At 62.4% G+C, this 55,472-nt stretch carries 62 protein-coding genes (1 of these 62 running past the window's edge); 36 read left to right on the top strand and 26 right to left on the bottom strand.

Annotated features, from left to right (window positions below; all coding sequences use genetic code 11):
• The 5 genes from ACH6CX_RS11995 to ACH6CX_RS12015 all read right to left on the bottom strand — a co-directional run.
• Positions 1-334 (bottom strand): transposase (locus tag ACH6CX_RS11995; protein WP_396675469.1); only part of this gene is annotated, 334 nt, incomplete at its 3' end.
• 573 nt (positions 335-907) lie between these two features.
• The gene (locus ACH6CX_RS12000) at positions 908-1,297 is read right to left on the bottom strand and encodes a hypothetical protein (RefSeq protein ID WP_396675470.1); all 390 of its coding nucleotides are present in this window, start codon (positions 1,295-1,297) and stop codon (positions 908-910) included.
• 217 nt (positions 1,298-1,514) lie between these two features.
• On the bottom strand, positions 1,515-2,360 hold the full coding sequence (locus ACH6CX_RS12005) for an SPFH domain-containing protein (protein WP_232940124.1): 846 nt from the start codon (positions 2,358-2,360) through the stop codon (positions 1,515-1,517).
• Positions 2,361-2,440: 80 nt separating this feature from the next.
• The gene (locus ACH6CX_RS12010) at positions 2,441-2,902 is read right to left on the bottom strand and encodes an NfeD family protein (protein WP_334078403.1); all 462 of its coding nucleotides are present in this window, start codon (positions 2,900-2,902) and stop codon (positions 2,441-2,443) included.
• Positions 2,903-3,071: 169 nt separating this feature from the next.
• Positions 3,072-3,881, bottom strand: coding sequence for a CHAD domain-containing protein (locus ACH6CX_RS12015; RefSeq protein WP_334078404.1), 810 nt, complete (start codon positions 3,879-3,881; stop codon positions 3,072-3,074).
• Between the two features lie 107 nt (positions 3,882-3,988).
• Here ACH6CX_RS12015 and ubiE point away from each other — a divergent pair, with 107 nt between their 5' ends.
• From ubiE to ACH6CX_RS12060, 9 genes are all read left to right on the top strand, one after another.
• Positions 3,989-4,738, top strand: a complete 750-nt coding sequence (gene ubiE, locus ACH6CX_RS12020; protein WP_232940121.1) for a bifunctional demethylmenaquinone methyltransferase/2-methoxy-6-polyprenyl-1,4-benzoquinol methylase UbiE — start codon at positions 3,989-3,991, stop codon at positions 4,736-4,738.
• Positions 4,739-4,889: 151 nt separating this feature from the next.
• Positions 4,890-5,519, top strand: coding sequence for an SCP2 sterol-binding domain-containing protein (locus ACH6CX_RS12025; protein WP_334078405.1), 630 nt, complete (start codon positions 4,890-4,892; stop codon positions 5,517-5,519).
• Between the two features lie 2 nt (positions 5,520-5,521).
• Positions 5,522-7,147: a ubiquinone biosynthesis regulatory protein kinase UbiB gene (gene ubiB, locus ACH6CX_RS12030; RefSeq protein ID WP_232940119.1), complete on the top strand. Its 1,626-nt coding sequence runs from the start codon at positions 5,522-5,524 to the stop codon at positions 7,145-7,147.
• A gap of 59 nt (positions 7,148-7,206) precedes the next feature.
• Positions 7,207-7,596, top strand: a complete 390-nt coding sequence (gene hisI / locus ACH6CX_RS12035) for a phosphoribosyl-AMP cyclohydrolase (RefSeq protein WP_237062498.1) — start codon at positions 7,207-7,209, stop codon at positions 7,594-7,596.
• Between the two features lie 6 nt (positions 7,597-7,602).
• Complete coding sequence (locus tag ACH6CX_RS12040; RefSeq protein ID WP_232940117.1) at positions 7,603-7,941, top strand: phosphoribosyl-ATP diphosphatase; 339 nt, start codon at positions 7,603-7,605, stop codon at positions 7,939-7,941.
• A 125-nt stretch (positions 7,942-8,066) separates the two neighbouring features.
• Positions 8,067-8,336, top strand: coding sequence for a twin-arginine translocase TatA/TatE family subunit (gene tatA / locus ACH6CX_RS12045; RefSeq protein ID WP_334078406.1), 270 nt, complete (start codon positions 8,067-8,069; stop codon positions 8,334-8,336).
• Positions 8,337-8,351: 15 nt separating this feature from the next.
• Entirely contained in the window at positions 8,352-8,912 is a 561-nt protein-coding gene (gene tatB, locus ACH6CX_RS12050) for a Sec-independent protein translocase protein TatB (protein ID WP_232940114.1), read from the top strand.
• A complete protein-coding gene (gene tatC / locus ACH6CX_RS12055; RefSeq protein ID WP_232940113.1) occupies positions 8,909-9,649 on the top strand; it encodes a twin-arginine translocase subunit TatC in 741 nt (246 codons plus the stop codon). Before tatB ends, tatC begins: the two co-directional genes overlap by 4 nt.
• Complete coding sequence (locus tag ACH6CX_RS12060; RefSeq protein ID WP_232940112.1) at positions 9,642-10,442, top strand: triacylglycerol lipase; 801 nt, start codon at positions 9,642-9,644, stop codon at positions 10,440-10,442. Before tatC ends, ACH6CX_RS12060 begins: the two co-directional genes overlap by 8 nt.
• Before the next feature lie 13 nt (positions 10,443-10,455).
• On the opposite strand, the gene ACH6CX_RS12065 is transcribed toward ACH6CX_RS12060, so the two are convergent.
• The 3 genes from ACH6CX_RS12065 to ACH6CX_RS12075 form a co-directional block, all read right to left on the bottom strand.
• Positions 10,456-10,818, bottom strand: a complete 363-nt coding sequence (locus ACH6CX_RS12065) for an MliC family protein (RefSeq protein WP_334078407.1) — start codon at positions 10,816-10,818, stop codon at positions 10,456-10,458.
• A 98-nt stretch (positions 10,819-10,916) separates the two neighbouring features.
• Positions 10,917-11,045, bottom strand: coding sequence for a DUF3149 domain-containing protein (locus ACH6CX_RS12070; RefSeq protein WP_232940110.1), 129 nt, complete (start codon positions 11,043-11,045; stop codon positions 10,917-10,919).
• A 115-nt stretch (positions 11,046-11,160) separates the two neighbouring features.
• Positions 11,161-11,391, bottom strand: coding sequence for a hypothetical protein (locus tag ACH6CX_RS12075; protein ID WP_232940109.1), 231 nt, complete (start codon positions 11,389-11,391; stop codon positions 11,161-11,163).
• Between the two features lie 55 nt (positions 11,392-11,446).
• Between ACH6CX_RS12075 and ACH6CX_RS12080 the strand changes: the two genes are divergently transcribed.
• Positions 11,447-12,655, top strand: coding sequence for an aminopeptidase (locus tag ACH6CX_RS12080; RefSeq protein WP_232940108.1), 1,209 nt, complete (start codon positions 11,447-11,449; stop codon positions 12,653-12,655).
• On the opposite strand, the gene dtd is transcribed toward ACH6CX_RS12080, so the two are convergent.
• Positions 12,538-12,975 (bottom strand): D-aminoacyl-tRNA deacylase, encoded by a 438-nt coding sequence (dtd, locus tag ACH6CX_RS12085; RefSeq protein WP_232940107.1) that lies wholly within the window; start codon positions 12,973-12,975, stop codon positions 12,538-12,540. The genes ACH6CX_RS12080 and dtd overlap by 118 nt on opposite strands.
• Positions 12,976-13,153: 178 nt before the next feature.
• Between dtd and ACH6CX_RS12090 the strand changes: the two genes are divergently transcribed.
• The 11 genes from ACH6CX_RS12090 (at position 13,154) to ACH6CX_RS12140 (ending at position 24,718) form a co-directional block, all read left to right on the top strand.
• Positions 13,154-14,185: an SDR family oxidoreductase gene (locus ACH6CX_RS12090; protein ID WP_396675471.1), complete on the top strand. Its 1,032-nt coding sequence runs from the start codon at positions 13,154-13,156 to the stop codon at positions 14,183-14,185.
• Positions 14,186-14,371: 186 nt separating this feature from the next.
• Positions 14,372-14,965 (top strand): DNA-3-methyladenine glycosylase I, encoded by a 594-nt coding sequence (locus tag ACH6CX_RS12095; protein ID WP_334078409.1) that lies wholly within the window; start codon positions 14,372-14,374, stop codon positions 14,963-14,965.
• An 84-nt stretch (positions 14,966-15,049) separates the two neighbouring features.
• Positions 15,050-15,892, top strand: coding sequence for a mechanosensitive ion channel family protein (locus ACH6CX_RS12100; RefSeq protein WP_237062078.1), 843 nt, complete (start codon positions 15,050-15,052; stop codon positions 15,890-15,892).
• Positions 15,885-16,388 (top strand): MgtC/SapB family protein, encoded by a 504-nt coding sequence (locus ACH6CX_RS12105; RefSeq protein ID WP_232940103.1) that lies wholly within the window; start codon positions 15,885-15,887, stop codon positions 16,386-16,388. The genes ACH6CX_RS12100 and ACH6CX_RS12105 overlap by 8 nt, the downstream gene beginning before the upstream one ends.
• Before the next feature lie 133 nt (positions 16,389-16,521).
• A complete protein-coding gene (locus ACH6CX_RS12110; RefSeq protein ID WP_396675472.1) occupies positions 16,522-18,432 on the top strand; it encodes a DUF885 domain-containing protein in 1,911 nt (636 codons plus the stop codon).
• 175 nt (positions 18,433-18,607) lie between these two features.
• Positions 18,608-19,759, top strand: coding sequence for a PQQ-dependent sugar dehydrogenase (locus ACH6CX_RS12115; RefSeq protein ID WP_396675473.1), 1,152 nt, complete (start codon positions 18,608-18,610; stop codon positions 19,757-19,759).
• A 28-nt stretch (positions 19,760-19,787) separates the two neighbouring features.
• Positions 19,788-20,567: a hypothetical protein gene (locus tag ACH6CX_RS12120; protein ID WP_334078411.1), complete on the top strand. Its 780-nt coding sequence runs from the start codon at positions 19,788-19,790 to the stop codon at positions 20,565-20,567.
• A 220-nt stretch (positions 20,568-20,787) separates the two neighbouring features.
• Complete coding sequence (locus ACH6CX_RS12125) at positions 20,788-21,801, top strand: phytanoyl-CoA dioxygenase family protein (protein ID WP_396675474.1); 1,014 nt, start codon at positions 20,788-20,790, stop codon at positions 21,799-21,801.
• 84 nt (positions 21,802-21,885) lie between these two features.
• A complete protein-coding gene (locus tag ACH6CX_RS12130; RefSeq protein ID WP_237062069.1) occupies positions 21,886-22,641 on the top strand; it encodes a VIT1/CCC1 transporter family protein in 756 nt (251 codons plus the stop codon).
• Between the two features lie 215 nt (positions 22,642-22,856).
• Complete coding sequence (locus ACH6CX_RS12135) at positions 22,857-23,630, top strand: outer membrane protein (protein WP_396675475.1); 774 nt, start codon at positions 22,857-22,859, stop codon at positions 23,628-23,630.
• Between the two features lie 311 nt (positions 23,631-23,941).
• On the top strand, positions 23,942-24,718 hold the full coding sequence (locus tag ACH6CX_RS12140; protein WP_396675476.1) for an outer membrane protein: 777 nt from the start codon (positions 23,942-23,944) through the stop codon (positions 24,716-24,718).
• A gap of 57 nt (positions 24,719-24,775) precedes the next feature.
• On the opposite strand, the gene ACH6CX_RS12145 is transcribed toward ACH6CX_RS12140, so the two are convergent.
• Positions 24,776-25,849, bottom strand: coding sequence for a diguanylate cyclase (locus ACH6CX_RS12145; protein ID WP_396675477.1), 1,074 nt, complete (start codon positions 25,847-25,849; stop codon positions 24,776-24,778).
• Between the two features lie 240 nt (positions 25,850-26,089).
• Here ACH6CX_RS12145 and ACH6CX_RS12150 point away from each other — a divergent pair, with 240 nt between their 5' ends.
• Positions 26,090-26,611 (top strand): macro domain-containing protein, encoded by a 522-nt coding sequence (locus tag ACH6CX_RS12150; RefSeq protein WP_237062064.1) that lies wholly within the window; start codon positions 26,090-26,092, stop codon positions 26,609-26,611.
• Positions 26,612-26,758: 147 nt separating this feature from the next.
• Here the strand turns inward: ACH6CX_RS12150 and typA are convergent, their stop codons facing one another.
• Both typA and thiI read right to left on the bottom strand, forming a co-directional pair.
• Positions 26,759-28,567, bottom strand: coding sequence for a translational GTPase TypA (gene typA, locus ACH6CX_RS12155; RefSeq protein ID WP_232940089.1), 1,809 nt, complete (start codon positions 28,565-28,567; stop codon positions 26,759-26,761).
• A 230-nt stretch (positions 28,568-28,797) separates the two neighbouring features.
• Positions 28,798-30,270 (bottom strand): tRNA uracil 4-sulfurtransferase ThiI, encoded by a 1,473-nt coding sequence (gene thiI / locus ACH6CX_RS12160; RefSeq protein WP_232940088.1) that lies wholly within the window; start codon positions 30,268-30,270, stop codon positions 28,798-28,800.
• Between the two features lie 390 nt (positions 30,271-30,660).
• Between thiI and glnA the strand changes: the two genes are divergently transcribed.
• The 6 genes from glnA (at position 30,661) to ACH6CX_RS12190 (ending at position 36,709) form a co-directional block, all read left to right on the top strand.
• A complete protein-coding gene (glnA, locus tag ACH6CX_RS12165) occupies positions 30,661-32,067 on the top strand; it encodes a glutamate--ammonia ligase (protein WP_232940087.1) in 1,407 nt (468 codons plus the stop codon).
• A gap of 129 nt (positions 32,068-32,196) precedes the next feature.
• Positions 32,197-32,892: a DUF4124 domain-containing protein gene (locus ACH6CX_RS12170; RefSeq protein WP_334078414.1), complete on the top strand. Its 696-nt coding sequence runs from the start codon at positions 32,197-32,199 to the stop codon at positions 32,890-32,892.
• A 271-nt stretch (positions 32,893-33,163) separates the two neighbouring features.
• Entirely contained in the window at positions 33,164-34,228 is a 1,065-nt protein-coding gene (glnL, locus tag ACH6CX_RS12175; protein ID WP_232940085.1) for a nitrogen regulation protein NR(II), read from the top strand.
• 23 nt (positions 34,229-34,251) lie between these two features.
• Positions 34,252-35,664: a nitrogen regulation protein NR(I) gene (gene glnG / locus ACH6CX_RS12180; protein WP_232940083.1), complete on the top strand. Its 1,413-nt coding sequence runs from the start codon at positions 34,252-34,254 to the stop codon at positions 35,662-35,664.
• Between the two features lie 128 nt (positions 35,665-35,792).
• Positions 35,793-36,275: a GNAT family N-acetyltransferase gene (locus ACH6CX_RS12185; RefSeq protein ID WP_396675478.1), complete on the top strand. Its 483-nt coding sequence runs from the start codon at positions 35,793-35,795 to the stop codon at positions 36,273-36,275.
• A 26-nt stretch (positions 36,276-36,301) separates the two neighbouring features.
• Positions 36,302-36,709 carry a DUF2784 domain-containing protein gene (locus ACH6CX_RS12190; protein ID WP_396675479.1) on the top strand — a complete coding sequence of 136 codons (408 nt, stop codon included), beginning with the start codon at positions 36,302-36,304 and terminating at the stop codon, positions 36,707-36,709.
• A 72-nt stretch (positions 36,710-36,781) separates the two neighbouring features.
• Here the strand turns inward: ACH6CX_RS12190 and ACH6CX_RS12195 are convergent, their stop codons facing one another.
• Positions 36,782-37,300, bottom strand: a complete 519-nt coding sequence (locus ACH6CX_RS12195) for a peroxiredoxin (protein ID WP_396675480.1) — start codon at positions 37,298-37,300, stop codon at positions 36,782-36,784.
• A gap of 173 nt (positions 37,301-37,473) precedes the next feature.
• On the opposite strand from ACH6CX_RS12195, the gene ACH6CX_RS12200 reads away from it, so the two are divergent.
• From ACH6CX_RS12200 to ACH6CX_RS12210, 3 genes are all read left to right on the top strand, one after another.
• Positions 37,474-38,220 (top strand): sialate O-acetylesterase, encoded by a 747-nt coding sequence (locus ACH6CX_RS12200; RefSeq protein ID WP_396675481.1) that lies wholly within the window; start codon positions 37,474-37,476, stop codon positions 38,218-38,220.
• A gap of 62 nt (positions 38,221-38,282) precedes the next feature.
• Positions 38,283-39,104: a hypothetical protein gene (locus ACH6CX_RS12205; RefSeq protein ID WP_232940074.1), complete on the top strand. Its 822-nt coding sequence runs from the start codon at positions 38,283-38,285 to the stop codon at positions 39,102-39,104.
• A gap of 69 nt (positions 39,105-39,173) precedes the next feature.
• A complete protein-coding gene (locus ACH6CX_RS12210; RefSeq protein ID WP_232940073.1) occupies positions 39,174-39,998 on the top strand; it encodes a hypothetical protein in 825 nt (274 codons plus the stop codon).
• 35 nt (positions 39,999-40,033) lie between these two features.
• Here the strand turns inward: ACH6CX_RS12210 and ACH6CX_RS12215 are convergent, their stop codons facing one another.
• The 10 genes from ACH6CX_RS12215 to ACH6CX_RS12260 form a co-directional block, all read right to left on the bottom strand.
• Positions 40,034-41,098 carry an AI-2E family transporter gene (locus tag ACH6CX_RS12215; RefSeq protein WP_232940072.1) on the bottom strand — a complete coding sequence of 355 codons (1,065 nt, stop codon included), beginning with the start codon at positions 41,096-41,098 and terminating at the stop codon, positions 40,034-40,036.
• 79 nt (positions 41,099-41,177) lie between these two features.
• The gene (locus tag ACH6CX_RS12220; RefSeq protein ID WP_232940071.1) at positions 41,178-41,906 is read right to left on the bottom strand and encodes a D-Ala-D-Ala carboxypeptidase family metallohydrolase; all 729 of its coding nucleotides are present in this window, start codon (positions 41,904-41,906) and stop codon (positions 41,178-41,180) included.
• 26 nt (positions 41,907-41,932) lie between these two features.
• Positions 41,933-42,601, bottom strand: coding sequence for a D-Ala-D-Ala carboxypeptidase family metallohydrolase (locus tag ACH6CX_RS12225; RefSeq protein ID WP_237062046.1), 669 nt, complete (start codon positions 42,599-42,601; stop codon positions 41,933-41,935).
• Positions 42,602-42,795: 194 nt separating this feature from the next.
• Positions 42,796-44,343: a phosphoenolpyruvate carboxykinase gene (locus ACH6CX_RS12230; protein ID WP_232940069.1), complete on the bottom strand. Its 1,548-nt coding sequence runs from the start codon at positions 44,341-44,343 to the stop codon at positions 42,796-42,798.
• Between the two features lie 297 nt (positions 44,344-44,640).
• Complete coding sequence (gene hslO, locus ACH6CX_RS12235) at positions 44,641-45,519, bottom strand: Hsp33 family molecular chaperone HslO (protein ID WP_237062044.1); 879 nt, start codon at positions 45,517-45,519, stop codon at positions 44,641-44,643.
• A 119-nt stretch (positions 45,520-45,638) separates the two neighbouring features.
• Positions 45,639-46,088, bottom strand: a complete 450-nt coding sequence (locus ACH6CX_RS12240) for a DUF4124 domain-containing protein (protein ID WP_232940067.1) — start codon at positions 46,086-46,088, stop codon at positions 45,639-45,641.
• A complete protein-coding gene (locus tag ACH6CX_RS12245) occupies positions 46,085-47,602 on the bottom strand; it encodes a S1C family serine protease (protein WP_396675482.1) in 1,518 nt (505 codons plus the stop codon). Before ACH6CX_RS12245 ends, ACH6CX_RS12240 begins: the two co-directional genes overlap by 4 nt.
• A 169-nt stretch (positions 47,603-47,771) precedes the next feature.
• Positions 47,772-48,149: an RNA-binding S4 domain-containing protein gene (locus ACH6CX_RS12250; RefSeq protein ID WP_232940064.1), complete on the bottom strand. Its 378-nt coding sequence runs from the start codon at positions 48,147-48,149 to the stop codon at positions 47,772-47,774.
• A gap of 7 nt (positions 48,150-48,156) precedes the next feature.
• The gene (yrfG, locus tag ACH6CX_RS12255) at positions 48,157-48,810 is read right to left on the bottom strand and encodes a GMP/IMP nucleotidase (protein WP_232940062.1); all 654 of its coding nucleotides are present in this window, start codon (positions 48,808-48,810) and stop codon (positions 48,157-48,159) included.
• 51 nt (positions 48,811-48,861) lie between these two features.
• Positions 48,862-49,587, bottom strand: a complete 726-nt coding sequence (locus ACH6CX_RS12260; protein ID WP_237062043.1) for a lysoplasmalogenase — start codon at positions 49,585-49,587, stop codon at positions 48,862-48,864.
• Between the two features lie 133 nt (positions 49,588-49,720).
• Here ACH6CX_RS12260 and cysK point away from each other — a divergent pair, with 133 nt between their 5' ends.
• The 5 genes from cysK to ACH6CX_RS12285 all read left to right on the top strand — a co-directional run bounded on the left by cysK (position 49,721) and on the right by ACH6CX_RS12285 (position 52,926).
• A complete protein-coding gene (gene cysK, locus ACH6CX_RS12265; RefSeq protein ID WP_232940058.1) occupies positions 49,721-50,638 on the top strand; it encodes a cysteine synthase A in 918 nt (305 codons plus the stop codon).
• Positions 50,639-50,720: 82 nt separating this feature from the next.
• Complete coding sequence (gene cysQ, locus ACH6CX_RS12270; RefSeq protein WP_369413272.1) at positions 50,721-51,572, top strand: 3'(2'),5'-bisphosphate nucleotidase CysQ; 852 nt, start codon at positions 50,721-50,723, stop codon at positions 51,570-51,572.
• 104 nt (positions 51,573-51,676) lie between these two features.
• A complete protein-coding gene (locus tag ACH6CX_RS12275; RefSeq protein ID WP_232940056.1) occupies positions 51,677-51,883 on the top strand; it encodes a hypothetical protein in 207 nt (68 codons plus the stop codon).
• 118 nt (positions 51,884-52,001) lie between these two features.
• Positions 52,002-52,283 (top strand): type II toxin-antitoxin system HicB family antitoxin, encoded by a 282-nt coding sequence (locus tag ACH6CX_RS12280; protein WP_232940055.1) that lies wholly within the window; start codon positions 52,002-52,004, stop codon positions 52,281-52,283.
• A 70-nt stretch (positions 52,284-52,353) separates the two neighbouring features.
• Positions 52,354-52,926, top strand: a complete 573-nt coding sequence (locus tag ACH6CX_RS12285; RefSeq protein WP_232940054.1) for an outer membrane beta-barrel protein — start codon at positions 52,354-52,356, stop codon at positions 52,924-52,926.
• A 135-nt stretch (positions 52,927-53,061) separates the two neighbouring features.
• Here ACH6CX_RS12285 and ACH6CX_RS12290 read toward each other — a convergent pair whose 3' ends face one another.
• The 3 genes in view from ACH6CX_RS12290 to ACH6CX_RS12300 are tightly spaced (each overlapping or abutting the next) and all read right to left on the bottom strand, a layout consistent with a single transcriptional unit that may run on beyond the window.
• Positions 53,062-54,414: a DUF58 domain-containing protein gene (locus tag ACH6CX_RS12290; protein WP_396675483.1), complete on the bottom strand. Its 1,353-nt coding sequence runs from the start codon at positions 54,412-54,414 to the stop codon at positions 53,062-53,064.
• Positions 54,411-55,427 (bottom strand): MoxR family ATPase, encoded by a 1,017-nt coding sequence (locus tag ACH6CX_RS12295; protein WP_232940052.1) that lies wholly within the window; start codon positions 55,425-55,427, stop codon positions 54,411-54,413. The genes ACH6CX_RS12290 and ACH6CX_RS12295 overlap by 4 nt, the downstream gene beginning before the upstream one ends.
• A protein-coding gene (locus tag ACH6CX_RS12300; RefSeq protein ID WP_334078418.1) for a DUF4350 domain-containing protein crosses the window boundary here: on the bottom strand, positions 55,424-55,472 show its final stretch. 1,199 nt of this gene lie beyond the right edge of the window; the window shows 49 of its 1,248 coding nt (coding positions 1,200-1,248); its start codon lies off the right edge, out of view — the gene reads right to left on this strand; the stop codon is at positions 55,424-55,426. The genes ACH6CX_RS12295 and ACH6CX_RS12300 overlap by 4 nt, the downstream gene beginning before the upstream one ends.

The raw sequence follows: 55,472 nt of genomic DNA on the forward strand, positions 1-55,472 counted from the left end.
TGCTGACAAAGCTGGCGATACTGGTGAAGTGCGGCACTGAATCGCAGGAAAGCGCCTTGAAGATGATATTGTGCTCACATTGCCACTGGATCTCGCGGCTGGAGGTGATGCCCTTGGAGTATGCGAACAGGATGATCTTTAACAGAATGGCGGGATCGTAAGCCGATCGACCACCGGCGTCATTCTGGTACTTTTCGTAGAAGGCAGACAGGTCGATATGGTCATCGATCAGGTGGTGGAGGGTAAATTCGAAGGTATTCGGCTGCAATTGCTCTTCGAAATTGATCACAACCATCGCGTCCTGGTTGTAATTGTACCGCTTGAAGTTTGGCATGGCGGGATTCCCCTTTTCGACCTGCCAATTCTATCAAAAAACACTATATTTTAAGAGTTTTTCTACAGCCAGAACGCCCGCAACAGGGGCGACCAATGCTATGCACGTTTTGTGCGAAACTGGGAGCGAAGCGAACCGCACAAAATGTGCATAGCGTTGGGCGTCCCGCGGAGGCCCGAAGGGCCGTAGCATGCTGCTTGCGCTTGTTAAGCATGTCTGTCGACTCGATAAAATGAGTAGACACACAAGGCCAAACCTACTGCAAAGAGCGTATCAACAGCTAAACCGGTTAATGCATGATTGACGTACGATTCTACAGGCTGCCATTTTTCCCATACGAAGTTTGTAATGGGGATTCCGAAAACCATTGAAAAAGTCATTATTGCTAGGCCCGCTGCGAACAATTGAGATGAGACGGTTCCCTTTCTCATTAGCAAGCCAATAGACACCAAACAGAGAGCGATGGTCGCGCCATGGCCTATTGCAGTTATTTTAATTATTTCCAACATTTTATTTTCGTATGCTTAACGCCCAGCGCAGGCGTAGCGTTGGCTATCGCTCTGCCGCTGATTGTTATGTGCGATCATTGTCACCGGACTCCGAGAAAAGCCAAGTCCGATCCTGGATGAGCATACGCAATGTGATCGGAAGAATTGCAAGCGCAACCATGACCTTCATAGAAAATGCTACCCATTTAGGCACGCCTTTTATAGCGGAATATATTGCGATAATCCAAAATACAACTAAAACTACGTAGAAATATGGAGAATCCAACAACGAAAACATCAAATTTCCACGTATATGGGCTGAGCTAGCACCCGCAGCACCACCCCAAGATACAAAAGGAATCATTAAACCAAAGGTGAAGCCTGTGGCGAGTACGCAGTAAATAAATGCTTTCGCAACAACCTCTGACTTACTCGGTTTATATTTCACCACCACCTCACATAACAGTTTATTCAAAGGACGCGTCTCTATATCTCTGCATCCGGCAACAGCGTCTGGTCGATTGAATCGAATAGAACCCTTTTAAATCAATAGCTTATATAAAGATCAAAGTTATTCGACCAGAAATATCAAGACGCGTCTATATATCGTCAGTTATACAGGCGGCATCACTTGATCTTGGCTGCGGGACATTGCTCGCCCGGCGCATTATTGGCGCCGGGCGCCTCCACTGTTATCGGTTCAACAACCCTTTAACCGCCTGCGGCAAATCCGCCGGCAAAATCACATTCTTCGCATTGTCGGACTGGGAAAGCTCCGATAGCGCGCTGATATACCGTTCACCCAGCAGGTACATCACCGGCATTTCCTGTTCGCCGATGGCGGAGGAGACGCGCTCGATGGCCTCGCGGCTGGCGTCGGCCAGGACAACCTGGGCCTTGGCGTCGCGCTTGGAGGCTTCCAGGCGGCCGTCGGCTTCCAGAATGGCGGCCTGCTTCTCGCCTTCGGCGCGGGTGACGGTGGCGCGGCGCTGGCGTTCGGCGGCGGCCTGCTCTTCCATGGCGGTCTGCATGGTCTGGGACGGGTTGATGTCCTGGATCTCGACGGTCTTGAGGTTAATGCCCCAGTCGGCGATATCGTCAGAGATGCCTTCCTTGAGCTTGGCCTTGATCAGGTCGCGGGAGGAAAGCGCCGAGTCCAGGGACATCTCACCGATAATGGAGCGCAGTGCGGTCTGCACCAGGTTCTGGATGGCAATCTCGTAGTCCTCCACCCCGTACACCGCCTTCTCCGGCGAGACGATATTGATATAGGCCACGGCGTTGGCAATGATGGTGGCGTTGTCCTGGGTGATTACTTCCTGCGAGGGAATATCCAGCACGATGTCCTTGGTGGTGACCTTGTAGGGCACCTGGTCGACATAGGGGATGACCACGTTCATACCGGGTGTGAGCGTGCGGTGGTATTTACCCAGCCGCTGCACGATGTGCTTGGAACCCTGCGGCACGATTCGCACGCCCTTGGCGATGGTGATGACCACCAGTGCCACCAGCGCCAGTACTACATATAAACCTTCCACTTCCTGTTTCCCTCCCCGGGGTATAAAAAATTAATCGATGTTTGTTGTTGGTATTGGTTGTTCTCGACAGGGCAGCGCGCTCAGTGGCGGGTGACCATCAGCGCATTACCGGAAATATCGGTCACCCGCACGCGGTCGCCAATGGCAACTTCCTCGGTACAGATAAAGATCCATTCGTCCTCCCCCAGGATCGGCGCGGGGAATTTCAGCCGGCCGCGTCCCGTGCCAGTGTTGGGTTCCAGCACCAGGCCCACCTGCCCCACCAGGGCCTCATAGGCCATGCCGGCGGTGGTGCGGTCTTTCCAGCGGGGCTTGATGCTCTTGACCCAGATCACCACCAGCGCGATCGAGGCGAATGCCCACAGGATCAGTTGCAGGGTAAAGGGCATATCCACTGCCAGGGTGAGTACCCCCATCAGCAGGGCGGCCAGTCCGAACCAGAACAGGACAAACCCGGAGACAAAGATCTCCGCGGTCACCAGCAGCAGGCCCAGTACCAGCCAGTGCCAATAAGCGATATGCGTGTTCAGCCACTCCAGCATGACGTTGTTCTTCTCTTTGGCGTGATTTGTGCCACAGAGTATGCCAAAAAGTGCCTCTCTTGGGATGGAGTTTCGCCGGGGCGACAGGAACGGCAGGTCCGGATGCCCGACAGGGCGCCGGGGCCAGTTGATGGGGGCGGATCAGGGCCTGGTGAGGGGCAGGCCAGGATTACAGGGTCGGCTTCTTCCCCGTGAACAACTCGCCGGCGAGCGCGTCTATCTCCCGGCGCAATACCCCCATGCGGTGATTGGCCAGGTCAAGCAGCGGGATCAGCTCGCCGGAGAACTCGCCGCTGCGTGGCGCCAGCAGGCTGCACAGCAGGTGCAGGTCGCGCCAGTCCCCCAGCGCCCGGGAAAGAGCCGTAAGTGGCTTGCGCCGCGGGGCCAGCTGTTTGTATTTCTTTTCCAGCAGGCGGGTGTGGTACCAGTGGTCCTTCACCCGCTTGCGGAAATCGTGGAAGGTTGCGGCGCTCTCCTCGGCGAAGGCCTGGTCCATGGCCTTGCGGGCGCGCTGGTAGTAATCGCGGTAGCCGCGCCTGGCGTGCTTCCAGGCCAGTTTGTCCACAGGCCAGTCATCAATCCGCGCGCCGCCCTGTTGCAGCATTTCGCCGGCTTCGGCGATGGCGTCCGGGTCGGCATGCTGGTCGGCGCGCCGGTCGAGGAAATCGCGCACCTCGTCGAATTCCCCGGCGGGCGCAATTTTCAGGAATATGTCGCGCATGGATATGGCATCGCGGCTGCCCGACAGCGCATTGGCCAGGGTGCGGTAGTGGGCGTTCTCGTAGCGGTAGAGGTTGTCGGTATCCCTGCGCACTAACCGCAGCAGCGCGCGCAGTTTCTTGCAGTGCTTGCGCACCTCGTGCACGGCCTCCTCGGCCGGGAGTTCCTGCAGGGCCGCCTGCGCGGCGGCCACCTCGGCATGGGCCACCTTGCGCAGCGCCTCCGGCAACGGCTTTTTTTGGTCCAGCTTGTAGCCCATGGCTGTGTCCCGTCGCCGATTCCCCGTGCACAAGTTTAGCCAGCGGCGGTGCCGTCGCGGCCGCGCCAATGTACAATGCCGCCATAGTTTGGCTTAGCAGGCAGAAGATGAAGGATCGCAAGACCACCCACTTCGGTTACCAGGAAGTCCCGGTGGACGAGAAGGCCGGCCGTGTGGCCGACGTGTTCCACTCGGTGGCGGCGCGCTACGACGTCATGAACGACCTGATGTCCGGCGGCGTGCACCGGCTGTGGAAGCGCCTCACCATCGAGATGTCCGCCGCCCGCGCGGGCCAGACGATCCTGGATATCGCCGGCGGCACCGGCGACCTGACGGCGCGTTTTTCCCGTATCGTCGGTCCCGAGGGCACCGTGGTGCTGGCGGATATCAACGAGTCCATGCTCCGCGTGGGCCGCGACCGCCTGCTGGACCGGGGTATCGCCGGCAATGTGGAGGCGGTGCAGGCCGACGCCCAGTACCTGCCGTTCCCCGACAACACCTTCGACTGCATCACCATCGCCTTCGGCCTGCGTAACGTCACCGACAAGGACCTGGCGCTGCGCTCCATGCTGCGCGTGCTGAAGCCCGGTGGGCGCCTGCTGGTGCTGGAGTTCTCCAAGCCGGAGTCGAAGCTGCTGGAGAAGGTCTACGACCAGTACTCCTTCCGCCTGCTACCGTTCATGGGCAAGCTGGTGGCCAACGACGCCGACAGCTACCGCTACCTGGCGGAGAGCATCCGCATGCACCCGGACCAGGAAACCCTCAAGCAGATGATGGCCGACGCCGGCTTCGTCGACTGCGAGTACCACAACATGACCGGGGGTATCGTCGCCCTGCACAAGGGCATCAAGCCCTGAGGCATTCCGTGGATACATCCCTGTAGGCTTGCCGGCGAGGACCCCGGCCGCTGCGCGCACTCGCGGCGCCAGCGGCCCCTCCCGGCGACAGTAAGGACAACAGCTGCGGGCATCGCACCCTCGCATGGGTTTTCGCTGCCCGATACGGACTATGACTGACCCCACATTGCGCGCTGGCTTTGATGCCGCGCTGGAAACTGCCATCAACGCCGCCCTGCGCTACGACCCGGGCACCCGCGCGCGCCTGGCGCAGCTCGACGGTCGCGCCCTGGCCCTGGATATCACCGTGCCGCCGCTGCCGCTGGTGCTGTGTATCGAGGGCGACCAGGTCAGCGTGCGCCACTACTGGGACGGCGAAATCTCCACCCGCCTGCGCGGCTCCGCCATCGCCATGTTGCGCCTGCTGCGCGACGAAGACGCCACCCCGGCGGGCCTGGGCGTGACGGTGACCGGCTCCAGTGCGCTGCTGGCGGAACTGCAATCCATCCTGCAGGACCTGGATATCGACTGGGAGGCGCCGCTGGCGCGGCTGCTGGGGGACGTCCCGGCCCACACCATCGGCGAGGCCCTGCGCACTGCCGGCCAGTGGCTGCGCGACAGCATCGAGCAGGCTCCCCAGGCTGCCGCCGAGGCGGTGAGCGAGGAATGGCGCCTGACCCCGCCGCGGGCGCAGTTCGAGGCGTTCGTCGAGGATGTGGCCGAGCTGGCGCTGGCAACCGACCGGCTGGAGGCACGGGTGGCGCTGCTGAAGGAAAAACTGGCTGCGCGGGGGGACGACTGACCGTGCCGTTGAAGCGCAGTTTTACCATCGCGCGGGTTTTCGTCCGCTACCGCCTGGATACCCTGCTGCCGGCCGAGCGCCGGCCCCTGTGGCTGCGGGTGCTGTGGTCGCCACTGGCGCTGCTGCCGGCACCGAAGGCCGCCCGCGGCGAGCGCCTGCGCCGGGCGCTGGAGCAGCTGGGGCCGATTTTCGTCAAGTTCGGCCAGCTGCTATCCACGCGGCCCGACCTGTTGCCGCCGGATATGGTGGAGGAGCTCGACCACCTGCAGGACAACGTCGCGCCCTACCCGGTGGACCAGTGCGTCGCCCTGATCGAGGAGCAGCTGGAGGCGAAGGTCGACGACCTGTTCGCCGAGTTCGAGCGGCAGCCGCTGGCCTCCGCCTCGGTGGCCCAGGTGCACGGCGCGCGCCTGTTCGATCGCGACGGCAAGCCCGGCGCCGCGGTGGTAGTGAAAGTGTTGCGCCCCGGGATCGAGAACGTGATCGAGCAGGACCTGCGCCTGCTGCGCGTAATCGCCGGCTGGGTGCGCAGGCTCGGCCCGGAGGGGCGCCGCCTGCGCCCGGTGGAGGTGGTGGACGACTACCGCCACACCATCGAGGGCGAGCTGGACCTGGTGCGCGAGGGCGCCAATGCCACCCAGCTCAAGCGTAACTTCGCCCACTCGCCGCTGCTCTACGTACCCGAGGTTCACTGGGACTATACCCGCGAGAAGGTGCTGGTACTGGAGCGCATCGACGGTATCCCGGTGACCGACCTGCAGCAGCTGCGCGCCCAGGGCACCAATATGCCGCTGCTGGCCGAGCGCGGCGTGGAGATCTTCTTCAAGCAGGTGTTCGAGCACAACTTCTTCCACGCCGACATGCACCCGGGCAATATCTTCGTCTCGCGGCAGAAGCCGGAAAAGCCCCAGTACATCGCCATCGACACCGCGATCGTGGGCAGCCTCAGCCGCGAGGACCAGTACTACCTGGCCCGCAACCTGCTGGCCATGTTCAGGCGCGACTATCGCATGGTGGCGGAGCTGCATGTGCAGAGCGGCTGGGTGCGCGCCGATACCCCCATCAATACCTTCGAGGCGGCGATCCGCGCCGTGTGCGAGCCGATTTTCGAAAAACCCCTGGGGGAGATTTCCTTCGCCCGGGTGCTGATCAGCCTGTTCCAGACCGCGCGTCGTTTTGACATGACAGTGCAGCCGCAACTGGTGCTGCTGCAGAAGACCCTGCTCAATATCGAGGGCCTGGGCCGGCAGCTTTATCCGGAACTGGATCTGTGGAAGACTGCCCATCCATTCCTCGAGGGCTGGATGCGCGACCGGGTCCACCCGCGCACCATCTGGCGCGAGGTGCAGCGCTACGGGCCCGAGTGGCTGGAGAAATTCCCGCAGCTGCCGCAGCTGTTCTACTCCGCGCTGGAGCAGTCCCGCGAGGTGGCGCCACGGCTCGAGTCGATCGGCGATGAACTGGCGCAGACCCGCCGCCGCGGGCGCCGCAGCTACCTGCGCCGGGTGGCCGGCGTGGTGCTGGCGGCCGGTGCCGCCGCCCTGGCGGCGCCGCAACTGGCGGCCCAGTTGCCGCCGGCGGGCTGGGCGCTGGCCCTGGGTGCCGCAGTGCTACTTTTGTGGCCCTGAGGGGACCAGTGCGCAGACCTACAATAGAACGGTAAAGACAGGAAGGTACCTTGAGCGAAATCGGCGACAGCGGGATACTCGACCAGGTCAGCTGGAACGGCGACGGCCTGGTGCCGGCCATTGCCCAGGATTTCAAGAGTGGCCGCGTACTGATGATGGCGTGGATGAATCGTGAATCCCTGCAGCTCACCATCGACGAGGGGCGTGCCGTCTACTGGTCACGCTCGCGCGGTAAACTGTGGCGCAAGGGCGAGTCCTCCGGCCATGTGCAGGCCGTGCGCGAAATCCGGCTCGACTGCGATGGCGACACGGTGTTGCTGGTGGTGGAGCAGCAGGGTGGCATCGCCTGTCACACCGGCCGCACCAGCTGTTTTTACCGCGTGCTCGATAATGGCGAGTGGCAAACGCGTGAACCGGTGATCAAGCAACCGGAAAGTATTTACAAGTGAGCGACCATGAGTGACCTGCTGCAAGAACTGGACGCCGTACTGGAAAGCCGCAAACAGGACGCCGATGCCGGCAGTTCCTACGTGGCCAGCCTGCACGCGAAGGGCCTGAACAAGATCCTGGAAAAGGTGGGTGAGGAAGCCACCGAGGTGATCCTGGCCGCCAAGGATGCGGAGCATGGCGGCGATCGCGAGGCAATGATCGCCGAGACTGCCGACCTGTGGTTCCATTCCCTGGTGATGCTGTCGCACCTGGGCGCGGATTCCCGGGATGTGCTGCGCGAGCTCGCGCGGCGGTTCGGCCTCTCGGGGCTGGAGGAGAAGGCCGCACGGGGCGCGCAGCCATAACCGGGACAACCCATCTGGATGCGCAGGGAATAGAATAAGCAAAGGGGCGGCGATGGCGCCGCCCACCACAAAAACCCGCACCGGAACACCTGGCCCGGTTGCAAAGTGATTATCAGGAGAAAGTTATGGGTTTTGGCGGTATTAGTATCTGGCAGTTGCTGATTGTTCTGGTAATCGTGTTGCTGCTGTTCGGCACCAAGCGCCTGAAAAACCTCGGCGGTGACCTGGGCGGGGCCATCAAGGGCTTCAAGAAGGCGATCAAGGACGAGGACAAGAAGGACGAGGAGTTCGAGGACGAGACCGGGGAGCCCGGTCGCCTGGGTGAGGACGAGAAGAAGCCCTCCACCACCGGTGAATCCGTCAAGGACAAAGACAACCAATCCCAGCACAAGTAACGGGAGCGCCGGCGCGTGTTTGATATCGGCTTCTTTGAACTCCTGCTGGTGGGCGTTGTGGGCTTGCTGGTAGTGGGACCCGAGCGCCTGCCGGATGCGGTGCGCACCACCGCGCGCTGGTGGTCGGGCTTCAAGCGCACGCTGCAGAGCGCCAAGGACGAGCTGGAGCGCGAGGTGGGCGCCGATGAAATCCGCCGCGAGCTGCACAACGAGCGCATCATGCGCGAGCTGGAGGAGAGCCGTCGCGAGGTAGAGCAGGCCATCGCCGAGCCGGCCGAATCCATTGCCGGCGATATTGCGGCAGAACCCGCGGCGGAAGGCACCCGGCACGGGGAGCCGGCAGCGCACGATCCGGCCCATCCCAGCGCGGACGCGGAAGACTACCTGCCCGAGCAGGACGAGGACGCCGAGGACCTGCAGGACCCGGAGTACCCCGAGCACTGGCACGATTATGGCGATCCGGACCTGGTCGAGGACCACCCGGACAACCTGGCCAGGCTGGAGCAGGAAGCGGCGGAGGAAGCCGCTGCAGAAGCGGAAGCCGCCAAGGGCAAGGGTAAAGATAACCATTCATGAGCGAGCAACAGAACCAGCCTTTTATCGACCACCTGATCGAGCTGCGCGACCGCCTGCTGAAAGTCTTCATGGTGGTGGTGGTGTTATTCGCCTGTATGGTGCCCTTCGCCGCGGAGATCTACGATTACGTGGCCGAGCCGCTGCAGGCGCGCCTCACCGAGGGCGGTGCTGGCATGATTGCCACCGAGGTCACGTCCACCTTCCTGACACCTTTCAAGACCACGTTTGTGCTGGCGTTTTTTATCTCGGTGCCGTTTGTGCTGTACCAGGCCTGGGCCTTCATCGCGCCGGGCCTGTACAAAAACGAGAAGCGCCTGGCCGTGCCGCTGCTGGTGAGCAGTATCGTGCTGTTCTACGCCGGCATGGCTTTCGCCTATTACGTGGTGTTCCCGATCCTGTTCGATTTCTTTGTCAGCTCCGCGCACGCCGACATCAAGGTAATGCCGGATATACGCGCATACCTGGACCTGGTGCTGAAACTGTTTTTCGCCTTCGGCTTCGCATTCGAGATTCCCATCGCCACCCTGCTGCTGATCTGGAGCGGCGCGGTGGACGCCAAAACCCTGGCCAGTAAGCGGCCCTATGTGATTGTCGGCTGCTTCCTGGTCGGGATGCTGTTGACCCCGCCGGATGTCATCTCCCAGTCACTGCTGGCGGTGCCCATGTGGCTGCTGTTCGAGGTAGGCATCTTCTTCGGCCGCTGGATCAAGGCCCGTGACCGGGAAGAGCATGCCTGAGGCGGGCCACGCCAACACCCGTGTTCCCGCCGGGGCAGCCCGCGCTGCCCCCCGCTCCCCACTTATTGTTCTCCTGCTTGCGCTGGCCCTCGTGCTGTCCTGGCGCCCGGCACTGGCGGGGCAGGAATGCGTGATCCTGCTGCACGGCCTGACCAAGGACGCCAGCAGTATGGTGCCGCTGGCGCAGCGCCTCGGTGAGGCCGGTTTTCACGTGGTCAATATCGGCTACCCGTCGCGACAGAAGCCGATCCAGGAACTGGCCGCCACCGCCGTGGATGAGGGGCTGGCGCAGTGCCGGCAGGCGGGGGCGGCGCCGGTGAACTTCGTCACCCACTCCATGGGCGGACTGCTGGTCCGCTATTACTTCCAGGACCGGCCCGTCTCCGGTATCGACCGTGTGGTGATGCTGGCGCCACCCAACCAGGGCAGCCGCGTGGGTGACTGGCTGGACCATATTCCCTGGATCAAGGATGTGAACGGTCCCGCGGGCCGGCAGATGGGCACCGGCGACAACAGCCTGCCGCTGCAGATGGGCCCGGTACGCTTCGAGTTGGGGGTGATCACCGGCGATCGCAGCCTCAACCCGTTCGCCTCGGCGATCCTCGAGGGCCCGGATGATGGCCGTATCCGTGTGGAGAGTGCGAAGGTGGAGGGGATGTGCGCGTTTTACGTGGTGCCGCTGACCCACGGCGCGATCATGCGTGATGCCGAGGTGATAGAACAGTCACTGAGATTCCTGTGGCGGGGTTATTTTGTCGGTGAGTCGGCGCGTGAGTACGCCTGTGGCCACTGACGGTGCGCGGCGTTCAGTCGGGGGTGGTGCAGCCACCCAGCAGGACATTGCCGTCCTTGTCGTTGGAGGAGTAGAGCACCAGCATGCCCTCCTGTCCCTTGGTGTGCCAGCGGTAGTCCGGATAGCCCTTGTCGGCCACGAACAGCACTCCGGAGGCCGCGGGCTCCTGGTGCATGGTAATCAGCTTGTTGTCGTAAGTGAGGGTTGCTGTGGCCGGGCCCTGTGAAGGGGTCAGGTAGCGCACCGCGAGCTCCGCGCCCTGGTCACAGAGGTACGTGAGCGAGTCGACCTCGCCCCTCATGATATGGGATCCGCGGTCACAGGCGCCCACAAGCAGGGTGAGACAGGCTGACATGGCGGCGATTGCGCGGTTCATAAGAGACACTTCCGAATTCAACAACGCTGACTTTGAGCCTGTGAATCCGGAAAAATTCCACCGGCGACGCAATTACCGCCCCCGCGGTGTCTCCCGGCTCACTTGCCCTCGTTCATATTGCGCAGTGCCATGCGGGTGATAAAGGCGCCCATAAGCAGGATAAAGCCGATAATGCCCAGGCTCAGCAGGCCGGAAAAGCTGGTGAACAGGTCGATCAGTGCGTCCATTTCTGGTTCCTCGCTATCACATCTGACTGGTGGCCAGTTTATGCGGCGGCGGAGGAGTTCTATTGACCTGGATCAAGGGCGGGGCCGGTTTGGCGGGGCCTGCAGCCGGAAGTGATCAGAAAACAGTGGCTATGCTGGAGAAGACCAGCGCCGCCAGTGCCAGCAGGAACAGCTCGCGCTCCTGGCGCCAGCGGGGGACCAGGCACAGCAACGCCAGCGGCGGCAGTAATACCGCGATAAAGCCCATTGCCGGGTGCGCGCGGAAGCTCACTGCCAGCAGGCGCAGCCAGGCCAGGGCGGCGAATACGATGCCGAAAACTGTCAGTACCGCGGCGACGGGCTCCATGCCTCTGTCCTCGGTCAGGAACGACGGAAACCAGAACTAAATCGGGTATTAGTGAGTGTACATCAGGCTGCCGCGCCAACGGCCCCGTATTCCGGGGCTACCGTTTCGCCGCCGGGTTGTGCCGGCGTTGCTGGCGTTGTTTGTGTTTTCCCTGCCGCTGGCCGGTTGCGAGACCGCGTCCTATTACACCCAGGCGGCCGTGGGGCAGCTGGGCATCCTCGCCGCACGCGAGCCCCTCGAGCGGGTGATCGACGCCGGTGATACCGATGCCACACTGCAGCAGCGGCTGCGGCTGGTGCAGTCGATCCGCTGGTACGCCAGCGGCGAGCTGGGGCTGCCGGTGGGGGGCGCCTACGGGGACTACGTCAAGCTCGACAGTGACTACCCGCTGTGGAACGTACTGGCGGCGCCGGAGTTCTCCCTGGATCCCAAGCGCTGGTGTTACCCCATTGCCGGCTGCGCCAGCTACCGCGGTTATTTCGACAAGGAAGATGCCGTCGCCAAGGGGAAGCAGCTGAGCAATGAGGGGTATGACGTGTACCTGGGCCCGGTGCCCGCCTACAGCACGCTGGGCTGGTTCGACGACCCGGTGCTGTCGAGCTTCGTCAAATGGCCCGAGGATCGCCTGGCGGGGCTGCTGTTCCACGAGCTGGCTCACCGGCGGGTCTATATCGCCAACGATACGAAGTTCAACGAGAGCTTTGCCACTGCCGTCTCCCGCCTGGCACTGCCGGACTGGCGCCGGCGCCAGGGCCTGACCGGCCCGGCCCCGGACCGCACCGCCCAGGCGCAGGCAGTACGCCAGCTGATGACCACCGCCCGCAAACAGCTGGAAGATCTGTACGAGTCGGGCCTGGCCAAGGGCACCATGCGCACCCGCAAGGAGGCCGTGCTGGCGCAGCTGCGTGCCTGCTACCGGGAAATGTCAGCGGACTGGCCCAATCCCGCGCTTTACCAGGCCTATATCGACAAGACCAACAACGCCACCCTGGCGCTGGCGGCGGAATACCAGTCGCGGGTGCCGGCGTTCGAGGAGCTGTACCGGCGCTCCGGCAGCTGGGAGGCATTCTACGAGGCCACCGAGCGACTGGGCGAGCGGGACAAGGAGGAGCGGGAGCGGGAGCTGGATGCGCTGGACGCCGCCGCTCAGGTCTCCAGCAGGAACGTCACCGGGCCATCGTTCAACAGCGAGACCTGCATGTCGGCGGCGAACACACCGCTGGACACCGGCGCCAACTGGTCGCGGGCCCGCCCGACGAAGTAGTCGTACAGCTCCTCTGCCTGCTGTGGACTGGCACCGCGGCTGAAGCTGGGCCGCAGCCCCTTTGCCGTCTCGGCCACCAGGGTGAACTGGCTTACCACCAGCAGCCCTCCGCCGGCCTGCTGTACGTTCAGGTTCATGCGGCCCTCGTCATCGCCGAATACGCGGTAATGCAACACCTTGTGCAACAGCTTGTCGGCACTGGCCCGGTCATCCCGTCCCTCCACGCCCAGCAACAGCAGCAGGCCGCGATCGATAGCCCCCACCACCTCGCCGCCGACTTCGACTCTCGCATGGCTTACCCGTTGGATCAGGCCCTTCATTGCTCGCTTCTCCTGGTGCTGTGGATCGGGTTGGGGAAATACCATAGATTAAACGACTGCCTGCGCGGGCAAAACCGCAAGCAGGGTATGTGCAAACTTGAAATAGGAGTGTGGTGGCACTGGCCACCCGAATGCTACTGAACGGCAGCGGCGAGTTGCCGGCAATCCTGGAGTGCAAGTGAATAATAAAGAGCAAGGCCTGCATGCCTTTGTCACCGGGGGTACCGGCTTCCTCGGTGCCAACCTGGTCGAACAGTTACTGGCCGATGGCTGGCAGGTGACGGCGATGCATCGGGAAGGCTCTGACACCCGGTTGGTCGAGCGGGCCGGGGTCACACTGGTGCCGGCCGCCCTGGGGGACATCGACTCCCTGCGCGCGGCGGTACCGGCGGGGATCGACGCGCTATTCCATGTGGCCGCCAATACCAATATGTGGCGGGGTGGCAACGCACAGCAATGGCGGGACAATGTGGTGGGGTCGGCCAACATCGCCCGGGTGGCGCGGGAGAAGGGAGTGGGCCGTATGGTGGTGACCAGCTCCATTTCCGCCTATGGCTACCACCGCGAGAAAATCACCGAGGCGAGCCCGCAGCTGGCGGATGACCCGCGCCATCACTACCCGTATACCAAGAAGCGGGCCGAGCAGGTGGTGCGTGAGGAAATCGGTCGTGGACTGGATGCGCTCTTCCTGAACCCCTGCGGTATCGTCGGTAAGTACGACACCAGCAGCTGGGCACAGACTTTCTTCATGATCGCGCAGGACCGGTTGCCGGGGGTGCCGCCGGGTGCGGGTTCCTTCTGCTACGCGGGCGAGGTGGCGCGAGCGCATATCAGCGCCTGGCACCGCGGCCGCTGTGGTGAGAACTATATCCTCGCCGGCACCGATGCGACCTTCCTGGAATTCTTTGGCCAGATTGCGCGGCTGGTGGGCAAGCCGGAACCGCGGCGCACCACACCGGCCCTGGCAATCCGCGCGCTGGCCCGCTGCAACGACTGGGTTTCGCGCATCACCAGGCGCGAGCCGGCGGTGACACCGGAAAAGGCGGCAATGCTGACCCGTCGTGTGGTCGCCAGCAGTGACAGGGCGCGGCGCGAACTGGGCTACACCACTGATGTCGAACTGGGGCAGATGCTGGCCGAGAGTCGCGACTGGCTCGTTGAGCAGGGGCTGCTGCAACTCCAACAAGGGGTAATTTATGAATCGCAATAATATTGTCTTTATCCTGGTGATGACGCTGTTGGTATTGCAGCTGATCCAGCACTACTTCTTCACCGGTGCGCAGTAAATCCATAGATCACGCGTAATTGCAGCGGCGGGCCATGGCCGCGAACCCGCGTTGGCCTGGATTCACAAAACCCGGTCCCGGCAAACGCGCTTTTTTGAGACAGTAGAACCATGCAAGACCAACGCTGTGACTGGTGCCTTTCCACACCCCTGTACCAGAGGTACCACGATGAGGAATGGGGGCGCCCGGTCGTCGATGACCAGCTGCTGTTCGAGTTCCTGATCCTCGAGGGCGCGCAGGCGGGGTTATCCTGGATCACCGTGCTGAACAAGCGGGAGAATTACCGTGCGGCGTTTGACGGTTTCGATGCGGGGAAGATTGCCCGCTATACCGACAGGAAAATCGAGCAACTGCTGCAGGACCCGGGCATTATCCGCAACCGGCGCAAGGTGGAGGCAGCGGTGAAGAATGCCCGGGCTTACCTGGAGCTGCACGAGTGCGGTACCACCCTGTCGGAATTCCTCTGGCAGTTCACCGATGGGCGTGTGATCGTCAATGATTTTCGCACCCTGGCCGAGGTGCCAGCCACCACGCCGGAGTCCGATGCCATGAGCAGGGCCCTGAAAAAGGCCGGCTTCAGTTTTGTTGGTTCCACCATCATGTACGCCCATATGCAGGCCACGGGTATGGTTAATGATCACCTGCTGGGCTGCCCCGCGCGCCAGCCCTGCCTCGACGAGGCGCGGCGTAAGGGCCTGCTGTAGGCCAGGGGGCATAACGCGGGCGTGCAGTGACTGCACCGATTAACGTATGCTCCTTTTCTTGAATACTTATCCAGGGAGAGACTGATGGACTTCAACGCACTGCTGGAAGAGTACTGGCCGCAGCTGATGGCGCTGGCACTGAATCTCGGCGCGGCGATCCTGATCCTGGTCGCCACCGCGATCGCCGCCCGGCTCGCGCGCCGGGGCGTAAAGCGCCTGAGCGGTAAGCTGGATGCGCTGCTGATCCCCGTGCTCGCCAATATGGCCGCATGGACCGTGTACATTATCGGCCTGCTGATGGTGCTGGGGCGCTTCGGGGTGAATACCACCAGCGTCGTGGCCCTGCTGGGTGCGGCGGGTATCGCCGTCGGCCTGGCGCTCAAGGACACCCTGCAGAATATTGCTGCGGGCTTTATCCTGCTGGGCCTGCGTCCCTTCCGCGTCGGCGACTTTATCCAGTTCGGCGACACCCTGGGCACGGTCAAGGAAGTGGGCCTGTTTACCACCCAGCTGGATACCGTGGACGGCCTGAGTATTTCTGCCCCAAACAGCAATGTCTGGGGCCAGACCCTGACCAACTTCAGCCGCAACGCCACCCGCCGTATCGAGATCATTGCCAGCATCGCCTATGGCGACAGCATCGATAAGGGCATCGAGGTGCTGCGCCGGCTGGTGGCCGAGGAAGAGCGCCTGCTACCGGAACCCGAGCCCGCGTTTGCCGTGCGCGCGCTGGCCGACAGCTCGGTGAATCTGCATATGCGCGCCTGGACACGTACTGAAGAGTACTGGGATGTCTACTGGTCACTGATGGCCAAGCTGAAGCCGGCCCTGGAGGCGGAAGGCCTGTCGATTCCCTTCCCGCAGCGCGAGCTGCATATTGTTAACCAGGTGGCCCGGCAACCGCTGGAGAAAATCGAGCATGAGTGACTGGCTCACCATCGCCCCGCTCGACTGGGGCGGTGTCCTGACCGCCATGCTGTGCGCGGGAGCCATCGGCCTGGAGCGACAGTTGCGCGGTAAACCGGTCGGTATCCGTACCTCGATCCTGATTGTGCTGGGCACCTATGCCTTCACCGCTCTGGCGGTATCACTGGGAGGCGGGCCCGACCGGGCGCGAGTACTGGGGCAGGTCATTACCGGTATCGGTTTCCTCGGCGCCGGCGTGATGCTGGCGCGCGACGGTGTGGTGGTGGGAGTCACCTCCGCGGCCACCATCTGGGTCCAGGCGGCCATAGGCACCCTGATTGGTTTCGGCGCGCCGGGCACTGCGGTGGTCCTGGCCGGGCTGGTGCTGTTCGTGCTCCTCGGGGTGGATATTCTGGAAGAATATTCGTCCCTGTTTACCCGCGGTGTGCATACCCGCTACCGGCGCTGGCGCCGCCGGCGGACGATCGCCGGTGAGGCCGAACCCGGCGACGGCTGAGCGGAGGGCTCGTCAGCCTGCCGTACGGGGCCGGGAGCCTGCCTGAAAATAACCTGTCCTGCGTCGACTACGATGCCAAAGCATGGCAAAGTATTGGGCGTTTTTCTGTTTAAAAATTAACCGAGGCAAAGAGATGCGAAGCAATCTGAACAGCCCATTTATTCCCAGCCTGCTGGCGCTGGCGATCCTTTCCGGGTGCCAGGGGGAAGACCCGAACCAGGCCGCCGATGCCGCACAACAGGCGCAGAGCGCCCAGGTGTCCGAGGCCGCGGCCCCCGCCGGTGACAAGGCGACCGACCCGGCGGCGGAAACAGCGCGCCTGACCGAGTGGCTGGATGAGCGCTTCGAGGAGGAGCTCCAGTTCAGCCCCATGCAGCTCAGCTACCTGGGCCGCAAGGAACTCTACGACCAGATTGACGATATGAGCCTGGCCGCCAGTGAGCGCGAGCTGGAATGGAAGGCCAAGACCGTCGAGGAGCTGAAGGAAAAGTTCGACTACGACAGCCTGAGCACTGCCGGCAAGGAATCCTACGACCTGTGGATTTTCCAGTACGAGCAGGCCAAGGCCAACAAGCCCTTCTGGAACCACGCCTACTTCGCCAGCGAACTGTACGGCCCCGAGGCCTCCCTGCCCACCTTCCTGATCAACCAGCACAAGGTGGACACGGTCGAGGACATGGATGCCTACATCGCCCGTATCGGCGGTGTCTCCCGTGCCCTGGGCCAGCTGCTGGAGCGCGCCCAGCTCTCCGCCAGCAAGGATATCCGCCCGCCGCAGTTCGCCTACGACCTGGCGATCAAGCGCGCCAACAATGTCATCACCGGCCAGCCCTTCGCTGGCGAGGAAGATGCGCCTCTGTTTGCGGACGCCAAAGGCAAGATCGAGGGCCTGAAAGAAGCCGGCAAGATCGATGACGAAAAAGCGTCGGCGCTGCTGGACCAGGTGGAAAGCGCCCTGAAAGAAGAGTTCAAGCCGTCCTACGATGCCTACATAGCCTGGCTGGAAAAAGACCGCGTTAATGCCGATGAGGAACCGCAGGGTGTTTCCAGCCTGCCCGACGGTGATGCCTACTACAACAACCGCCTGGCCTATTACACCACCCTGCCGCTGACGGCAGACGAGGTACACCAGATCGGCCTGGACGAGGTGGCGCGGATCCGCAAGGAAATGGAGGGAATCAAGGAGCAGGTGAACTTCGACGGCAACCTGCAGGAGTTCTTCACCTTTATCCGCACCGACGACCAGTTCTACTACCCGAACACCGATGAGGGGCGCGAGGGTTACCTGGAAGAGACCCGTGGCTTCCTCGCCGATATCAAGGAGAAACTGCCGGAGTACTTCGGCATCCTGCCCAAGGCGGACCTGGTGGTGAAGCGCGTCGAGCCCTTCCGTGAAGTGCCGGGCGGTGCGCAGCACTACCAATCCGGTACCCCGGACGGCTCGCGCCCGGGTGTTTACTATGTGCACATGGCCGATATGAGCGCGTTGTCCACCACTGACATGGAAACCGTGACCTATCACGAGGGCAGCCCCGGTCACCATATGCAGATCTCCATCGCCCAGGAGCTGGAAGGTATCCCGCAATTCCGCACCCAGGCCCACTTTACCCCGTATATCGAGGGTTGGGCGCTGTATTCCGAGACACTCTCCAAGGAAATGGGCCAGTTCGAGGATCCCTACAAGGACTTCGGCCGCCTGACCGCGGAAATGTGGCGCGCGATTCGCCTGGTGGTGGATACCGGTATGCACTCCAAGGGCTGGAGCCAGGACCAGGCGGTGGAATACTTCCTGGAAAACTCTGCCATCCCGGAAGGCGCAGTGCGCTCCGAAGTGCGCCGCTACCTGACCCTGCCGGGCCAGGCCACTTCCTACAAGATCGGCATGCTGAAGATCCAGGAGCTGCGCGAGAAAGCGAAGCAGGAGCTTGGCGACAAGTTCGATATCCGGGGCTTCCACGACACCGTGCTTGGTGGTGGCGCGCTGCCCCTGCCGATGCTGGAGGAGCGTGTAAATCGCTGGATCGAGGAAACCAAGGGCAGCTGATCTTGCCGCCGTTCCCTGTCGTATAGGCAGGCACGGTAACAAAGGATCCAGTTGATCCAGGAGCCGGGCAACGCCCGGCTTTTTTTGTACCCGGCGATTACCGGCCCGCTTTGTGTTCTTGCCGTGGGGGCAGTAGCATCGGGCCAATAGAAAAAATGACGGTGAGGAGTACACCATGACAGACCTGCTGAACGCGGTGCGGAGACTGGCCCGCACGCTCGCCCTGTGTGGGGCCTTTGCCACAGCCGCCAATGCTGCGGAAGTTGTCGAGGAAAACGTGCAATCAGAGGAGCATGGTTTCCGGATCGTGAAACTGGCAGGGGGATTCAAGCATCCCTGGGGTGTCGCACAACTGCCCGACGGACGTTTCCTGGTGACTGAGCGCGGCGGTCGCCTGGCGCTGGTGGACGGTGATGAGGTCAGCTACATCGATGGCGTGCCGGAAGTCTCGGCCATGGGCCAGGGTGGCTTACTGGACGTAGTGCTGCACCCAGGATACGGCGACGGTGAGCACGACTGGGTGTACATGACTTTCTCCAAGCCCGGCGACGACGGCACCGCGACCGCGCTGGCCCGTGCGCGGCTGGGTGACGGCGCCCTGGTCGATGTCAAAGAGCTCTTTGTGCAGGACCGCTTCTCTTCCCCGGGCCGCCACTACGGCTCCCGGCTGGCCTGGCGCAAGGATGGCACCCTGTTGATGACCATTGGCGACCGTGGTGTGGACCGCTCCCGCGCTCAGGATATCAATGACCACGCCGGCAGTGTGCTGCGCCTGACCGAGACCGGTGGCGCGCCAGCCGATAATCCCTTTGCCGGGAAGGAAGAAGGCCACGATGAAATCTTCAGCTACGGCAACCGCAATATCCAGGGGCTGGCAGTGGGTGCCGATGGCCGAATCTGGGCCAGCGAGCATGCGGCCCGCACCGGGGACGAGCTGAACCTGATCGAGCCCGGCGTAAACTACGGTTGGCCGGAGGCCACCCGCAGCAAGGAATACAGCTCGAAGGCGCCGATTGGCAAGGCCAGCATGCCCGGCATGCGCGAGGCGCGGCATATCTACAGCGGTCGCTTTGCCCCCTCGGGCCTGGCGGCTGTGGACAGTGATCGTTTCCCCAGGTGGCGCGGCAATCTACTGGCCGGCGGCCTGGGCAGTGAAAAACTGCTGCGTGTGGTGCTGCAGGGTGACGATGTGCAGTCCACCGAGACCCTGATTGAAGGTGAACTGGGCCGTATCCGCGATGTACGCCAGGGCCGGGATGGCTATATTTACCTGCTGAACGACCTGCCCGACGGCGGCCTCTTTCGTCTCGAGCCGGTAGAGAACTGAGCCCGTGCTGAACCTGGAGAAACTCCCCATGAAGAAAATGGCAAAAATATTCCCGCTGTTTTGTCTCGGGCTGGTATTCCTGCTTGGCGATATTGCCGCCGTGCAGGCGGAGCCGACCGAGGTGGTGGTGCGTGCCCGGGCCAAGGACGCAAAGTTTATTGGCTCGTCGATCGGTGGCGCCTCGGTAAGGATCCGTGATGCCGAGAGCGGCACCATCCTGGCTGAAGGCATAACCAGCGGCAGTACCGGTAATACCGACACCATCATGCGCCAGCCACATTCCCGCTACCAGGAGATAGGCGAAGGGGCCGCGGCCTTCCGCGCCGAACTGGATATCGAGGAGCCGGTATTCGTCACCATTGAGGTACTGGCGCCCTATATCAAGAAGCAGGCGCGGGTGCTTGCCTCCACCCAGACCTGGCTGGTGCCTGGCAAGTCGATTGACGGTGACGGGCTGGTGATCGAGATTCCCGGCATGGTAGTGGACATTCTCAGCCCGCAGACCCATCGCTATACCACCATGGCAGAAGCCCCGTTCGAGATTCGCGCCAATGTGGTAATGATGTGTGGTTGCCCGATTAGCGATGGGGGACTCTGGGACGGCAGCAAGATGGAGGTAGCGGCGCTGGTCAAGAAAGACGGCAAGGCCTACCGGACTATTCCGTTGGCGATGACCGATACTGACAATACTTTTGCCGCTTCCCTGGCCCCCGAAGAACCGGGTGTTTACGAATTACTGGTCTATGCATTCGACGAGCGTACCGGTAATACCGGCGTGGACCGGGTGAGCTTTATCGTGCGCGAATAAACCGCACTGCCCACCCGTGTGCAAAAAAGTTTGTGCGCGGGTGGCCCCCCACTATGTTACGGCCCCCACCTCCCTCTTCCGCCAGCAACAGCTTGACAACAAAACGCCGGAACCATTAAGTTTTGCGCCCGCTGAACAGGCACCGTGTTCCCTGCCCTGCGCAATGCAGGGTAATTCACACTGGTGCAGCGAGTCCATCCATGGGACCCGTCACCACCTGGTGGTTGCTGCCCACTGCGGCAGGCCGTTCAGGCCACATTTCCCCGACAAAATACCGCATGGTGTTTGCCCATCCGGGACAATATGTGCACTGATAGAATTAATCACAGGAGGAAGAATGCCTATGACTGGTGATCTGTACCCTTCGCGCATTGGCGGCAGGGAACAAATCATCCCCCGACAGGATCCGGTGGTTTTCCATGATCAGGCGCCGGATACCAGTAATCCCCTCAATCAGATGCAGCTGGCCCAGTACGAAAAAAACGGTTATCTGGTTTTTCCGGATTTTATGCCCGAAATGGTAGAACCGCTGCAGGAAGAAGTGGTGCGAATGCAGCATTCACTGGCGGGTCGTGAAGAGCTTGTGTTTGAACCCCAGGGCAAGGAACTCCGCACAATCTTCAATCCCTGCCGCTTCAGCTCAGTGGCGAACGAATTTTTCCGGCATCCGAAAGTGCTGCCCATGGTGCAGCAGCTGCTTGGCTCAGATGTCTACTTGATGCAATCGCGGGTTAATAACAAGCCGGCCTATACCGGCAGATCGTTTGCCTGGCACTCGGATTTTGAAACCTGGCACGTGGAGGATGGCATGCCGCGTATGCGGGCACTTACCGCGTGGATCATGCTCAGTGAAAACCACGACCACAACGGCCCACTCTATGTAATCCCGGGCTCCCACCACCTGTTTATCTCCTGCAGGGGCCGGACCGGCAGGGACAACTATAAAACTTCCCTGCGACAACAGAAACTCGGCGTGCCACAGCCTGATACCATGAATGAAATTCTTCGCGACCGGGAAATTCGCGCCATCACGGGCCGGCCCGGTACGCTGGTGATCCATGAATGCAACCTCCTGCATGGTTCCCCCGACAATATTTCCAGCAATCCGCGACAAGTGATGATGTGCGTCTACAACAGCGTACATAACCGGCCTCGCGCGCCATTTGGTGGGCAGGAACCGCGCCCGGACTTTCTCAGTAACCGGGACACGGCGCCGGTGAACCTCGCTGCCTGATCCCGGACTGGCCACAAACGGGTCGATAGTAAAAAGCTAAACTGCCTTACATCGGCCCGCTGGGCAGAAGGGAAGGTTACCGAAATGGATGAGCCGGGCAGACAAGCCCTGCGGCGCCAGCATCGCCCAGAAAATATCGCCCGGCGATTGCGCGAGCCCTCGCGCCCGCCAACACTCGGGGATTTTGTGCTGGGCGCCATCGACGGGTGCGTCACTACCTTTGCGATTGTATCCGGCGCCTATGGCGCCGGCTTCCCTTCAATCGTGGTGATAATCATGGGCTTTGCCAACCTGCTGGCGGACGGCTTCAGTATGGCGGTCAGCAACTATGAGGCGATACAGGCGCAGCTCGACCACGAATTTGCCATTCGCCGCACGGAAGAGCGGCATATAGACCTGGTGCCGGAGGGGGAGCGCGAGGAAATTCGCCAGATCTTCGCCGCCAAGGGTTTTCGCGATGCGACACTTGAGGAAATCGTGTCCACGATCTGTCGCGACCGGAAGCTGTGGGTGGAAACCATGTTGACCGAGGAACATGGCATCAGCCCGACGCGGGCCAGCCCATTGCGTTCTTCCATTGTCACCTTTTCCGCATTCCTGCTGGTTGGTGCCGTGCCGCTGGTTCCCTTTCTTTTGCCCGGGTTGGCAGAACCAGTGCGGTTTTACCTGAGTGCCGGGCTGTCAGGACTCGCTTTTTTTGCCGTGGGCGTGGGCAAGGGCTTCGTCAATGGTAGTTCGCTGCTGAGCGCCGGGGGGCGCACGCTACTGCTTGGGGGCAGCGCGGCACTGCTGGCGTTCCTGGTTGGTTATTTACTCAATAAGTTCACCTCTGGCTCATAATTTACGGCAGCGCCAAGTTGTGGGTTTACGGGGGCCATGCAAATCCGGATTAGCGGCCATGCATTGTTTCGTTGAAACTGGAAACCCGCTCACAAATTCCCTCCATTGCAGGAATCCGGTTAATCTGCCATTCGATGCTCCCCCGTAGACAAGCCCGCACCACTTGATATGCCAGAGCAAGTGATGCACCGAAACCAGATCAGGGGAGCAACCAAATGCGTAAGAATATTTTGTTTAGTGCAATGCTGGGCTGTGCGTTTTCCACCGCGGCCATGGCGGAAGGGATCTATGTCAGCGGTAATATCGGCTACAACGACCTGGACGATATAGACACTGCCGGCGCTTTTTCCAGTGACTTTACCACCGGTGCAGGCACCAATATTCCGGTGGGCACCCCCCTGCCGGCCGGTACCGGCGTGAACTGGGATACCAGTGTCGACAGCGGTACCGCGATCTCCTTTGCTGTAGGTTATGGAATCGACCAGTGGCGTTTCGAGGCCGAGTACTCCATGGCCGACAACGATATTGACTCCCACGGGAGTGTTTCTGCTGCGGGTATTCCACTGGACGGGGAAGATGCAGCGGTGCTGATCAGTGGTCGGCAGGACAACCTGGATGTCACCGTCGCTGACCTGGTGGCAGCAGGTGAAGGGGAAATCAGTGCGGATTACCTGTTCGTAAATGCCTATTACGATTTCGACCTCGGCACAGCGTTGACGCCATATATTGGTGCCGGTATCGGTAACGCAATGATTGATGTGGACTACAGCCCCTCCGGCGTCAGCATCATCGAGGACGACGACAGTGTGCTTGCCTACCAGTTTATGGGCGGTGCGAGCCTGGCCGTGAGCGAACAACTGGAAGTATTCGGTGGCCTGCGCTGGCGCCAGACTGATGACCTGTCCGTGAATGCAAGCCTGTTCCCGGCCGAGTTTGAAATTGGCGCTGACAGTTTCCTCGCCGAAGTTGGCACCCGCTGGCAGTTCTGACCAGGAGACAGACCGGTACGATGTTGCGGGCGTCACGGGTGGCAGGAATTCAACTGCCGCTCGTGGCGCCCGTTTTTAATTAGTGAGTATTGCATTCCTCCTGTCGTTGAAAATCAGGTCTATCGTGAGAGAAGCGGGAGAGTATTTCCCCCGTGAGTGCTGTGGATCAGTTTTGAACCGGCATGGCGTGTTAACCAGAATCGCGCTGAAAGTCTGCAGGTTTTTAAACGGCACTTATCGCTGGACAGAGGTCCGCCGGTCGTGCGTCCACGTAAATATTCCAGGCGAATATGCAATTACAGGATGTAATTATGATCAGCAAGAAGCTAGCTATGACAGCACTGGCGGCAGCCCTCGCTTCCGTCTCCGCACATGCCGAAGATTTCTATATCAGTGGTTCGGTAAGCTGGAATGACATGGATGATATCGATACCGATGGCCGCTTTACCGGTGACTTTGTCACCGGAGAGGGGGTGGCGATTCCATCCGGTGTGGTCATTCCGCGCGGCACCCGGCTGCGCTGGGATACGGATATCGACAGCAGCTGGGGTGTCCAGCTGGCCGCCGGTTGGCGCATGCGCGAGTGGCGCTTTGAAGTGGAGTACGCCTGGGCCGAACACGACGTGGAGTCCCACAAAAATGTGCGTGTTGGCGGTGTAAATATCGACGGAGTGGATGCCGCTGTGCTCCTGACCGGACAGCTTGAGCCACTCGGTGTCACTGTGGGTGAGCTCGTCGATGGCGGCCAGGGTGATGTCAGTACCGACTTTGTGTTCTTCAACGCGTATTACGACTTCGATACCGGGACGCAGTGGCAGCCCTACCTCGGTGCGGGCCTGGGCAATGCCTGGGTGGACGTGGACTACAAACCCTCGGACGTGCGTATCGTCGATGATGACGATAGTGTCTTCGCCTGGCAGCTAATGGGTGGCATCAATTACCTGTGCACCGATGAGCTTACCTATTTTGGCGGTTTGCGCTGGCGTGAAACGGACGACGCCGAGGTTCGCTCGCGTTTGTTGCCGGCTGATTTCGATATCGATACCGAGAGCCTGATTGTCGAGATCGGCGCGCGCTGGCACTTCTGAGTACTAACGTCTGACAGGGCGACCGCGGGTATGCGGGCACACCCGCGCGTCGCTGTTTCAGGCGACTACCACCTGGTTGCGACCCGCGTGCTTGGCGCGATAAAGGCGCGCATCGGCCTCGGCCAGCAGCTCAGTCTGGTTCTGTGTGCCATCACTGGACGCAGCGACGCCGAAACTCATGGACAGGCGCGCGGGCGGTTCGTACTGGTGGCCCAGCGCCTCCACCTTCTGGCGGAGCTTCTCCGCCAGCACGGAAGCGCCGCTGGTGCCGGTATTGGGAAGCAGCACCAGGAATTCCTCGCCCCCCCAGCGCGCCACCAGGTCGCCGGAACGGGTATTACCTTTCAGCACTGCCGCCACGTCTTTCAATACACGGTCGCCGAAGTTATGGCCGCGACTGTCATTGAGTGCCTTGAAGTGGTCCAGGTCGCCGATCAATATGGCGTATTCACCCAGCGCCTGGCCGGCCCGTTCCAGTTCCTGTAGAACCCGGTAGGCCTCGCGCCGGTTGGCGAGACCGGTAAGCGCATCGGTGGCGGCATGGTTCTCGAGTTCTACGGTGAGGGTATTGAGCAGTTTCTGTGCCTCGTCCCGGCTGCTGTCCAGTAGCGCAGTCAGTGCGGTCAGGGCACCGAACACGGCAATAAAACGGGCGCGATAGGCGACGTCATACTCTGCTGCCAGCCCGGGGAAATCCGGATAGAAGAGCACCAGAGCCGTGGCGGCGCCCACCGCCATAAGCACCAGGGTGCCAAGGCGGTAACCGAACAGGTTGATAAAACCCGGCACCAGCATCACTGCCCACATCAGGCCGGTATTGTTGACGCCGCCGGAAAGCAGCAGGTAGAAGTACAGGACCAGTAACAGGCAGGTGACCAGGACCGGTGTCTTGCTGCTGGGGTTCACCAGGTTGATGCCGATATAGATGGCGAGGATCAGTGCTGTCACACCAAGCAGGGTCAGGGACTGCAGCAGTGCGCCGTCCGTGAGCGCCAGTACCGCCATGGCGGCAGTGATGGCGAGCGAGAAGATCAGCATATAGCCGGAGGCCTGCACCCGCCGGCGCAGGTCGAGTTCCATAGACCTGGCGGCGGGATTGTGTGCGGTGCTGTCCTGATGCCCTGAACCCATTGGGAATTCCTGTGTAACGGGCCTCAAAACTCCTGTGGGCCCGCTGACTCCGGCATGGCCCGGATGTCTTAAAGTGATCGTTGTTGCGCCGCCGTTGCAGGATACCCCGGGATCCGGCGGCGTGGTGCGCATGGCGCAAATCTAAATATTTAGATAAACCGCCGAGTATATTGTGATTTTTTGCGCCGCCAAAGCCCGGCTATAGTTTTAACAGCAACTTGACTGCGGAATTGTGCACTTTTGGAACCCCTGAGACTGACTTGTGGAAATATCCTGACTTTGCGTGCCGGGGCCCTGGTCTGCCCGGCTCACAAGCACCTGATACCCGGGCGCGGGCTGTCGGCACAGGTATACGAGCGCGGCGGTGAGCCGCTGCGGGATGCCTGTGTGCATGTCGCTGAGTGCGGGGTGGGCGAGGCGCGCATGACTCGCGCATACAACCTGCCGGTGAAATACCTGTTGCACACGGTGACACCACAGTGGAGTAGTGGCGACCAGTGGGGTGCCCGGGCGCTGGTCGAGTTACGCCAGTGCTATCACAGTGTGCTGGACCTGGCGCGACAGGGAAAAATAGATACGTTGCTGTTTCCCGCCCTGGGGGCGGGCACCAATCGCTTTCCGCACAGTATCGCCGCGCACCAGGCACTGGAAGTGCTGCACCCGCGGGCGCATGAATTTAGCCAGATTACGGTTTGCCTCCACACCCCTGCGGCACTGGCTGAATGGCAGCAGGTGGAGCGCAGGTTCTTTACACCGTCATGACCGCAGTGGTGGCCGCTACCGGCAGCCAGTCCATGCGGGGCCTCGGATTTAGCGGACAGGCGGGCCTGCGGCCTGGCGGGAGAGCGGAAACGAAAAAGGCGGGCCAGTGGCCCGCCTTTCTCTTTGCACTCTGAAGTTAACGAGTGCTTACTTCTTGGCGCGCTTGCGCATGTTTTCCTGCAGGATCTTCTTGCGCAGGCGCAGGTGGTTCGGGGTCACCTCCACCAGCTCATCGTCCTCGATAAACTCCAGTGCCTGTTCCAGCGTGTGGCGGATCGGCGGGGTCAGGGTCAGGGCCTCGTCGGTACCGGCGGCGCGCACGTTGGTCAGCTGCTTGGCCTTGGTGGGGTTTACCACCAGGTCATTGTTGCGGGAGTGAATACCCACTATCTGGCCTTCGTAGATATCCTCACCGTGGCCCAGGAACAGGCGGCCACGGTCCTGCAGTGTGTACAGGGCGTAGGCCAGGGTCTTGCCCTTGACCATTGAGACCATCACACCGTTGATGCGCTTGCCCACGTCACCCATTTTCACCGGGCCGTAGTGGTCGAAGATGCTGGTCATGATGCCGGAGCCGCTGGTCATGGTCAGGAACTGTGAGCGGAAGCCGATCATGCCGCGGGACGGCACGATAAAGGTCAGGCGCACACGGCCCTTGCCATCGGGCTCCATGTTCTTGAGCTCTGCCTTGCGCAGGCCCAGCTCTTCCATCACCGCACCCTGGTGCTGCTCCTCGACGTCGGCCACCACCTCCTCGTAGGGCTCCTGGATCTCGCCGTCGACTTCTTTCTGTACCACTTCCGGGCGGGATACGCCCAGCTCAAAACCTTCCCGGCGCATGGTCTCGATCAGCACCGACAGGTGCAGTTCGCCGCGGCCGGACACCTTGAATTTTTCCGGGGAATCGCCCTGCTCCACGCGCAGCGCCACGTTGTGGATCAGCTCCTGTTCCAGGCGCTCCTTGATATTGCGCGAGGTGACGAACTTGCCGTCCTGGCCGGCAAACGGCGAGTCGTTCACCTGGAAGGTCATGCTCACGGTGGGCTCGTCGACGGACAGCGCCGGCAGGGCCTCGGGGTTTTCCGGGTTGCACAGGGTATCGGAGATGTTCAGTTCGCCCACACCGGTGATGCAGACGATGTCACCGGCGCTGGCCTGCTCCACTTCCACGCGCTCCAGGCCCAGGTAGCCCATCACCTGCAGTACCTTGGCCTTGCGCTGGTTGCCCTCGCGGTCCAGCACCACTACCTGCTGGTTGGGTTTGAGGGTGCCGCGGGTGATACGGCCCACGCCGATCACGCCCACATAGCTGTTGTAGTCCAGTGCGGACACCTGCATCTGGAACGGGCCTTTCTCGTCGACTTTCGGCGCTTCGACCTTGTCCACGATCATCTGGAACAGCGGCGTCATGTCGTCGGCCATGTCGGTGTCGTCCAGGCCGGCGATGCCGTTCAGGGCGGAGGCGTAGACCACCGGGAAGTCCAGCTGCTCGTCGGTGGCGCCGAGGCTGTCGAACAGGTCGAACACCTGGTCCATCACCCAGTCGGGGCGCGCGCCGGGGCGGTCGATCTTGTTGATCACCACGATCGGGTTGAGGCCCTGCTCGAAGGCCTTCTGGGTCACGAAACGGGTCTGCGGCATGGGGCCGTCCACGGCATCCACCAGCAACAGCACGCTATCCACCATGGACAGGACGCGCTCCACCTCGCCGCCGAAGTCGGCGTGCCCGGGGGTGTCGACGATGTTGATGCGGTAGTCGTGCCAGCGGATGGCGGTGTTCTTGGCCAGGATGGTGATGCCGCGCTCACGCTCCTGGTCGTTGGAGTCCATTACGCGTTCCGCGCCCTCGTCGCGGCGGTCCAGGGTGCCGGACTGCTGCAGCAGCTTGTCCACCAGGGTGGTCTTGCCGTGGTCTACGTGGGCGATGATCGCAATATTGCGCAGGTTGTCTATCACTATGAACCTCTGAGGGGTAAAGCGCGCAGTCCCCTGACTGTCGCGTCAAATGTATCGGGGCGGGGGCTGACGGGCAGCGGCTCTCCGGCCAAAGGCGGCGATTATAGTGGCCAAGCGTGACAACTGCGAGCTGCTTTTGCATAAAAAGTGGTCAATTTTGGCCGGTCTGGCCCGGGAATGCCCCGCTCTGTGGCCAGGGCGGGGTCTTGGAGGGGGAGAAGCGGCTTGCCTCAGTCGGGCCGGTGGGGGATATGCGGGCGCAGCACGCCCACATTGCGATAGCCGGCGTCCAGCAGGTGGGAGGCATGCAGGCGGCTCATCACGCCGCGGCTGCAGTACAGCAGGTACTGCTTTTGCGGGTCCAGTCCGGCGAACGCACTGTTCAGGCGGTAGAAGGGAATGGTCTCCACGTCGCTGCCCTCTATCTCCAGCGGGTCCACTTCCTCCTCGTCCGGGTGGCGGATATCGATGACCACCGCGTCGCCGGGCTCGGCGAGGATCTCAACCTCCGGCGCGCCTTCGGTCACATCCTCCATGACCTTGTCGATGTTCTGCAGCACACGCTCGTCGATGGCGCGGTCGAGGACACTGAAATCGAAGTGGCCCTCTTCCTCCTCCACCCGCGACAGCTTGGCCCGGGTGGTGGGCTTGACCGAGATGACCCCGCAATACTCGGGCATATTGGCCGCAAACTCCTCGGTGCCGATCTCCCGCGCGGTGCGGATGATGTCGCCCTTGTCGCTGGTGATCAGTGGGCGCAGCACCAGGGTGTCGGTGACACTGTCGATCACTTTCAGGTTCTTGAGGGTCTGGCTGGATACCTGGGCAATGGCCTCACCGGTCACCACCGCGTCTACCTTCAGCTCGTTGGCGATGGCCGTGGCGGCGCGCAGCATCATGCGCTTGAGGATCACGCCCATATGGGAGTCGTCCACATTCTGCAGTATCTCGGCTACCACCTCGTCGAAGGGCACGGTGATGAACTTTACCCGGTGCGATGAGCTGTAGCGGTTCCACAGGTAGTAGGCCACTTCCTTGACGCCCAGTTCGTGGTCGCGCCCCCCAAGGTTGAAGAACAGGAAGTGGGTGCGGATGCCGCGTTTCATGGTCAGGTAGCTGGACACGGTGGAGTCGAAGCCACCGGAAACCAGCGACAGGACCGGGTCCTGGGTACCCATGGGGAAGCCGCCCAGGCCGGCGTGCTGTTGCTCCACCACGTTGAGCTTGTCGTGGCGGATCTCCAGGCGCACGGTGATATCCGGGTCCTTCAGCTTGACCCCGGCGGCCCCGGTGTTCTTGTTCAGGCCGCCACCCACGTACTGCTCTACATCCAGGGACTGGAAGTCGTGCTTGCCGCTGCGCTTGACCCGCACACAGAAAGTCTTGCCGTCCAGCTTGTCGCCCCACACGGACAGGGTCTTCTCATAGATGTCGTGGAAATCACCAAGGGGGTACTGGCGCACCCGGGCGAAGTTGGCGATACCGGGGGTGTGTGCCAGTACCTCCTCGATGCGGTCCGCCAGGTGCGAGACGGCATCCGGTGCAATCACCTCTATCTTTTCCCAGTCCTTCAGCACCTTGATGCGGTCATCGAGCCGATGCAGCATGATGCGCAGGTTGTCCTTGAGCTGCCGCGACATGCGCTTGCGCACCGGGTTGCTCTTGATGGTGATCTCGGGGAAGAACTTGACGACAAAGTGCATGATGAGTTGTTGACCGGGTACCGCAGGTTGATGATGAGCACGGAATTATAAACAGTCTGGCTGTAAATTCACCGGGCCGGGGAGCAGTTGGGGGTGACTGGCGCAATGTTGAATATTGTGCTGCACTGAATTTGTGCGCCAGGGTCCCAATTCGTGCCATTTTGGTGCGCAGATTGGTGGCCGGCGCGCCAGTTTGCGTCTATTTTGCTCAGGGCGGCGCCCAATCCGTGCCCTGGGCCCCGGTGCCCGTGGCTCCGGCCCAATTGCCCCAATTTGGCACACTCCTTGCTTCAGTACTGACCACGAACAGTACGCCGTCGCTAAAGAGTCGAGCCTCACCAAGGGTTAACGTTCAGCGACCTACAAACTTTCAAGACCTGGAGGACAGCAATGTCAGCGAATACGCTCGGTTTGATTAAAGAGAGTGAAGCCAAATGGGTAGACCTGCGCTTTACCGATTCCAAGGGTAAGGAGCAGCACGTCTCCCTGCCGACTTCCGAAGTCGACGGCGAGTTCTTCGAAGAGGGCAAGATGTTCGACGGCTCCTCCATCGCCGGCTGGAAAGGCATCAACGAGTCCGACATGATCCTGATGCCGGATGACGAGGCCTCTTTCCTGGACCCGTTCACCGATGAGCCCACTGTGATCGTGCGCTGCAACATCGTCGAGCCGTCCACCGGCCAGGGTTACGAGCGCGACCCGCGTTCCATCGCCCTGCGCGCCGAGGAATACCTGAAGTCCACTGGCCTGGGCGACACCGCGCTGTTCGGCCCGGAGCCCGAGTTCTTCGTATTCGACGACATCACCTGGGGTGCCGAGATGGGCGGTGCCTTCTACAAGATCAACTCCGAGGAAGCGGCCTGGTCCTCCAGCATGCCGCACCCGGAAGGCAATATCGGCCACCGCCCGGGCGTCAAGGGCGGTTACTTCCCGGTACCGCCGGTCGACTCACTGCACGACGTGCGTGCCGCCATGTGTTCCGCCATGGAGCAGATGGGCCTGCACGTTGAAGTGCACCACCACGAAGTGGGTACCGCTGGCCAGTGTGAAATCGGCGTTGGCGCCAACACCCTGACCAAGAAGGCGGACGAGGTGCAGATCCTCAAGTACGCGGTGCACAATGTTGCGCACGCCTACGGCAAGACTGCCACCTTCATGCCCAAGCCGCTGGTAGGCGACAACGGTTCCGGCATGCACATCCACATGTCCTTCAGCAAGGACGGCGTGAACCAGTTTGCCGGTGACGGCTATTCCGGCCTGTCCGAGACCGCCCTGTACTACATCGGTGGTGTCATTAAGCATGCGCGCGCCATCAACGCGTTCGCCAACGCCTCGACCAACTCCTACAAGCGCTTGGTACCGGGCTTCGAGGCGCCGGTGATCCTGGCTTACTCCGCGCGCAACCGCTCTGCGTCCATCCGCATTCCGTACGTCGCCTCCCCGAAAGGCAAGCGCATCGAGGCCCGCTTCCCGGACCCGACCGCCAACCCGTACCTGGTGTTCGCCGCCATGCTGATGGCCGGCCTGGACGGCATCAAGAACAAGATCCACCCCGGCGACCCGGCTGACAAGGACCTGTACGACCTGCCGGCGGAAGAAGTGGCCGAGTACCCGACCGTTGCCTCCAGCCTGGAAATGGCCCTGGATGCCCTGGACGCGGACCGCGCCTTCCTGACCGAGGGCGGCGTATTCTCCGACGACGCCATCGATGCCTACATCGAGCTGAAGCGTGAGGAAGTGGAGCGCCTGAACATGACCACTCACCCGGTCGAGTTCGACATGTACTACTCCGTATAAGCGCCCTCACGCAATCCGCGTGTCAAGAAAGCCCGTACCGTCTGGTACGGGCTTTTTTATTGGGGGTAAACTAGCCTTCACCTAATGAAGCCCCGCCATTTTGCGGGCATGCCGGAGGCAGGAGTGCCAATGCGCAGATACCACACCATCACCGGCGCTGTCGTCGCAACCTTTGCCGCAGCGACCCTCATGTTCGGCACTGCCGGGGCGCTGGCGGGCGGTTCGGGGGAAGATGACGCCAGCGGCGGCAAGGCGATCTACAAGACCGTGGGCCCGGATGGCAAGGTGACCTTCACCGATGTACCGCCGGAAGACGGCAAGGCGGAACGTATCAGGCTGGCTCCCACCAACGTGCAGCCGATCGTGCGGCCGCGCCCCATGCCCACGCGCAAGCTGTCACCCAATGACCGGCGCGAACGCGACAGGCCCCTGGGGCCTATCAACTTCGCCATCGTCAGTCCCCAGAGTGGCGCCACCATTCCCCCGGGACAGCGCTTGATCGTCTTGCGGGTGGCCATCGACCCGGCGCCTCCCGGCGGTTACCGCTTTTTCGCCGTAGTCGACGGCCGGCCGTGGCAGGGCAGTTCCAGTGGCAACAGCCTGGATATCTCCGCACTGGAGCGGGGCACTCACGATATCCAGGCCGTGCTTACCGATCCCGACGGCCAGGTGCTGGCGCGCTCCCAGCCCATCACCATCTTCGTCAAGCGCCCGGGCGGCACCCTGCCGGACAACCCCTCCCCGCAGGCGGTGCCCGCGCCCCAGGCACCCACGGCGCCGGGCGTGCCCCAGTCAACCAGCCAGTCCCGGCGCTCCCGCAACTGAAGGCGGCCCGCTTTCTCCCGCCCGGCTGACCGGGCGGGCGCACTTCCACACCAAAATGATGCGCCTGTACTGGCGTTTTTTTGATCTATGCACCACAATGGTGCGCTCGGGGGCTGGCTATTGCCTGCCTGCCCCCGGAACTCACCGCACTCACTATCGTGCGCCATTTTGGTTTGCTTCTTGCACTGTCTTAAACAGTGCTGGCGGGCACCGCGACCTCAGGGTACGCCGTGCCCCAGAACCGCCCGCTGAATGACCCCGGGACTTTTGCATGTTGAATGACCGCCAGTTGCGTCAACTGTTGGACAACCTTTCCGCCGCAGTACTGGTGCTGGATGAGCGCCTGGCGCTCTGCTACCTGAACTCCGCTGCCGAGGACCTGCTGGCCGCATCCAGTGCCAGGGTCAGCGGGCAGCCGCTGGAAGAGGTCGTGCGGGAATCTGACGCCGCGCAGCGCGCCATGCGCGGGGCGCTGGTGAGCGGGCAGAAGTACACCGTGCGACGTGCCACCTGGCACCTGCACAACCTGGAAACCTGTACCGTCGATTACTCGGTGAGCCCGGTGGCGGAGCTGGGCCTGTTGCTGGTGGAAGTGCAGACCATGGACCGGCTGCTGCGGATTGCGCGGGAAGACGCCCTGATCGATGCCCAGGAAACCACCCGCAACCTGGTCCGCGGCATGGCCCACGAGGTGAAGAACCCCCTGGGCGGAATCCGCGGCGCGGCACAGCTGTTGCAGCGGGAGCTGCCGGACCCGGAGCTGGCGGAATATACGCAGATCATCATCGACGAGGCCGACCGCCTGCGGAACCTGGTGGATCGCCTGCTGGGGCCACGCCAGCCCGCCAATATGCAGCCCACCAATGTGCATGAGGTGCTCGAGCGGGTGGCGCAGCTGATCGACGCCGAGTGCGATGGGGAGCTGAGCATACGCCGTGACTACGACCCGTCGATCCCCGACCTGCCGGGCGACAGGGAACAGCTGATCCAGGCATTGCTCAATATTGCCCGCAACGCCATGCAGGCTGTCGACGAGAGCATCGGTTTGCCGGCGGGACAGATCGTGCTGCGCACGCGCATCCAGCGCCAGTTCACCATCGGCAAGCACCACTGCCCGCTGGTGTGCAGGATCGAAATTGAGGACAACGGCCCGGGTATCCCGGAAGACATCCGCGAGCGGATTTTCTTCCCGATGATTTCCGGGCGCGCGGAGGGCTCCGGGCTGGGGCTCTCTATTTCGCAAAACATCATCAACCAGCATCGCGGACTGATTAAGTGCGACAGCCAGGCGGGACAGAGTGTGTTCCAGATTTACCTGCCGCTGGAAACCGAATAAACGATTAGACACTGGGAAAGACCATGAGCAACCGCGTTTGGATCATTGACGACGACCGATCGATACGCTGGGTACTGGAGCGGGCCCTGACCCGGGCCGGTATCGAGACCAAGTGCTACGAGAGTGGTGACCGGGCACTGGACGATTTCTACAGCGACTCCCCCGATGTGGTAATCAGCGATATTCGCATGCCCGGTGCCGATGGCTTCAAGTTGTTGCAACGCTTCCAGAGCGAACGCCCGGCCCTGCCAATCATCATCATGACGGCACACTCCGACCTGGACAGCGCCGTGGCCGCCTACCAGGGCGGTGCCTTCGAATACCTGCCCAAGCCGTTCGACGTCGACGAGGCGGTGGCTGTGACCCGCCGTGCCCTGGCCCATGCCAGCGAGCAGCAGGGCGGTGAGCAGGTCAGCCTGGAAAACAGCCAGGCCAGCAAGGAGATTATCGGCGAGGCGCCGGCGATGCAGGAGGTGTTCCGCGCTATCGGTCGCCTGTCCCATTCCAATATCACCGTATTGATCAATGGCGAGTCCGGTACCGGTAAGGAACTGGTGGCCCAGGCGCTGCATAACCACAGCCCCCGCCGCAGCCAGCCCTTTATCGCGCTGAACATGGCCGCGATTCCGAAGGACCTGATGGAATCCGAACTGTTTGGCCATGAAAAGGGTGCCTTCACCGGTGCCGCCGCGCAACGTACCGGCCGCTTCGAGCAGGCCAATGGCGGCACATTGTTCCTTGATGAAATCGGCGATATGCCGCCGGAAACCCAGACCCGCCTGCTGCGGGTGCTGGCCGATGGTGAGTTCTACCGCGTGGGTGGCCACACCCCGGTCAAGGTGGATGTGCGCATCATTGCTGCCACCCACCAGGACCTGGAGCGACTGGTGGAGGAGCATAAATTCCGTGAGGACCTTTTCCACCGCCTCAATGTAATCCGCATCCATATTCCGCGCCTGTCTGACCGTCGCGAGGATATCCCGCGGCTGGTGCAGCATTTCTTTACCAGCGCCGCCAAGGACCTGGGGGTGGAGCCGAAGATCCTGCTGAAGGAGACCGAGGAATACCTCACCGGCCTCGACTGGCCCGGCAACGTGCGCCAGCTGGAGAATACCTGTCGCTGGATTACCGTAATGGCCTCCGGCCGCGAGGTGCATATAGAGGACCTGCCGCAGGAGCTGCACCAGCAGACCGCCGGCACCCAGGCCCCGCAGGACTGGCAGAAGGCACTGCGCCTGTGGGCCGACCAGGCCCTGGCCAATGGCCGCCGCGAGATCCTCAGTGAGGCGGTGCCCCAGTTCGAGCGCGCGCTGATCGAGATCGCACTCAAGCACACCGCAGGGCGCAAGCGCGATGCCGCCGAACTGCTGGGCTGGGGCCGCAACACGCTGACCCGCAAGCTGAAAGAGCTGGGCATGAACGGCGACTCCGAGTAGAGCCGTGCCAGTGGATGGCGTCAGTCATTAACCCTGAGAGGCCGCTTTCCGGAGCGGCCTCTTTACTTTCAGGCTATGGCCGAATTGCAGTGGCAAAGACTGAATTGAAAACGAGAGAAATCTTTTGAATGTATGTCGACCTGCAAACGGATGATTTATCGGATGGCGCGGTTATCGAATTACTGCGTGCGCACCTGGAAGAGATGCGCAAATACTCTCCGGAGGCCAGCATTCATGCCCTCGATACAGGCAAGCTGAAAGATCCGCGTATGACTTTCTGGGCCGCCCGTGTCGATGGCCAGCTGGCCGGCTGCGGGGCCCTTCGGGAAATCTCGCCGCGGCTGGGCGAGATCAAGTCAATGAAAACCGGGTCAGCTTTCCTGAGAATGGGGATAGCCGCCCGGGTGCTTGAGGCAATCATGCGCGAGGCGCGGCGGCGTGGTTATACCCGGATCAGCCTGGAGACCGGCACGCATAACGCGTTTGAGCCGGCGGTTGCACTGTATAGAAAATATGGTTTTATCGAATGCGGACCATTTGCCGACTATGCGCCTGATCCCTACAGTAGGTTCCTGACCAGAGCCATCCGGGAGAAAACCGGGATGGTGTGACCGCCCGGGAAACTGCCTGGAAGCCAATGGAACCACAACTCCTCTATCGATTCGCCGCAGATCTCGTGCTGTTCCTGCACGTGCTCTTCGTTGCCTTTGTGGTCAGCGGCCTGCTGTTGATCCTGGTCGGGAGGCTGCGAGGCTGGGCCTGGGTGCACAATCCCTGGTTCCGCCTGGCGCACCTGATGGCAATCGGGGTCGTGGTTTTACAGGCGTGGCTGGGGATGATCTGCCCGCTCACCACCTGGGAAATGGCATTGCGGGCGCGGGCCGGGGAAGTGACCTATACCGGCTCCTTTATCGCCCACTGGCTGGAAAGCATCCTCTACTACCGTGCCCCGGCCTGGGTCTTTGCGCTCTGTTACACGGTGTTTGGGCTGCTGGTGGTGCTCAGCTGGTTCTGGGTGCGACCGCGGCCATTCCGCCGCCGGTAAGCCAGCTCGCTGTCGCGCTGGTGGTGCCAGGATACCGTGGCAGGAATTCCGGGATTCCTGCCACGGACAGGCTCAGCCCTTACGGGCCACACCCAGCTCCCCCAGGGTCTGCGCCATGTCCTCGGCGCTGGTGGCGGGCTTGATATCCCGATCGATCTTGAGGACCTTGCCGTCCTTGCCGATGTAGACAGTCACCCGTTTGGCGATGTTCAGCGCCGGCACCAGCACGTCATAGGCTTTTGCCACTTCCCCCTCGGGATCGCTGAGCAGTGGGAAGTCCGCTTTTTCTGCGGCGGCGAACTTCTTGTTGGTTTCCACCTCGTCAGTGCTCGCCATAAAGTAGGCCACGTCGTACTCACGGATCAGGTGACCGTTTTCCGCCAGTGACTTGCACTCGATGGTGCAGCCCCTGGTGAACGCCTTTGGATACCAGGCGATGACCACCGCCCGCTTGCCGCGAAAATCGTCCAGGGAGTAGGTCTTGCCGTCGGAAGCCTCCAGGGTGAAGTCCGGGGCCGGCTGGCCCACTTCCAGGGCAAGCGCCGGCAGGCTTACCAGCGTGGCCAGCAGCAGGGTCAGTGCGTGTCTCATCGAATTCTCCGGGTAGGTATTTACTGGATCGGGTGATGGCTATGCTAACGCGCCGGGAGCGCTGCTGCCATTGGCCGGGCTGGCACAGGCCCGGGACTTGAATTACATTCATACGCAAAACCCGGCACCCGGATTGGTGCCGCCGGCTATTTTCCAGGGACTGGAGGCACGGTATGCGTGCATTGCATTTCTTTGGCCTGGCTATCCTGTTGATTTGGCTGGCCACGCCGCCGCAGGCACTGGCCGTCCAGGGCCAGCACCTGTTTATTCTCTCCGGCCAATCCAACATGGCCTGGCTCGATGCGGATGCCTTTTTTACCCCACTGGTGGCGGCAGAGTTTGGCCGGGATCGCATCCTCGTGGTCAAGGATGCCCAGGGAGGCCAGCCGATCCAGCGCTGGCTGGTGGCCCCGCAGAAGGGTATCGGGGATCCGGGCAAACAGGTGGGTGACCTGTACCAGAGGTTGTTGCGCAAGGTTGGGCGCGCCACGCACGGGAAACACCTTGCGTCGGTAACTTTTGTCTGGATGCAGGGAGAGAATGACGCCAGGTTTGGTCGCAGCGCCGCCTACGGCCCTGCCCTCGGCACGCTGGTGACACAACTGCAGCGGGACCTGGGACAGCCGCAGATCAATGTGGTGATCGGTCGCCTGAGCGATTACGGCCTGGCGCGTCGCAGCGCCGCCCACTGGCAGCGCATCCGCGAGATCCAGGTGCAGTTCGCTGAAAGCCGGCCCGGGGCGGCCTGGGTCGATACCGACGACCTGAACGATGGCTTGAACCGGGATGGCAGGCAGGTGGCCAATGACCTGCACTATTCCACCACCGGATACCGGGTCCTGGGTGAACGGTTTGCAAAGCGCGCGATCGAATTGATCCGTCGGGAGGGCGGGGGATTCCGGCCGGCTGCGCAGCCATAGTGCTTCCCACGGCAGCCGGTGCGCAGCTGGTCCAGAATAGTAAGAAGCTGCCGGAAGCCGTCATGACCTTCAATACTTTTTTTTCAAGTCTCCCGCTGTGGGGTGTCTGCGCCTTTGCCATCATGGTGGTGCTGGTGTCACTCGCCGCCGGCATGTTGCTGGGGCGTATACTCGCACGCGGCAACAAGGAGGTCAGCGAGGGCTCCATCGGCAGTATCGTCGCGGCCACCCTGGGCCTGCTGGCGTTTATGCTGGCGTTTACTTTCAATATGACAGCCGAACGCTTCGGTGCGCGCAAGGCCCTGTTGCTCGAAGAAATCAACGCCATCTCCACCGCTTACCTGCGGGCGGATTTTCTCGATGAGAAGGGCACGGCACGGGCACGGGAATTACTGGCCGAGTATGCGCAGGTCCGGGCGTTCGACCCGTATACCCTTGACGAGCGGGAATATCTGCGGGCACTGGCCCGTAGCGAGCAGATCCAGGCGTCCCTGTGGGCCCTGGTGGCGGAGCACGAATCCCGTGGTTATGGCGCGGGCGAGCTGAGGGCCTTTTACCAGCCCCTGAATGAGGTATTCGACTACCATACCCGGCGGGTCCTGGTGGGTGGGCGCTACCAGATACCCGCTCCTATCTGGATGGCACTCTACGCAATCACTGCGCTGTCGATGTTCGGGATCGGCTTCCAGCTGGGCACCAGCCGGGGGGCTTCGCCACTGGTGGCCCTGGCGCTGGCACTGGCGTTTTCACTGGTAATCCTGCTGATCGAGGACCTGGACCGTAGTTACGAGGGCCTACTGGTGGTGGACCAGGGGCCAATGGCAGAACTGAGCCAGCAGTTACAGGCGGCCGAGCGCAGGCGGCTGGGCGCCGGCCCGGATTAGCGCGGCTATCATCGACTGGCGAGCGGATTCCGGCTGGGCCAGACTTGTCCTAAATTGCCCCGGTCCCCCATGTACGCCGAAGACCTGTTCCATACCATGCCTCTGGCCGCCGTCTATGTCTTAACGGTGCTGTTTGTACTTGCCGCGCTGGGGGCGGGCCTGGTCGTGGGGCGCTGGTCGGTACATCGCTACGGGGAACAGAAAGAATCCTCGATGCGCAATGCCATCACGGCCACCCTGGGGCTGCTGGCTTTCCTGCTGGCGTTTACTTTCAACATGACTGCCGACCGCTTCAACCAGCGCAAGGCCCTGCTCGTGGAGGAAGTGAACGCGATCCATACGGCATACCTGCACGCGGACTTCCTTGTGCCGGATGCCGCGGCCCGCGCCAGGTCGCTACTGGCGGCCTACACGGACCTGCGTGATTTTGATCCGTTGAAGGAAAAAATCACTGCCGATGACCTGCTCCAGAGTGAGCGCCTGCACCAGCAGCTGTGGGAACTGGTCGATGAGCACGTGGCCGAAAAATACGATGCCGGCTACCTGCGCCAGTTCGTGGAGCCGGTCAGTGACGTAATCAATAAACACTATTCGCGGGTGGTGGTGGGGCTGGAGTTCCGTATTCCCACGCCCATCTGGCTGGCACTGTACTTCATGACGGCACTGGCAATGCTCGCCATCGGCTACCAGTTCGGTATCAGCCGCGGGGGGTCGGTGCATGTGGCGGTGACCCTGGCGATCACCTTCTCCACCGCGATCCTGCTGATCGCCGACCTGGACCGCGCCACTGAGGGCACGCTGGTCATCGAGCAGCGGCCGATGGCAGAACTGAATGAGCACCTGAAGCGGGCGGAGAAGGCCCGTCGCGACGACACTGTGCCCGATGTGCACTGACTATTTTTGTGTCGTCGCAACTCCAGTACGGAAATTCACAGGGACTTCATCTCGGCGGAGTTGATGAACTCGCGCATGAAAATTTCCCAGAATGCCATAAAAAGTGCAGCCAGCAACGGACCTATGGCAAAGCCACTGATGCCGAACATCATCAGCCCGCCGATGGTGGAAAACAGCACGATATAGTCTGGAAGCTTGGTATCGCGCCCCACCAGGATCGGGCGCAGCAGGTTGTCCACCAGGCTGATTACCGCCACACCGAAGATCAGCAACACCGTGCCCTTGACCACATCGCCGATGGCGTAGAGGTAGATCGAGGCGGGCAGCCAGATCAGTGCAGCGCCGATGGCGGGCAGCAGTGACAACAGCGTCATCACCACGCCCCACAGCAGTGGAGCCGGCAGCCCCAGGGCCCAGAAAATCAATCCGCCCAGGGTGCCCTGGGTAACCGCCACCACCAGGTTGCCCTTGACGGTGGCCCGGGTGACCTCGGCGAATTTGGCCAGCAGCAGGTGCTCGCGCTCATCGCCCAGTGGCAGGGCACGGATCAGCAGCCCCACCAGGGATTCGCCGTCGCGAATCAGGAAGAAGGTCAGGTAGAGCATCAGGCCCAGCATCACGAAGAAATTCACCGTATTCTGGCCGAGCGCCAGGGCATTCTTGGCGATCAGGCTGCCGGCGCTCATGAAGCCGCTCAGCAGGCGCTCGCGCAGCTGGTCCAGGTCGATACCGATGCGTTGCATCAGGGCCTCGAAGCCGGGGAAGGCGCTGCGCACCCGATCCACCTGGCCGGCCACGTCGATCTCGCCGCTCTGGACTTTCTGGTAGACGCTGGCCGCCTCATTGACGAACGAGCTGGCCACCACCAGCACCGGTATCACCACCAGCACCATACACAGCAGCAGCGTCAGCAGTGCCATCAGGTTGGGCCAGTTCGGGTAGCGACGGGACAGGGTGCGATGCACGGGAAAGAAAATTACGGCGATGGCACAGGCCCAGAAAATGGGCGTGAAGAAAGGCCTGAGCAGAAAGGTAAATGCCACTGTCACCAGCAGCAGCGCAGCGATGAATGAGCGCCGTTCCAGCTTTTCCTGAACCAAGGGAGCCCCCGCGATTATTGTTGTCGATGCGCGCTATGCTACCACTGCCGCTCGCCTCCAGGGCAACCGGGCGTCGCAATTACCAGCGCCGGTAACCGCAGGTGTCCACATGGAAGCGCACACCGCTGTATATCCCCAGCCCCATATTCCACTTCTTGCCCACTTTGCGGTGGATATCCCGCAGGATGGGAATCAGCTCCTCGCGGGTGTAATCGCGCTCCGGCACCACGTCGATGCCACAGAAATGCATATGCTTGCTGCGCTTGGAGCCGCCGGCCTTGGCGTTATAGGCCGGGGTGCGCCAGCCGGACAGGACGGTTACCGGGCCGATACGGGGAATAATTTCGTCCTGCAGGACGCGCAGCGTATCCACCATGGTCTCCCAGTTCTGCTCCGGTGGAATGGCGAATGGTGGCTCATCGATTTTCTGCCAGTCACTGCCCTGGCGCAGCAGCTGGTATGAGGGGAGCACGCCATCGACCTTGTTGAGGAAGAGGAAATGCTGCAGGCGGGTGTAGAGTTCTCGCCGGTCGCTGTCGCCGAGGAAACGCTCGAAGGCGCGCGCCGAGGCGGCCGCGTAGCCCTTGATGTCATATACCTCGGGGATCTCGGCGGTTTCCGGGATACGCTCTACCGGGGCATACTCCCGCGGGGTAACGGCGCGCTCCGCCAGTTCGCGGACCTTGTCCACGGTGAGGATCACCAGCAGCAGGATGCCCGCCAGCACCGCGGCGGTGATCCACAGTACCCGCTTGCGCTCGATATGTATGTCGATCCACTCGTGATCGGGGCTCTCCTTGATATCCATTGCTCAACCGCTCCTGGAAAAACTGCCTACCAGCTGCGGTAACCGCAGGTGTCGATATGGAAACGCACGTTGCTGTAGATACCCAGCCCCATCCGGCTGGGCTCGCCCAGCCGCGCGTGCAGCATCTTCAGCTCCTCCACCAGTTCCTTGTGGCTGATATTGGACAGTGGCACCAGGTCCAGGCCACAGAATTCCCGGTGCTTGCTGCCACCGGCACCGCCACCCTTGCGGTTGTAACTGTCAGTGCGATACGCGGAGAGGATTTCCACCGGCCCGATTGCCGGGACCAGTTCGTCCCGCACCAGTGCCAGGGTGTTCACCATATTCTCCCACTGCCGGCGCGGGGGGATGGCGAAGGGCGGCTCATTGATGTCCAGCCAGTCGGAACCCTGGCGAAAGAGCACGCCGGCCTCGACCACGTCACCGGCGCCCTCGGCCCGGAGGTAGCCTTCCAGGGCCTTCATGCGCGTGCGGTTGTCCCCCTGGCGCAGGAATGCCCTCAGTGCATGGTCGGCGGGCACGCGATAGCCCTGCACATCGCGATAGGGTTTTTCCAGCGCCTTGAAATAGAGGTAGAGCCACAGGCCACCGACGATTCCCAGCAACATCAGCACGATGGCGGCGATCACCAGGCGATTGGTGCGCTGCCCCGGTGGTCGGGTCCGATAGCTGGAAAACGGCTGGCCTGCGGGCATGGGCTTACCTGTGCCTGTGGTCGTCGTCGCGATGGATCTGGCGCCTTGGGCGGCGCGTCATTTATTCAATATAGTCGCTATCTGCCCAATCCTCCGGCGTGACCGCGCTGGCCCCAATAAAAACGCCCCCGGGGAATGCTCCGCGGGGGCGTTTTGAATCCGCGGCGACCCGGGTGGGGCGCCGGCGGTCAGGCTCAGGCCCGGGGGCCGGCGCCCTTGACGGTTGCGCTCACTTCGAACTTCTCGATGTTCTCGGCGAACAGCTTGGCCAGTTTGGCGGCCTGCTCGTCATAGGCGCCCTGGTCGGTCCAGGCCTCGCGGGGGTTCAGGTAGGCCTTATCCACGCCCGGTACGTCCAGCGGGATATCCAGGTTCAGGGCTTCCAGGTGCTGGGTGTCGGCGCCTTCCAGCGCGCCGCTCTGGATCGCGGCGATCACTGCGCGGGTCACCGGGATCGGGAAGCGCTTGCCTTTGTCACCGGAGCCGCCGGTCCAGCCGGTGTTTACCAGGTAGACATTGGAGCCGAAGTCCTCGATACGCTTCATCAGCAGGTCGGCGTACTCGCGCGGTGCGCGCGGCATAAAGGGCGCGCCGAAGCAGGTGGAGAAGGTCGGGTGGATACCCGCTTCCGCGCCCAGTTCGGTGGAGCCCACGCGGGCCGTGTAGCCGGACAGGAAGTGATAGGCGGCCGCTTCCTTGGACAGGATGGATACCGGGGGCAATACGCCGGAAACGTCGCAGGTCAGGAAAATCACATTCTTGGGCTCGCCGGCCTGGTTGCCCGGCTGGCGCATCACCACGTGCTCCAGGGGATAGGAGCAGCGGCCGTTCTCGGTCAGGCTGGTGTCGTGGTAGTCGGGGGTGCCGGCGTCGTCGGTCACCACGTTTTCCACGATGGCTCCGAAGCGGATGGCATCCCAGATCACCGGCTCGTTTTCACGGCTCAGGTTGATGGTCTTGGCGTAGCAGCCGCCCTCGATATTGAACACGCCGCCCTTGGCCCAGCCGTGCTCGTCGTCACCGATCAGGTAGCGTTCCGGGTCGGCGGACAGGGTGGTCTTGCCGGTGCCGGACAGGCCGAAGAACAGGCATACATCGCCGTCCTTGCCGACGTTGGCGGCGCAGTGCATGGGCATGACGTCTTTTTCCGGCAGCAGGAAGTTCTGCACGGAGAACATGGCTTTCTTCATCTCGCCGGCGTAGCGCATGCCAGCCAGCAGTACCTTGCGCTGGGCAAAGTTGATGATCACGCAGCCCTCGGAATTGGTGCCGTCGCGCTCGGGTTCACAGACGAAGTTGGGGGCGTGCAGGATGCGCCACTCTTCCTTGCCCTTGGGATTGTATTTGTCCGGGCGGATGAACATGTTGCGGGCAAACAGCGAATGCCAGGCGGTCTGGGCGGTGACGACGACCGGCAGGTAGTAGTCCTCGTGCTGGCCCACGTGCAGCTGCTGGACAAAGGTGTCGGAGCCGGAAACAAACTCTTCCACCTTGCTCCACAGCGCGTCGAACTTGTCCTGCGGGAAGGCGCGGTTCACGTTGCCCCAGGCGATGCTGTCGCTGGTGGAAGGCTCTTCCACCACGAAGCGGTCGGCCGGGGAGCGGCCGGTGCGCGCACCGGTTTCGGTTACCAGCGCGCCGGTGTCGGACAGCTTGCCCTCGCCACGCAGCAGCGCCTGTTCAACCAGTTGCGCCGCAGACAGGTTCTTCATCACCTGCGCCGTATCATCGGTCTGTGCCATTCGTCGATTACCCGTGAAAGTTGTATGGAGTAAAACATAGTACGACCGCGCCACAGGGAGCGCGGCCGGTAATATTCGGGTGGCGAATTATGGCAAAGTTCAATTTGGCGGGATAGCAAAAAAGGCTATTTTTTACCCAATGACAGCGTTGTCTGGCAAAATTTTGTGCTGTTTTATCCGCCTGTATGATGTCGATAAATGCGCCTATCGATCACGTGAATAAAGGTCGATGGTTTGCACCGTTTTGGGCCCAGTTTCCGTTGTGTCTCCCCGTGGCCGGCGGGAGCACCCGCGGCCTCAGTGCAGCGTATGCGGGGGCGCGTTGAACAGGCTCTCGATATCGTCGCCATCGAATCGGTAGCGGGCGTTGCAGAACTGGCAATCGGCGATGATCTCCCCACCCTGCTCCTCCAGCAGCTGGTAAACCTCCTCGGGGCCCATGGCCACCAGGGCCCGGGCACTGCGCTCGCGCGAACAGCTGCAGCGGAAGCGGATGTTGGCGGTGCCCAGGGCGGCGGGCGTTAGCTGGTGGAACAGCCTGGTGAGCAGCTGTTCGTGGGGAAGGGAGTGGAGCTCGTCGGCGGTCACGGTTTCCGCCAGGTGCTGGGCGGTTTCCCAGGCATCCTCGTTCTCGGCCGCGCTGGCGGCGTTATTGCCCGGCAGTACCTGCAGCATGATGCCGCCGACAGTGTCCGGGCTGGACTCGATCCAGAAGCGGGTGGCCAGCTGCTCGGACTGGGTGAAGTAATCCTCCAGGCACTCCGCCAGGGTATCTTTTTCCAGCGGGACTATGCCCTGGTAGCGCTCGCCCTGCTCGGGTTCCACGGTAATGGCCAGAGCGGCGCGCTTGCCCACCAGCTGGCGCAGGCTGGCGCCCTCTTCGATCTGTGCCCCGTCGGCGAGCTTGGCGATGCCGCGCAGGTCGCTGTGGTGGGTGCACTCTGCCAGCAGCAGCGGCACGTCACCATCGCCACGGGCCTGCAGGCTCAGCAGGCCCTCGAATTTGAGGGTTGTGGACAGCAGGCAGGCCGCGGCAAGGAACTCCCCCAGCACCAGCGCCACCGGGGCCGGCAGTTGGTTATTTTCCAGAACCTCGCGATAGGCGTCAGTCAGGGTGACGACCTGGCCGCGGATATCGTGGTGGGAGAAAATGAAGCGTTCCAGCTGGTCGGACATGAATCGAAGGCCTCGGGCAGTCTCGGGGATTTAAGGCGCGGGATTTTAGTGCCCCGTTACCATAAATGGTAGTTGCCGGACGCGCCATGGACGGCGCGAGGCCCGGCCGGGTGGTGTTGCTACTGACCGCACAGCCGTGTGATTTCCCGCTCCAGTTCCTTCGCCCGCCGCTGGCGCTCGCGTTCACTCATGCGGATTTCCTCGCCATTGCCGTCCACCAGGGCCACCGGTCCCTGCAGGATGCGCAGGCGATTGCGGGCCAGGGCGCAGGCCCGGCGGCTTTCCTGCTGCTGCTTGAGGCGCTGGCGCCGCTGGTTTTCCTGGTAGTCGCGCTGCAGGCTGGCGTCGCCGCTACTGTTGCGGGAGCGGGCGCTGGTGGCATCGGCACTGTTGACCGGTGCCAGCTTCCCCGACAGGTCCTCCGCCCGGGCCTCCCCGGGCGGGCGGTCGCCAAAATGAACATTGCCCTGTTCGTCCACCCAGCGGTAGAGCTTGTCCGCGCTGGCAGCGGACGCCAGTAGGAGGGCGGCCAGCGCTGTTGCCAGCCGGCCGGGAGGTGCTGTGGTCACGGTGTTTCCCTGAGCTTGTCCTCGTTGTCTGCCAGTGTACTGAAAAGGCCCGGGGAGTGGCGATGGGGGATATGGTAGGTCTGCAGGATCAGTGGTTCCTGTTCGCGGGCGGCTGCCGCATCCAGCACCATGCGGTAGCCGGATTCATCGCGCAATTCGACGAACTGCTGCTCGTTGCCCTCCATGAACTGGGCGAACTCATCGAAATCCGCTACGCGATGGCCATTCACTGAATCGATAATCCAGTTCTTCCAGTCGTGGTAGCCCAGGTTGACCCCGGCGGGCAGTACCTTCAGCGCCACCACCAGTTCGCGTCGCCCCTGTTCGCTCCACTGGTTGCGGGCATAGAGGTATTCGATGGGTGCCTTGGAGTGCCAGTTATTGCCCCAGCGCTTGATCAGGTTCATGTTCAGCGGCACGAACACCACGCCGCCATAGATGTAGTAGCGCGGGCGCTGGTCAAACTTCTCGCTCAGGACCAGGGAACGCGACGGCGACGGGGCGGCCAGCTCGATTTCGGCTTCCATGACCTCGCCTGCGCGGGCGAACTTGACCGGCAGGCGGTCACCCACGTGGTAGAGATCGGCGGCGTAGTGGTAGTTGGTGCGCTGGTTTTCGCGCCATTCCACGGTTCGATCGGCGGCCACCTCGTAGCCGTCCACCTCCAGCAGTACGTCCCCGGTCTGCAGTACTTCCGCCGCGGGGGAGTCGCTGAATACCTTCACCACCAGGGCGCCCTCCTGGCCGTCGGCCAGGCCCGCGGCCTGTTTCATGGCCGGGCTTTCCATGCTCTGGGTGACCGCGCCCAGCTCGGGGAAGCCCTGGTGCACGCCGTCTTCGGCATCCTCGAGGACATGTTCGATCACGCTCGGTGGTACGAAGTAACCCAGGTTTTCAGCGCCCTTGCTGTGGTTGGTCTGCATGGCGACACCGACAATGCGCCCGCCGGAAATCACCGGGCCGCCGCTGTTACCCGGATTGATGGCTGCATCGATCTGGCCTGCCATCAGGTAGCTGCCGGCGTGGGCGTAAAACTGGTGTTCGATCCGGGACAGGACGCCGCGGGTTATGGAAAGGGATTTACCACCGATCGGGTAGCCGTACACCGACACTTCCTCCTGCAGGTCCGGCAGCTCGCCCAGGTCGAGCGGCCGCGTGGTGTCGAAGAAGCTCTCGTCCTCGACCCGCAGCAGGGCCAGGTCCGCGTCGTGGGAAACGAACTCCACGTGGGCGCGGAACTTCTGCGCGTCGCCGTGGCGCTGCACCTGGATAAAGCTGCCATTGGCAACCACATGGGCATTGGTGAGGATGCGCTCGTCGTCGATCACCGCGCCGGAACCCGACAATTGCTTGGGATTGAGCAGCGACCAGGGATTGAAGTAGTCCGGTGCCGCGGCGGTGGTGTAGATCTTGATGATCGACCGCTTGAGTTGCTCGTGCTCACGGTTATCGGCGAGCGCCGGCTGGCAGAGCAGCAGGAGGATGGCGGCGAGTGAAAGGATTCTTGTCAGCATGGATCTGTGTCCCGTCGGTGTGGGGGCCGGTTGTGGGGCCAGTTTAGCAGTAGTTGCCCGGGCGCCCGGCCCGGCCCGGTGTCGGCCAGCAGGCCGGAATTATTGGACAGCGGTGTCCGGCATTGTTCGCCACCTGTGGGGGCAATGGCGTTTTGTTCGTTGCCCGGGGTCAGTCCTGCTCGCGCAGGAAGCGGTGAATCTGGCGGCGCTGCTTCTTGTTCGGGCGCTCGCTGCGAATACCGGTATTGGCGACCTTGCGCTCCGCTGCCTCGCGTTCCCGCCTGGCCTGGCTGGCCTCGGTCTCGCGGTAGAGCTCGCGGGCGACCTCCGCGCCGCGCCGCTGGTCCGACAGCGCCAGCACCTCCACTTCCAGCTGGTCCCAGCCCTGGCGCAGGGTCAGGGTGGCGCCGGTGGTGATCTCCTTGCTGGCCTTGATGCGCTGGCCGTCCACCTGCACCTTGCCGCCCTCGATCATCTGCTTGGCGAGGCTGCGGGTCTTGTAGAAGCGCGCGGCCCAGAGCCACTTGTCGATACGTACTTTATCCATGGGGGGATTACAGCGGGACAATCTCGTCAAAATGGTGAATGGCGGGGAAATCGGTGATATCCCGGAGCGGGCCGCGGCTGTCCGGCTGGCGGATGCACAGCAGGTGGCCAATACCGAAATCCCGGGCGGCGGTGAGCACCTGCTCGTTATCGTCGACGAACAGGGTGCGATCGGGATCGAACTCGATATGCTTCGACAGGGCCTCCCAGAAAAAGGGGCTCTCCTTGGCGTGCTTCAGCTCGTGCGAGGTAATGATGCCGTCCATCCAGCGATCGATACCGGTGATCTCCAGCTTGCGCACCAGGCCGTCCGGGTGGGCGTTGGTGACCAGCAGGACATGCTTTTCCATGCGTCGCAACGCATCCAGGAAGGCAGGCGTGTGCGGGCGCAGGGCGACGCGGTCCTCGATTTCCCGGAGCACCGCGGGGATATCCATATTCAGTTCCCGCGACCAGAAGTTCAGGCAGTACCACTCCAGGGTGCCGCGACGGGCGTCAATCTGGCCGACCAGCCGCTGTTCGGCCTGCTGCAGGGTCAATCCGTGGGTCTGCGCATAGCGCTGGGGCAGGTGGGTCAACCAGAAGTGGTTGTCGTAGTGCAGGTCGAGCAGGGTGCCGTCCATGTCCAGCATCACCGTGTCGACGTCGTGCCAGTCCAGCATGCGGTCGGTAAACCTCTCTGATCGAAGGCATGGTCCCCCTATTATGCCCGATTATTGCCGCGCCCGCCCGCCCGGGCTGGCGCGCCGGATACCCACCAGCAGGGACAGCTGGGCAGCGTAATAGGTGACCATAATCAGTGTGCCGGCCATGGGGATGGTGACCACGAAGCGGTTGAGGCCGATCAGGGCGTCGGATGCCATGAACGTCACCGCGCCACAGAACAGCAGCGCCGAGTTGCCGCGATGGGCCGCGGCGGCCAGGGCCATGGCGAGGATCGCCAGCAGGTAGGCAGTGACCGGACCGGCCAGGGACCCTGCGGCCGGGAGCAGCAGCCGGGCCAGCAGGAAGGCGGCAGCCAGCACCGGCAGGCCGCGCAGCAGGAAGCGCCAGGAACGGAAATCGGCATGGCGCAGGAACAGGCAGGCATAGGTCAGCTGGGCCAGCAGGAAGGCGCCCAGGCCGAAGACAAACTGCTGCGGGAAGTCGAGCGCCAGCAGGATGTCCCCCAGGGCGGAAAAGCCCAGCGCGGTGGCCGCCAGGACCCGGGTGGCGCCGTGCAGCCAGCGGCTCGAAAGCCACAGCAGCAACAGGATGGGGGCGGCCTTCACCAGCGGCAGCAGCAGCCCGCTGCCGGCACCCTGCCAGCCGGAGGCGTCCACTAGCATGTAGGCGGCGGCGCCAACCAGGAACGCGGCGATGGGAATGCCGCCGTCAGCGACAGGGCGGTGGTGCCCGGATCTGGCACTGGAGTCAGCTGTAGCGGTGGTGGCGGTCATGGCATTGTCCCGGCTTTTCGTGTTTTCTTGTTTACGGTGGGGCGTATGATGACGCCGACCGCCGCTATCCGGCAAGGTCACGCCCGGCGGGACATCAATCAACAGGCAAATCCAGGAAGGGAGAGCGTAATCGATGAAGGCTGAGAATATTCTCGAGACAATCGGCGATACCCCGCATGTGCGGCTCAACCGGTTATTCCGCGACGATATCGAAGTGTGGATGAAAGTGGAGCGCTTCAATCCCGGCAGCAGCATCAAGGACCGCATCGCCCTGGCGATGATCGAGGATGCCGAGCGCAGCGGTGCGCTGAAGCCCGGTGGCGTGATCATCGAGCCCACCTCCGGCAATACCGGGATCGGCCTCGCCATGGTGGCGGCCGTGCGCGGCTACCGGTTGATCCTCACGATGCCGGAGTCGATGTCGCTGGAACGCCGTCGCATCATGAAGGCCATGGGCGCAGAACTGGTGCTGACGCCGAAAGAGACCGGCATGCCCGGTGCCATCGCGAAGGCCGAGGAGCTGCTGGAGCAGCATGCCAACAGCTGGATGCCGCAGCAGTTCCGCAATCCCGCCAATGTGCAGGTGCACCGCGACACCAGTGCCAGGGAGATCCTCGCCGATTTCCCCGAGGGGCTCGATTACATGATCACCGGGGTGGGCACCGGCGGGCATATCACCGGCTGTTCCGAGGTGCTCAAGGAGCATTTCCCGAAGATGCAGACCTTCGCCGTGGAGCCGGAGAAGTCACCGGTAATCAGCGGCGGCGAAAAGGGCCCCCACCGCCTGCAGGGTATTGGTGCGGGATTCGTGCCGGAAATCCTCAACCGGGAAACCCTCGACGGTACCATCCAGGTTTCCGAGGAGGACAGCTTTGAGATGGCGCGCCAGTGCGCAGCACGGGAAGGCATTTTCGTCGGCATCTCCTCCGGTGCAACCCTGGCCGCAGTGAAGCAGCGGCAGGCGGAGTTCGCCCCCGGCAGCCGGGTGCTGGTGTTCAGTTATGACACCGGCGAGCGCTATCTTTCCATTGATGACCTGTTCCCCGCCTGACGGCGGCCGCGCCAGCGATCCCCGGGTTATCAGCGCTGGCAGCAACCGCGTATAATGCCGCCATCGCTAACAAGGGGGACCTATGGGTACAGAGCTGGACAAGAAACAACTGCTCGAGCAGGTGATTGGAATCTGCGAGCGCGCGGGCGAGGCCATCCTCGAGGTATATAACAGCAGCGCCGAGCTGGAGATTGACACCAAGGCGGATGATTCCCCCGTCACCGCCGCGGACCTGGCCGCTCACAAGGTCCTCGAGCCGGCACTGGCCGGACTGGTGGAAGGCGTACCGGTACTGTCCGAGGAGCAGGAAATGCCCTCCTTCGACGAGCGCCGCAGCTGGCAGCGTTACTGGATCGTCGACCCGCTGGACGGCACCAAGGAATTTATCCGCCGCAACGGCGAATTCACCGTCAATGTGGCCCTGATCGAGGACGGCGAGCCGGTGCTGGGGGTGGTTTACGTGCCGGTACTGAACATCACCTACGCCGGTTGCAGGGACGCCGGAGGCAAAGGCGTCGCCTTCAAGCGCACTGCCGACGGCGAGCAGCCGATCCGTGTGCGTTCCGTGCGCGAGCGCCTGGATGCGGGCCAGCCGGTGGAGCTGGTGGCCAGCCGCAGTCACGGCGCCGGTGCTGTGGACAAGTTGCTGGAGCGGATCGAGGGCGAGCTGGGCAAGACCGGTCTCAAGAACATGGGCAGTTCCCTGAAACTGTGCCTGGTGGCCGAGGGCGCCGCCGACCTCTACCCGCGCCTGGCACCCACCTGTGAGTGGGATACCGCCGCGGCCCAGGCAGTGGTGGAGGCTGCCGGGGGCACGGTGGTGGATGACCGGTTCGAATTGTTGCGCTACAACCGCAAGGACTCCCTCCTCAACCCGTTTTTTTACGTAATCGGCGATGACAGTTTCGACTGGCGCCGCCTGCTCTCTGACTGAGTGACCCTGGACTAAGCTTTACGGTGCTGTGCCATCCGCCGGTACAGCACCGTAAAAGCACCTGCGGGCTGTCCGCTGCCCGCACAGGAATTGTGTCCGGAGTCATGTCCAGTCAAAACAGCCACTATTTCAACCTCCCCGAACCCGAGATCCGCCGCCTGCGCCAGCAGTTGGAAGAGGAAATCGCCTGGCTGGACCGCCAGATGGAAGCGGCCCGGGGGGATGGCGAGGAGCTGGACCTCACCCTGGTGCAGACTTACAAGGAAATGATTTTTTCCCGCCGCGCCCTGCTCGGCCGTATCCCCCGCTGACGGCCCCTCCTGTTCCCCCGCCGCGGCCTGCCGGCCGGTTTGACTGTGGCGCCAAAGCAGCACAAAAGTTTCAATCGGGTCTACGCTTGGTGAGTTAAAGCCATAAAGAGTCAGCCCGATGCGCTATCCGGTAGTGATCCACAATATCGAGTATGCCGGCTTCGGTGCCATTGCGCCGGACCTGCCCCACTGCCACTGCCACGCGGAAACACTCGACGACATCCTGCAGAAAATGGCCGAAACCATCCTGCAGCGAGTCGAGGAACTGGGTGCCGCGGGTAGCGCCCCGCCACCGCCCAGCGAGCTGGAAAAGCTGCGCGGCAACCCGGCTTTCAGTGGCGGCATCTGGGCCATCATCGATGTGGCACACGAGCAGTCATCACCGAAGACACAGCCCTGAACCAGTTACCGGAGCATGTGATTACCCACGTGATTAGCAAGGAAGCTTGTCAGTACCAAGGAAGGATGTAATGAGAAAGGTTGTTTTCGCGATTGCGTTGCTGTTTTCCACGGCCAGCCTGGCAGTGGAGTGGAATAACCCGATCGCCGGTATCTGTGCCGGTGAATACCAGGTAGTGGGCACAGTCGGTCTTGGCGCGGGCGAGCTGCAGGTGAACAAGGACCAGGATGGTTTCGGCTATGCCAGCATCGGCATTACCCCCACGGTGGGGGTGTGGCAGACAGAGCTGCGCTATTCCAATTTTGACGATGGCGGTGTCTCCGCCGATACCTACGGCCTGAATTTCAAGGTCGACTTCAGTTTTGACTGTGATGTGCAGTGCCTGTACTGGATGGCCGGCTGGACATACGGTGAATTCGACGTCGACACCATCGACAGCCGCGGGCTTACCATCCTGGTGGAAGAAGACGGTAGTGACGACTACTGGCATACCGGTGTGGGTTATCGCTACCGCTGGACGCGGGATTTCGATACCTCGGTGGAGTATATGTACAACGACGTTGGCACGGTGGCGGGGTTTGACCTGGGCCACCTGCGTTCACTGACCCTCAACTTCAGCTATCGGTTTTTCGGGCCGCAGTAAGCAGCCCGCCCGCACGGATAAGTTGCGGCGTTTTCCCGCGCCGCAGCCGGTCACTCGCCCGCTCTGCCGGCAATCATCAGGGACCCGGCCGGGCCCGCTCAGATCCCGTTCCCCCGACGGCAGTGGTGTCGCGCCTCACAACTTGCCGCTACGCTTGAGTCGCCAGTAATTTTCCACCAGTGACAGGTGCATATTTTCGGGGCGCGCGTCGGCAACGATAATATTGCGTGCCCGCAGGTGTTGCAGCAGTCCCTGGCGGCGGCGGGCCAGGTCTGTCGCCGACAGGTATTCGAGTGCGGCCGGGAACTGTGCGGCCGGGGTCTCCCGGAGGTCATCCAGGGCCTCCTCGCGCAGGCTCGCCACCATCACCAGGTGCCGGCGCGCAAGCAGTTCCACGGCGTCCAGCAGCTCATCGCTGTCCTCATCGCGCAGGTTCGTGACCAGTATTACCAGCGAGCGCTTCTGGTGGTTTTCCATCAGGTCGCGGGCGGCGGTGGTGTAATCGCTGTGCGCCGTACTGGAGTGAAGGTCGTAAACATGGTTTAGCAGCACGTTGATGCTGTCTTCGCCGCGAATCGGGGATAGCTGCACCGTGGGGCCCGCGCCGGTGGCGAAGGTCTGCAGGCCCACCGCGTCCCCCTGGCGGATGGCTACATACGCCGACAGCAGCAGCGCATTCAGTGCGTGGTCGAAGTGACTGTAGCGACCGTCCCGGGCGCGCATCCGTCGACCGCAATCAAGCAGGTAGATGATGTCCTGGTCGCGTTCATCCTGGTACTCGCGGCTGATCAGTTTGCTCAGCCGGGCACTGGCCCGCCAGTCCACCTGGCGCTGGCTGTCTCCGCGGCGATATTCACGTAACTGGTGGAAATCCATGCCCTCGCCACGGCGCTGCTGCTGGTTCAATCCCAGCAGGCGCAGGCTCTGTTCGGCGGACAGGGCCTGCAGTGAAGATACGCCAAGGAAATTCGGGTAGACGCGGATCCCATCTGGCCCCGCCAGGCGCACCTTTCTCTGCCAGAGTCCCCGGGGAGAACTTACCAGTGCTTCAACCTGCCCGAACCGGGCGAGGCCACGATTCTCCGGTGTCACTGCGTATTCCAGGGTGGAAACCTGGCCCGGCTGCAGCTCGACCGTGCGGGGCAAATCGGCGACGGCCAGCTGCGGCGGCACCTGGTCGCATACCACCAGCCGCAGGCGGTGGCTGCCCTCGTTGCGTAGCTCCAGGTTAACGACGCTGCGCACGCCCAGTGCCAGGTTGGAGGCCAGCTGGCGGTCTGCTGACAGGCCATTGAGGCGGAAAACAGCCAGGCCATCCAGCGCCATCGTTGCCAGCAGCAAGGCTCCCGCGCCCCACCACATCAGTGACAGTGCGGGCAGTGCATGCGGGAACCAGATTCGCGCGACGGTGACTGCCAGTGCCGCTGCACACCAGGCCGCAGCCAGCCGGACCAGGGTACCGTCCGGCCGTATGGGCGGGAGCTTCACAGGCGGGGAGCCTCCACCGTTTCAATAATCCGGGCCAGTACCGCATCCGGGTCCTGGCCGTCGATCTCCATATCCGGTGAAAGCCCGACGCGGTGGCGCATCACCGGAATGGCCATGGACTTCACATCATCAGGCAGTACAAAAGTGCGTCCAGCCAGCAGCGCCCGGGCCCTGGCTGCCTGCAGCAGCCCGATGCTGGCACGGGGGCCGGCGCCCCGGCGCAGCTGTGCATTCTCCCGGGTGGCGCGCACGAGGCGGACGGCGTAGTCCACAACTTTCTGGTCCATCTCAAGCTGGGGCACCAGGGCCTGTAGCGCCTGCAGCCCGGCAAGGTCCATCAACGGCTGCTGGTTGTCCAGCAGGTCCCGCTCGATCTGCCCGCTACTGGCGGCGGCGGCCAGCTGTACCTCGGCTTCCAGGGAGGGAAAATCGATCAGCACCTTCAGCAGGAAGCGATCCAGCTCTGCCTCCGGCAGGGGATAGGTGCCCTCCTGCTCGATGGGATTCTGTGTGGCGAGCACCATGAACGGGCGCGGCACCGGCAGCGCCTCGCCATCAATGGTGACCTGGCACTCCTGCATCACCTCCAGTAGCGCCGCCTGTGTCTTGGCCGGTGCCCGGTTGATTTCATCGGCAAGCAGCAGGTTGGTAAACACGGGCCCGCGGCGCACCTCGAAGCGGCTTTCTCCCATATGGAAAATTGAATGCCCGGTAACATCCGCCGGCATCAGGTCCGGGGTGAACTGGATGCGGCGGAAGTCGCCGTCAAAACATTTTGCCAGGGCCCGCACCAGCAGGGTCTTGCCGAGGCCGGGAACCCCTTCCAGTAACAGGTGGCCGGAAGCCAGCAGTCCCACCAGCACCTGGTCGACCACCGCCCGCTGCCCCACCAGGACCCGGTTGACGGTGTCGCGCAGGGCACTGGCGCGTTCAATGGCAAGGTCCCAGTCCCGGCTGGTGACGCCGGGCTGGCTGGTGGCTGCCGGCCTGGTGGGGACGGTGGATTCACTCATAGGGTTGCCTCAATTATTTGCAGACTGCGGATATGCCGGGTAAAG

This window comes from Microbulbifer sp. JSM ZJ756 (genome assembly GCF_044383805.1).
Lineage (GTDB): Bacteria > Pseudomonadota > Gammaproteobacteria > Pseudomonadales > Cellvibrionaceae > Microbulbifer > Microbulbifer zhoushanensis.

Bases quoted from the DNA above. Each gene is read 5' to 3' on its own strand.
- ACH6CX_RS12010 (WP_334078403.1), bottom strand. From the start codon at position 2,902: ATGCTGGAGTGGCTGAACACGCATATCGCTTATTGGCACTGGCTGGTA.
- ACH6CX_RS12015 (WP_334078404.1), bottom strand. From the start codon at position 3,881: ATGGGCTACAAGCTGGACCAAAAAAAGCCGTTGCCGGAGGCGCTGCGC.
- ubiE (WP_232940121.1), top strand. From the start codon at position 3,989: ATGAAGGATCGCAAGACCACCCACTTCGGTTACCAGGAAGTCCCGGTG.
- ACH6CX_RS12025 (WP_334078405.1), top strand. From the start codon at position 4,890: ATGACTGACCCCACATTGCGCGCTGGCTTTGATGCCGCGCTGGAAACT.
- ACH6CX_RS12040 (WP_232940117.1), top strand. From the start codon at position 7,603: ATGAGTGACCTGCTGCAAGAACTGGACGCCGTACTGGAAAGCCGCAAA.
- tatA (WP_334078406.1), top strand. From the start codon at position 8,067: ATGGGTTTTGGCGGTATTAGTATCTGGCAGTTGCTGATTGTTCTGGTA.
- tatC (WP_232940113.1), top strand. From the start codon at position 8,909: ATGAGCGAGCAACAGAACCAGCCTTTTATCGACCACCTGATCGAGCTG.
- ACH6CX_RS12060 (WP_232940112.1), top strand. From the start codon at position 9,642: ATGCCTGAGGCGGGCCACGCCAACACCCGTGTTCCCGCCGGGGCAGCC.
- ACH6CX_RS12065 (WP_334078407.1), bottom strand. From the start codon at position 10,818: ATGAACCGCGCAATCGCCGCCATGTCAGCCTGTCTCACCCTGCTTGTG.
- ACH6CX_RS12070 (WP_232940110.1), bottom strand. From the start codon at position 11,045: ATGGACGCACTGATCGACCTGTTCACCAGCTTTTCCGGCCTGCTGAGC.
- ACH6CX_RS12075 (WP_232940109.1), bottom strand. From the start codon at position 11,391: ATGGAGCCCGTCGCCGCGGTACTGACAGTTTTCGGCATCGTATTCGCC.
- dtd (WP_232940107.1), bottom strand. From the start codon at position 12,975: ATGAAGGGCCTGATCCAACGGGTAAGCCATGCGAGAGTCGAAGTCGGC.
- ACH6CX_RS12095 (WP_334078409.1), top strand. From the start codon at position 14,372: ATGCAAGACCAACGCTGTGACTGGTGCCTTTCCACACCCCTGTACCAG.
- ACH6CX_RS12100 (WP_237062078.1), top strand. From the start codon at position 15,050: ATGGACTTCAACGCACTGCTGGAAGAGTACTGGCCGCAGCTGATGGCG.
- ACH6CX_RS12105 (WP_232940103.1), top strand. From the start codon at position 15,885: ATGAGTGACTGGCTCACCATCGCCCCGCTCGACTGGGGCGGTGTCCTG.
- ACH6CX_RS12110 (WP_396675472.1), top strand. From the start codon at position 16,522: ATGCGAAGCAATCTGAACAGCCCATTTATTCCCAGCCTGCTGGCGCTG.
- ACH6CX_RS12115 (WP_396675473.1), top strand. From the start codon at position 18,608: ATGACAGACCTGCTGAACGCGGTGCGGAGACTGGCCCGCACGCTCGCC.
- ACH6CX_RS12120 (WP_334078411.1), top strand. From the start codon at position 19,788: ATGAAGAAAATGGCAAAAATATTCCCGCTGTTTTGTCTCGGGCTGGTA.
- ACH6CX_RS12130 (WP_237062069.1), top strand. From the start codon at position 21,886: ATGGATGAGCCGGGCAGACAAGCCCTGCGGCGCCAGCATCGCCCAGAA.
- ACH6CX_RS12135 (WP_396675475.1), top strand. From the start codon at position 22,857: ATGCGTAAGAATATTTTGTTTAGTGCAATGCTGGGCTGTGCGTTTTCC.
- ACH6CX_RS12140 (WP_396675476.1), top strand. From the start codon at position 23,942: ATGATCAGCAAGAAGCTAGCTATGACAGCACTGGCGGCAGCCCTCGCT.
- ACH6CX_RS12145 (WP_396675477.1), bottom strand. From the start codon at position 25,849: ATGGGTTCAGGGCATCAGGACAGCACCGCACACAATCCCGCCGCCAGG.
- thiI (WP_232940088.1), bottom strand. From the start codon at position 30,270: ATGCACTTTGTCGTCAAGTTCTTCCCCGAGATCACCATCAAGAGCAAC.
- glnA (WP_232940087.1), top strand. From the start codon at position 30,661: ATGTCAGCGAATACGCTCGGTTTGATTAAAGAGAGTGAAGCCAAATGG.
- ACH6CX_RS12170 (WP_334078414.1), top strand. From the start codon at position 32,197: ATGCGCAGATACCACACCATCACCGGCGCTGTCGTCGCAACCTTTGCC.
- glnL (WP_232940085.1), top strand. From the start codon at position 33,164: ATGTTGAATGACCGCCAGTTGCGTCAACTGTTGGACAACCTTTCCGCC.
- glnG (WP_232940083.1), top strand. From the start codon at position 34,252: ATGAGCAACCGCGTTTGGATCATTGACGACGACCGATCGATACGCTGG.
- ACH6CX_RS12185 (WP_396675478.1), top strand. From the start codon at position 35,793: ATGTATGTCGACCTGCAAACGGATGATTTATCGGATGGCGCGGTTATC.
- ACH6CX_RS12190 (WP_396675479.1), top strand. From the start codon at position 36,302: ATGGAACCACAACTCCTCTATCGATTCGCCGCAGATCTCGTGCTGTTC.
- ACH6CX_RS12195 (WP_396675480.1), bottom strand. From the start codon at position 37,300: ATGAGACACGCACTGACCCTGCTGCTGGCCACGCTGGTAAGCCTGCCG.
- ACH6CX_RS12200 (WP_396675481.1), top strand. From the start codon at position 37,474: ATGCGTGCATTGCATTTCTTTGGCCTGGCTATCCTGTTGATTTGGCTG.
- ACH6CX_RS12205 (WP_232940074.1), top strand. From the start codon at position 38,283: ATGACCTTCAATACTTTTTTTTCAAGTCTCCCGCTGTGGGGTGTCTGC.
- ACH6CX_RS12210 (WP_232940073.1), top strand. From the start codon at position 39,174: ATGTACGCCGAAGACCTGTTCCATACCATGCCTCTGGCCGCCGTCTAT.
- ACH6CX_RS12220 (WP_232940071.1), bottom strand. From the start codon at position 41,906: ATGGATATCAAGGAGAGCCCCGATCACGAGTGGATCGACATACATATC.
- ACH6CX_RS12225 (WP_237062046.1), bottom strand. From the start codon at position 42,601: ATGCCCGCAGGCCAGCCGTTTTCCAGCTATCGGACCCGACCACCGGGG.
- ACH6CX_RS12230 (WP_232940069.1), bottom strand. From the start codon at position 44,343: ATGGCACAGACCGATGATACGGCGCAGGTGATGAAGAACCTGTCTGCG.
- hslO (WP_237062044.1), bottom strand. From the start codon at position 45,519: ATGTCCGACCAGCTGGAACGCTTCATTTTCTCCCACCACGATATCCGC.
- ACH6CX_RS12245 (WP_396675482.1), bottom strand. From the start codon at position 47,602: ATGCTGACAAGAATCCTTTCACTCGCCGCCATCCTCCTGCTGCTCTGC.
- ACH6CX_RS12250 (WP_232940064.1), bottom strand. From the start codon at position 48,149: ATGGATAAAGTACGTATCGACAAGTGGCTCTGGGCCGCGCGCTTCTAC.
- yrfG (WP_232940062.1), bottom strand. From the start codon at position 48,810: ATGCTGGACTGGCACGACGTCGACACGGTGATGCTGGACATGGACGGC.
- ACH6CX_RS12260 (WP_237062043.1), bottom strand. From the start codon at position 49,587: ATGACCGCCACCACCGCTACAGCTGACTCCAGTGCCAGATCCGGGCAC.
- cysK (WP_232940058.1), top strand. From the start codon at position 49,721: ATGAAGGCTGAGAATATTCTCGAGACAATCGGCGATACCCCGCATGTG.
- cysQ (WP_369413272.1), top strand. From the start codon at position 50,721: ATGGGTACAGAGCTGGACAAGAAACAACTGCTCGAGCAGGTGATTGGA.
- ACH6CX_RS12275 (WP_232940056.1), top strand. From the start codon at position 51,677: ATGTCCAGTCAAAACAGCCACTATTTCAACCTCCCCGAACCCGAGATC.
- ACH6CX_RS12280 (WP_232940055.1), top strand. From the start codon at position 52,002: ATGCGCTATCCGGTAGTGATCCACAATATCGAGTATGCCGGCTTCGGT.
- ACH6CX_RS12285 (WP_232940054.1), top strand. From the start codon at position 52,354: ATGAGAAAGGTTGTTTTCGCGATTGCGTTGCTGTTTTCCACGGCCAGC.
- ACH6CX_RS12295 (WP_232940052.1), bottom strand. From the start codon at position 55,427: ATGAGTGAATCCACCGTCCCCACCAGGCCGGCAGCCACCAGCCAGCCC.